Here is a 56,407-nt window from a genome sequence, read left to right on the forward strand (position 1 = left end):
GTCGGGACCGGGACGGGGCTCGCCGCGGGGACGGCCGGCAACGGTGCACCGAACCCCGCGGTCGGACGTGAGGACCACCACCCCGCGACGAGGAAGACCCCCGCGACGGCCAGGACGACCGCGACGAGCGCGGCGCCCCGGGCGAGCCGTGCGTCAGCGCGTGGCGTGCGCACGCCGCGAGACGACGGTCGCCGCACCCGCACCGACCAGCGCCAGCGCACCGGCGCCGACCACCCAGCCGGACCACCCGTTCTCGGCGAGACCACCGGAACCGGAGGGGACCCCGGACGGCGTGCCGGCCCCGCCGGTCACCTGCTGGGTCGCGAGAGCCAGGTTGGCGTCCGCGGCGGAACCCCAGGCGTAGACGATGGTCTGGGTCCCTTCGGGCAGGGTCAGGTCCGCCGGGCCGATCGCGACCTGGTCGGTTCCCGCCAGGACGACGTCCGCGCTCACCGTTCCCGCGGGCACGGTGACGCTGGCCTCGTTCGGGTTGGTGAGGCCGGTGAGCACCGGTGTCCCGCCGGCCCGGACGTCGACCGCGGGGGCCGCCGCGACGTGGCGGACGGTCAGTTCTGACTCCCCGGCCGCGAGGTCCGTGGGTGCGTTGACGAACGGCGTCAGCGCGGGAGTTCCGGCGGCGTCGAGGTGGGCGACCACGGTGACGTTCGCCCCGGCGGGGACCTGGACGCCCTTCGCCGAGATCGCGGGCTGCGTCGCGGCCGGGTCGGCGCCGGCGGGGTAGACCGCGAGGTCGTAGCTGCCGGAAGGCAACTGCTGCGGGTCGGTCAGGGTTCCGGGGGTGAAACCGGGGACGAGTTCCTTGCCGTTGGCGTACACGTCGACGGTGAGGCCGGGAACCGCGTGCAGGATCGAGACGGTCGCGGTGTCGCTCGTCGCGGCCGCCGACGCCGTGCCCGCGGTGGCCAGCGCGGCCACCGGGACGGACAGCGCGATGAGCGGGGCGGCGACGAGGGCGGCGGTGCTGCGTGCAGTGCGCATCGTTTCTCCTCCAGGAGGGCGGCGGGCCGCTCGGTGCGGCCCGTCACCCCCTCTTCCGGCCCGGGGAGGAGAACGGATGCAGTTCTCCCGAAGTTTCTCGGAGGTTCCCGGAGTTCCCCCGCTCCCGGGTCAGACCAGCGGTGCGGCGAAGTAGTACGGGCTGTTCGGCCAGGACCGGTCGGTCCCGGTCACCGTGCCGACGAACGCGTGCCGTGCGGAGGACAGGTAGGTGATCTGGTAGCGGTAGAACCCCGGTGTGCTGCCGGCGGCGCAGTCGAGGTCGGCCAGGTCGCCCGACCGGTCGCGCAGGACGTTCTCCAGGACGACGGGTGCCGAGACCGTGGCCGGCACCGGTTCCGCGACGGCGTCGACGTGGTGGCCGCTGTGGTTCCAGGGCGCGCCGTCCAGGGAGCCCGTGCGGACCCACCCGGCGTGGACCGTGGTGCCGGCGACCACGGCGCCGTCGCTGAAGCAGCCCAGCGTGAGCTCGCCCTCCATCGTGGACTCGACGTAGCTGTGGTCGCTCGAGGGACCGAGCGCGCTGGACCGAGCGCGCTGGACCGAGAGGTCGGTGCCGGAGACGACGAGGTGGCTCTCGACCTGTCCCGCCCGCAGGGCCACGTGGGCGGTCGGGTCGGGCGCTCGGTGGCGTCGGCGCCGGTCGCGGCCCCCACCGAGGCCGGGCCGGTGCCGAGGGCTCCCCGTGACGGTCGCGAGCAGCGTGGCGCGATCCGGGAGTCGCGCACCAGCGGAACCGCCCGATCGATCCGCCGGATGTTCGACGGAGGGTGACGGTTGCTCCGATCGGGTGCGGTCCGGGTGGGCCACCTAGACTCGGGGGGTCATGTCCCGGTCCTCCCAGCGGCGTTCACGTCCCGCGTCCCGCAACCCCGTCCGTTCCCGTCCCGGCTCGGCGCCGGGGGCGCTGCCCGACGACCCCCGCGCCTCGGCGCTGGCCGAGCGGCTGCGTGCGGTCTCGCTGCGCGACGAGGACCGCCTCCGTCGTCGACTCGCCGGTCTCGTCCGGCGCCCCGCGGACCTCGAGCAGGAGCTCCCGGGCCTCGAGGAGCAGACCGAGACAGCTGAACGCCGGGTGGCGGCCCGGGTGGCGAGCGTTCCCGCGCTGCACTACCCGGAGCAGCTGCCCGTCAGCCAGGAGAAGGACCGCATCGCGGACGCGCTGCGCGAGCACCAGGTCATCGTCGTGGCGGGGGAGACCGGATCGGGCAAGACGACCCAGCTGCCGAAGATCTGCCTCGAGATCGGCCGTGGTGTGCGCGGACGCATCGGGCACACCCAACCGCGACGCATCGCGGCCCGGGCCGTCGCCGAACGCGTGGCGGAGGAACTCGGCACCGAGCTGGGCGCCAGCGTGGGCTACGCCGTCCGCTTCACCGACACCGTCGGCGAGGACAGCCTCGTCAAGGTGATGACCGACGGCATCCTGCTCGCCGAGATCCAGCGCGATCCCGAACTGCTGCAGTACGACACGCTCATCATCGACGAGGCCCACGAACGCAGCCTCACCATCGACTTCCTGCTCGGCTACCTGGCCCGGCTGCTGCCGCGCCGGCCCGAGCTGAAGCTCGTCATCACCTCCGCGACCATCGACCCGGAACGGTTCTCCCAGCACTTCGGCGGCGCCCCGATCCTCGAGGTGTCCGGGCGGACCTACCCCGTCGAGGTGCGCTACCGGCCGCTGCTGGCGAGCGAACTGGCGGACGAACTCGCCGGCGGCTCGGGTGAGGACGACGAGGGGGACTCCCTCGACGAACGCGACGAGGTCGTGGGCGACGACCGCGACCAGACCGAGGGGATCCTCGACGCCGTCCGTGAACTGGCGGCCGAAGGGCCCGGTGACGTCCTCGTGTTCCTGCCCGGCGAACGGGAGATCCGCGACACCGCGGACGCCCTGTCCGACCTGGTCCAGGAACGGGAGTTCCGCGGGACCGAGATCCTGCCGCTCTTCGCCCGGCTCTCGGCCGAGGAGCAGCACCGGGTGTTCCGGCCCCACGGCAACCGCCGGATCGTGCTGGCCACCAACGTCGCCGAGACCTCGCTCACGGTCCCCGGCATCCGCTACGTGGTGGACGCCGGGACGGCGCGCATCTCCCGCTACAGCCACCGCACCAAGGTGCAGCGGTTGCCGATCGAGCGGATCTCGCAGGCCTCGGCCAACCAGCGCGCCGGCCGTTGCGGTCGTGTCGCGGACGGCATCTGCATCCGGCTCTACTCCCAGAACGACTTCGAGTCGCGTCCGGAGTTCACCGACCCCGAGATCCTGCGGACCAACCTGGCGGCCGTCATCCTGCAGATGACGTCCCTCGGTCTGGGGGACATCGGGGCGTTCCCCTTCGTCGAGCCCCCGGAACCGCGGGCCATCACCGACGGCCTCGCCCTGCTGTCCGAGCTCGGCGCGCTGGAGACCGCGCGGGCGGGTGACCGCGGGCCGCGGCTGACCCGCACGGGCCGGGACCTGGCCAAGCTGCCCATCGACCCGCGGCTGGGCCGGATGGTCCTGGAGGCCCAGCGCAACGGCTGCCTGCAGGACGTCCTCGTGGTGGTGGCGGCGCTCTCGGTGCAGGACCCGAGGGAACGCCCCCTGGAGAAGCGCGAACAGGCCGCTCAGCTGCACGCCCGGTTCCGTCACGAGCAGTCCGACTTCCTCACGTACCTGAACCTGTGGTCCTACCTGCAGCACCTGCAGCGCGACCTGTCGTCCTCGGCGTTCCGCCGCCGGGTGAAGGCCGAGATGCTGCACTTCCTGCGCATCCGGGAGTGGCAGGACACCTACTCCCAGCTGCGCCGCGTGGCGCGGGACCTGAAGTTCTCCGTCGAGACGCGGGAACCCGCGGAACTCGACGGGGATCAGCTGTTCCCCGACCCCGGCTACGACGCCGACGCGGTGCACCGCTCGCTGCTGGCCGGCTTGCTGGGCAACATCGGCTCCAAGGACGTGCGCGAGGACACCTCGAGCGCCGGCAAGGGCCGTCGCGACTCCCGGCCCGCGCGCCAGCAGGTCGAGTACAACGGTGCCCGCGGGGCGAAGTTCGCGGTCTCGCCCGGTTCCTCGCTGGGCCGGCGCAGCCCGGACTGGGTCGTCGCGGGGGAACTCGTCGAGACGTCGCGGCTCTGGGCCCGCGTCGTCGCCTCTATCGACCCGCGCTGGATCGAACCGCTGGCGGAGCACGTGGTGCGCCGCGTCTACTCCGAACCGCGGTGGTCGCGCAGCCGGGCGGCCGTCGTCGCGACCGAACGCGTCACGCTCTACGGCGTCCCCATCGTGGTGGGCCGCAAGGTCGCCTACGGCGGGATCGACGCGGAACTCTCGCGTGACCTCTTCATCCGCGCCGCCCTGGTGGAGGGCGACTTCGAGACCCGCCACGAGTTCTTCCGGCGCAACCGGGAACTGCTCGACGAGGCCGAGGAGCTGGAGCACCGCGCGCGGCGGCGCGACATCGTCGTCGACGACGATGTGCTGTTCGAGTTCTACGACGCGCGGATCCCGGCCGACGTCGTGTCCGGCCGGCACTTCGACGCGTGGTGGAAGGAGGCTCGTCGGGCGGACCCCGACCTGCTGACCTTCGACCCGGCGATGCTGGTGCGGGTGGAGGACACCGTCAGCGAGGAGCAGTTCCCGCGCGTGTGGCGCCAGGGCGACCTCGAGCTCGCCCTCGACTACGTCTTCGACCCCGGTTCGGCCGCCGACGGGTTGACCGTCGACGTCCCCGTCGAGGTCGTCAACCGCTTCGACGACCGGGACCTGCTGTGGCAGGTCCCGGGTTTCCGGCACGACCTGATCACGGCGATGATCCGGGCGCTGCCCAAGGAACTGCGCAAGAACCTCGCCCCGGCTCCCGACAAGGCGGCCCGCTTCCTGGAGAACGTCCGCCCGCACGTCGACCGGTTCTGGCCCGCCTTCGAGGCCGAGATGCCGCGGTTGGGTGACGGCACCGAGATCTACGCCGAGGACGTGGACTGGACCAAGGTGCCCGGGTACCTGCGCCCGACGTTCCGCGTGCTGGCGGGGGACGGGTCGACCATGGCGGTGGGCAAGGACTTCGCCCGCCTGCGCGCCTCGTTGGAGACCGAGGTCGTGGAGACCCTCACGGCCGCCGCGGACGACGTCCAGCGCACCGGGGCGACGTCGTGGGCGGACCTGCCCGACGAGGTCCCGCTGACCCACACCAGCGTCGTGCGCGGCAGCGACGTGACCTCGTTCCCGGCGCTCGTCGACGAGGGGGAGTCCGTCGGGCTGCGGACGTTCCCGAACTCCGTGCAGGCCGCCGTCGCCCACCGTGAGGGGGTCCTGCGGTTGCTGACGCTCGCCCTGCCCTCCCCGGTGCGCACCGTGCAGAACTCCCTCGGCAACGACGCGAAGCTCCTGCTGGCCCGCGCTCCGCACGCCGACGCGAACGCGGTCGTGGCCGACTGCGCCCAGGCCGCCGCGGCGCAGCTGCTCGACGAGGCGGACGGCGGATCGGTCCGCACCGCAGCCGGTTTCGAGGAGCTGCGGGCCCGGGTGGCGGAGCGCTTCGTGGACCTGACCGTGAGCGCCGTGGAGCGCACCCTGCGCGTCCTGCGCACCGCGGCCGCGGTGGAGAAGAACATCTCCCGCACCAGCAGCCTCGTCCTCGTGCCTTCGCTGGCCGACGTCCGGGAGCAGTTCAGCGGACTCGTCCACGCGGGTTTCGTCACCGACACGGGCGTCGACCGGTTGCCGGACCTGCTGCGCTACCTGCAGGGGATCGACCGCCGGCTGGCGACGATGCCGGAGAACCCCCAGCGCGACCGGGTGCGGATGGCGGAGTTCGCCCGGGTCCGCGAGGAGTACCTGAAGCGGGTGCGACGCGCAGGGTCCCCGGTGCCGCCGGACCTGGCGCGGATCCGCTGGACGCTGGAGGAACTGCGCCTGCAGAAGTTCGCCCCGGGTGTCCCGACGGCCCACCCGGTCAGCGACGAGCGGGTGCTGAAGGCCCTCGCCGACCTCCCCTGACCGACTTCTGGGGGACCTTCCACCCTACCCGGGCCCAGGAAGGGTGGAAAGTTCCCCAGAAGTCGGTGGGTGGGGTGGGTCAGTGGGCGGCGTAGCCACCGTCGACGAGGTGGTACGAACCGGTCACGAAGCTCGCGGCGTCGCTGGCCAGGAAGGCGGTCAGGGCCGCGACCTCCTCGGGGGTGCCGAGGCGGCCCACGGCGTGCTGGGCGGCGAGCCCCGCCTTCGCCTCGGCGGAGAGGTTCGCGTCGATCAGCGGGGTCTGGATGAACCCCGGACCGACGGCGTTGACGCGGACACCCTGCCCGGAGTACTCCAGCGCGGCGTTCTTGGTCAGACCGATGACGGCGTGCTTGGTCGTGACGTAGGCGCTGGAGCCCTGGATGCCGACGCTGCCGAGCACGGAGGCCATGGTGACGATCGAGCCACCGCCCGCGGCGAGCATGGCGGGGATCTGCGCCTTGAGGGCGTAGAACACCGCGTTGAGGTTGACGTTCACCACCCGGTGCCAGGAGTCGAGGGAGTACTCCGCGACCGGCGCGGCCTCGCCGCCGATGCCGGCGTTGTTGACGGCGACCTTCAGGGGGGCGAGTTCGACGGCGGCGGCGACCATCGCGAGGTTGGTGTCGAAGTCGGCGACGTCGCCGACGAAGGCCCGGGCGGTTCCGCCGGCCTCGGCGATCTCGGCGACGACCCCGGCGGCCGACGCCTCGACGAGGTCGGCGACGAGGACGGAGGCGCCGTTCCTCGCCAGTTCCAGCGCGACGGCGCGGCCGATGCCGGAACCCCCGCCGGTGACGATGGCGGAACGGTTGCTCAGGTCGTAGGTGGCCATGCTCGATCTCCTCAGATCATCTTGTGCGACATGTGTCGGACAACACGACGACAGTACGCCCGGCGAACGACCTGGGCGACCTCGCTCACGCGGGCGCCCGTCCGGCGTGTGACGGAGGGGAGAGGCCCGGCCACGTAGGCTGTTCTCCCGGTGCGCGTGCGCGTACGGGCGACAGCGCGGGACGGGGTGGCAGGGGTGGCGACGGCGAGCGAACAGGTCGTCAGCACGCGCGTCCTCACCGTCCCCAACGCGCTCAGCTTCCTGCGACTGCTCCTGGTCCCCGTCTTCGGTGTCCTCATCACCAACGGTCAGGACGGCTGGGCGCTGCTCGTGCTCGCGGTCAGCGGGGCCAGCGACTACCTCGACGGCAACCTGGCCCGACGCTGGAACCAGGTCACCCGCCTCGGGCAGGTCCTGGACCCCTTCGCCGACCGGCTCTACATCCTCACCACGTTGTTCGGGCTGGCCTACCGCGGCCTGATCCCCTGGTGGCTGGTCGTCGTGCTCGTCGCCCGCGACGTCACGATGATCGTGACCCTGCCGTTCCTGGCGAAGCTCGGTCACAGCGCCCTGCCCGTCCACTTCCTCGGCAAGGCCGGCACGTTCTGCCTGCTCGCCGCCTTCCCGCTCCTCCTCCTCGGTGAGGTCTCGCCGACGCTGTCGACGTACGCCGGCGCGCTCGGCTGGGCCTTCGCGTTGTGGGGCACCGGGTTGTACTGGTGGTCGGGGATCCTCTACGTCTCCCAGGTCGTCGGGTTGTGGCGCGCCGAACGCCGGTGAGTCCCCGCAGCGCCCGGCCGCAGGTGCCGCGCGACCCCGCGGCCAGCACGGCGCTGCTCACCGAGGTCATGACCCGCCCGCTGGACCCCGGCTACGCCGCGGCCGCCCGACGTCGCGCGGAGACGGGGGAGGAGCGCAGCCGCTCGGGGCGAGGCCTGACCTGGCTCGCGCTGCTGGTGATCGGCGGGCTGCTGGCCGTCGCCGGGGTGCGCGCCGCCGCGGCCGAACCCGCGGCCGACCGCGGCCGGCAGGCGCTGCTGCAGCGGATCGACGACAGCACCGGGCGTTCCGACCGGCTCACCGCGCAGGTCGCCCGCGCCCAGACCGACAACGCCGCGCTCGCGGCGCGGCTGGGCGGGGCACCCGCCGCCTCCGCCGACGCCCAGGCCGGCGGACTCGCCGTGGCCGCCGCCGCGACCGCCGTCACCGGCCCGGGGCTGCAGGTCGTGCTCGACGACGCGCGCAGCGACGACTCCGGCTCCACCACGACCTCGGGACGGGTCGTGGACCGCGACGTCCAGATCGTCGTCAACGGGTTGTGGCAGAACGGCGCCGAGGCCGTCGCGATCAACGGTCAGCGGCTGAGTTCGCTGTCCTCGATCCGCGCGGCGGGTGAGGCCGTCCTCGTCGACTACCGCCCGTTGACCCCGCCGTACACGATCTCCGCCATCGGCGACCCCACGGCCCTGCAGACCGGTCTGGCGACGTCCGTCGCGGGTCGCTACCTGCAGGTGCTGCGCGACAACTACGGCATCTCCGCCGGCGTCGACACCCGCTCCGGCGACGACCCGATGACGTTGCCCGCCGCCCCCCGCCTCGACCTGCGCCTGGCCCACCCCTCCGCCCCGTGATCCCGCCGGGAATCCCGGCGGGACCACGGACCGGGCGCGCGGCGGCTCGGGGAAGGCGGTGGGGGAGGTAGCGTTCCGCGACGTGATCGCAGCCGTCGGACTCGTCGTCGGGATCGTCGCGGGTGTGCTCCTGCACCCCGAGGTCCCGGTGTCCCTGCAGCCCTACCTGCCGATCGCCGTGGTCGCCGCGCTCGACGCGGTGTTCGGCGGTCTGCGGGCGGTGCTCGACGGGATCTTCGACGACAAGGTGTTCGTCGTCTCCTTCCTGTCCAACGCCGTCGTCGCGGCCCTCATCGTCTACCTCGGCGACCAGCTCGGCGTCGGCTCGCAGCTGTCCACGGGGGTCGTCGTCGTGCTCGGGGTGCGCATCTTCTCCAACGCCGCCGCCATCCGCCGGCACCTGCTGAACGCGTGAGCGAGCCCGCGGCCACGCGCCGCTCGCCGTGGCGACGGTTGTGGCGCGCGGGTCGGCCCCGCGCCACGCGCGCCCAGGTCCTGGCGGGGATCCTCTGCGCCGCGCTCGGTTTCGGATTCGTGGTGCAGGTGCGTCAGACGAGCACCTCGGGTCTGAGCGACCTGCGCGAGACCGACCTGGTCCGGATCCTGGACGACACCACCGAACGGGGGGACCGCCTGCAGGAGGAGCTCGACAGCCTCCAGGCGACCCGGCGTCAGCTCACCGAGGGGTCCGACTCCGCCCAGGCCGCCGCCCAGGCCGCCGAGCAGCGGGCCCAGGAGTACGGGCTGCTGGCCGGGACGCTGCCCGCGCACGGGCCCGGGATCGTCGCCACCATCACCGACCCCGACGCCGCCGTGCGCTCGACCAACCTCATCCAGTTCGTCCAGGAGCTGCGCGACGCCGGCGCCGAGGCGATCCAGATCGGCAGCACCCGCGTGGTGGCCGAGACCGCCTTCACCGACACCACCGGAGCCGTCCTGGTCGACGGGGCGACCGAGCGCGCGCCCTACGTCGTGAGCGTGATCGGTGACCCGGACACCCTCTCCACCGCCCTCGACATCCCGGGCGGGGTGCGCGAGACGCTGCGCTCCGCCGGGGCGGACCTCGAGGTCCGCAACGCCGCCGGTGCCGACGGGGTGCAGGTGGACGCCTTGCACGCCGTCTCCGCGCCTCAGTACGCTCGCCCGGCGTCACCGGAACCCTCCGCCAGCACCGGCTGAGTCCCCGTCCGGCCGTCCCCACCAGAGGAGTCAGTTCCAGCATGTCGAACGTCCCCGCCGACCTCCGCTACACCAGCGAGCACGAATGGGTGCGCGTCGAGGCGGACGGCACCGTCCGGGTCGGCATCACCGACCACGCCCAGGACGCCCTCGGGGACGTCGTGTACGTCTCGCTGCCCGCCGAGGGCGAGACCGTCGCCGCCGGTGGCGCCTGCGGTGAGGTCGAGTCGACCAAGAGCGTCAGCGAGATCACCGCGCCCGTGTCCGGCACCGTCTCGGGGCACAACCCGGGGCTGGAGACGCGTCCCGACCTGGTGAACACCGACCCCTACGGCGACGGCTGGATGTTCACCATCACGCCGAGCGACGTGGCGCAGGTCGAGGGCCTCCTCGACGCGGAGGCCTACACCGCCCACGCGGGCTGAGCGCTCCGCCACCCGTGTCGACCCGGTGACCTGACCTGCCGGGTCGGCACGGCTAGGGTGATCCTGGAAGTTCCAAGCGTGACCGCCCGCGTGCAGGGAGTTGCCTGCCCCCGGGAGTCACGTGTTCTGCCAGCGTGAGAGGTGGTGTCGATGTCTGCGTCGGGCACGTCGTCGGACGACGGGTTGGCTGCGTCGGACGACGGGTTGGCTGCGTCGTCGACCGACGGGGCGGGTGCGTCCTCGGAGGGCGGGACGACCCCTGCGGCGACCCCCCGGGGTGGCGCGGCCGAGCGACCGGTGGATTCCACCATGTCCTTCGCCGGTCTGGTCGTCCCCGAGGTCCACGAGTCCGCGGAACGCGGTCTCACCAGTGACGACCAGGAGGCCATCGACGCCCTGCCGGCCGGATCGGCGCTGCTCGTCGTGCGGCGCGGTCCCAACGCGGGGTCCCGGTTCCTCCTGGACGCCGAGCGGACCTCCGCGGGCCGCCACCAGACCAGCGACATCTTCCTGGACGACGTGACGGTCTCGCGCAAGCACGCGGAGTTCCTCCGCGCGCCCGACCCGGCGAGGGGTCCGGGGTTCCGGGTGCGTGACGTCGGCAGTCTCAACGGCACCTACGTCAACCGCGAGCGCATCGACGACGTGGTCCTGGCCGCCGGCGACGAGGTGCAGATCGGCAAGTACCGGATGGACTTCCACTCCAGCCCGCGAGGGGAGCAGTGAGCGCTGCCGGGGCGCGGTCCCTGGACCCGAGCCTGCCCAGGATGACGATCGGCGAGGTCCTCGCGATCCTGACGCCGGACTTCCCCGACGTCAGCATCTCCAAGATCCGCTTCCTCGAGGAGCAGGGCCTCGTCGAACCGGGCCGGACCCCCGCGGGGTACCGCAAGTTCTCCTCCGACGACGTCGACCGGTTGCGGTACGTGCTCTCCGCCCAGCGCGACCACTACCTGCCGCTGAAGGTCATCCGGGAGAACCTCGAGGCCATGGACCGCGGCCTCGAGCCGCCGGAACAGCCCGGGGCGGCACCGCGCGTCCCCGAGGTCGTCGCGGCGGGCAGCGTCCCGGGGGCCGACCGGTTCGACGGCCACGCCGCCAACCTCCGGCTGACCCGGCTGGAGATCCTGCGCGAGTCCGGCGTCGACGCCGAGCTCCTCGACGCGCTCGAGGGGTTCGGCGTCCTCTCGCCCGCTCCCGGGGGCCCGTGGTACGACGGTGAGGCCCTGGAGGTGCTGCGCGCCGCGGCCTCGCTGGCGGCGCACGGCATCGAGGCCCGGCACCTGCGGATGTTCCGCACCGCCGCCGACCGTGAGATCGCTCTCGCGGAACAGGTCGCCGCGCCGCTGCAGCGCCTCGGGCAGCGAGGCGGTGGGGAGTCCGTCGACCGCGCCGACCAGGTCGTGCGGGAGATCGCAGCGGCCTGCCTGCGGCTGCACACCGCGCTCGTGGCCGGCGCGCTCGGCCGCGGCGCGCGCTGAGCCGACGCCGGGGTACGGTGATCGGGTGCGCGCGCTCGATGTCATCGGCGTCAGAGTCGAGATGCCTTCCAACAACCCGATCGTGCTGCTGCGCGAACGGGACGGCGACCGGTACCTGCCCATCTGGATCGGGGCCCCCGAGGCGAGTGCCATCGCCTTCGCCCAGCAGGGTGTGGTCCCGCCCCGTCCGCTGACCCACGACCTGCTCAAGGACGTCATCGAGGCCGTCGGCCGACGTCTGGAAGAGGTCCGGATCGTGGCGGTCAAGGACAACGTCTACTTCGCGGAACTCGTCTTCGACGGTGGCCTCACGGTCAGCTCGCGGACGTCCGACGCGATCGCCCTCGCCCTGCGCGTGGGCTGCCCCATCGTGAGCGCCGACCAGGTGCTCGACTCCGGGGGCGTCCCGGTGCCGGACGAGGACGAGGACGAGGTGGAGAAGTTCCGCGAGTTCCTCGACCACATCTCGCCCGAGGACTTCGAAGCCGATTCGGGCGAGGCCTGAACCGGTTCTCCCGGGTCACGGAAAGGTCACGGTCTGCGGCGCGCCGCGCGCCTCGTTGACGCTCCGGGGGTGCTCTTCTACGGTCAGTATGCAGAACGCTTCCGGTCGGTCCTCGACGGGTGGCGATGACGAGGAGGCCGGCGTGAGCAGTGGCGATGCAGTCGCAGGGTCGTCGCGGAAGTCGACCCCGCCAGTTCGTGCGCAGGGTCTGCTGTTCGCCGAGGACCTCCCCGACCTGGACGAAGAGGTCGGCTACCGCGGTCAGACGGCCTGCAAGGCGGCCGGCATCACCTACCGCCAGCTCGACTACTGGGCCCGCACCGGCCTGGTCGAACCGGGTGTGCGCGGTGCCTCCGGCTCCGGCTCGCAGCGGCTCTACGGGTTCCGCGACATCCTGGTCCTGAAGGTCGTGAAGCGACTCCTGGACACCGGGGTCTCGCTGCACCAGATCCGCTCGGCGGTCACCCACCTGCGCGAGCGCGGTGTCGACGACCTCGCCCAGATCACCCTCATGTCCGACGGCGCCAGCGTCTACGAGTGCACCTCGGCCGATGAAGTGATAGATCTCGTCCAAGGCGGTCAAGGCGTCTTCGGCATCGCCGTGGGCCGCGTCTGGCGCGAGGTCGAGGGGGAGCTGGCCTCGCTGCCGAGCGAACGTCCCGCCGACCGCGAGCCCGGTCAGACCGCCATGGTCTTGGCCGACGAGCTGTCCAAGCGTCGCGCCGCTCGCGAAGCCGGCTAGCCCCACCCCACGCACGACGAGAAGCCGCGATCCCGCTGGATTTCCAGCGGGATCGCGGCTTCTCGTCGTGCGTGGGGTGGGGGACTAGTCGAGGAGCTCGGCGCGGGGGAGGGCCTGCAGGGCGAAGGGGTCGGTCACCCAGTCGTGGGCGTCGGGCAGCCAGTGCACCGCGGCCAGCAAAGAGTCGGCCCAGGTGCTCAGCAGCTCGTCGAGACCGACGCGCCAGGAGTGCTGGTAGCCCTCGCCGTCCTCGGCCAGCACGATCTGCTCGACGACGGAGCGGCTGGAGCCCAGGCGCACGGCGATGAGTTCCTCGTCGCGGGCGAAGAGGGGCAGCAGGGCCGGCGGGGCGGTGAGGCCGGGACCCTGGCCGCTCGCGCGACGCACCGCCTCCTCCAGGGTCAACGGGACCCAGCCACCGGGCCCCACCGTCGGAGCACTCGTGCGGAAGGTGGTGCGGACGGGATCGACACCGTCGACCGCGCGCCACCAGGCCCGGGCACCGCGGGGGATCAGCAGGCCCATCTGGCGTTCCACCGCGTCGAGGTGAGCCTCGCTGACCCCGGGGCGCAGGTGGCTGGCGATGTCCGCCCCGCAACGCGTCCACTGGGCGCGCAACCGCGTGACGATGCCGGTGATCCGGTCGGCCTCCGGGTCCGGAGCGGGCACGTGCGGCGCTGCGGTCGGAACCACCGCTCCGCGGACGGCGCGCACCACGCGGAGACGGTCGAGGGGTGTGTTGGGCGTCACGGAACCTCCTAGGGCCCGCGAAGAGCGCGGGGAAGAACGGGCGGCACCTGCGGGGACGAACCCGGGTAGACCGACTTGTTGGAACCTAGGCGTTCGTCGGCGTTCCCGCACCTCGGACGGGGCACGACCCCGTCCGGTTCCCTACGTCGTGCGGAGGATCCGGTCCAGCACCGCGTCGAACTGCTCCGCGACGGTCTTCGCCGCCTTGGCCCGCAACGAGTGCAGCGGAACCCCCGCTCCCTGCGACTGCGGCACGGCCACCCGGTCCGGCAGCGGTTCCAGCACCAGGTCGCCGAACATGGCCTGCAGTTCCTCGTAGCGGAAGCGTTGTTCCCCCGAGCGCTGGGTGTAGCGGTTGACCAGGACCCCGACGACCTCCGGGGAGCTGCGCAGGGCACGGACCTCCCGGATCGTGCGGTCGACCGCCGCCACGGAGAACCGGCTGGCGTCGGAGACCACGAGCACGGCGTCCGCCGCGCGCCACGCTGAACGCGTCAGCCCGTTGAGCGAGGGCGGGGTGTCCAGCAGGGCGAGGTCGTGGTCGTCGAGCTTGCCCAGGGCCCGGCGCAGCGACTTCAGCGTCTCCTCGTCGGCCTCGGGGGTGTCCAGACCCGCGGAGGCCGCGGAACCGGTGAGGACGTCGAGCAGTCCCGGGTGGTCGTCGACCCACCCGCTGGGCGCGACGGCGTCCTCGGCGACGCGACGTCTCGGGGTGCGCAGCACGGCGGCGACGTCGTGGTCGCGGTGGGCGCTGACGTCGAGGCCGGACGTGGCGTCCGCCTGCGGGTCGAGGTCGACGACGAGGGTGCTGGTCCCGCGGTGGAGGGCGGCCGAGGCCAGCCCGAGGACGACGGACGTCTTGCCGACCCCACCCTTGGCACTGCAGACGGCGAGGGTGATCACGGCGGTCAACCTATCTTCCCGGGATCCGGGATCCCGTCCCGTAGGATGCGGGCAGGCCGTTCAGCTCGTGTGGGAGAGACCCTGGTCGGGGAAGAGTCCGACCGCGGCGCCGAAGGGGCAACATCCCCGGAACCTCTCAGGCGGAAGGACCACGCGAGATCAGGCCGCTCTGAAGCACGTCCGCGCCTGCGCGGGTGGGTGACAGACGGGGAGGTACCTGCCCTCAGCGACCTCCGGAGCGTCCCATGACCTCGCCCACGCCCGTCCGCAGCGACCTGCCGGAGTTCTCCCCGGAGCTCGCGGCCCTGCCGTTCAGCGCCCGCCACATCGGCCCCGACGCCGCCGACGTCGCCCGGATGCTCGAGGTCGTCGGCCTCTCCTCCACGGAGGAGCTCGTCGACCGCGCCGTCCCCGCCGGCATCCGCGACGGCGTGCTCGACCTGCCCGAAGCGCTCGACGAGACCGCCGTGACCGCCGCGCTGCGCGCGCTCGCCGGACGCAACCGCGTCGTGCCGTCGATGATCGGCCTCGGCTACTTCGGCACCCGCACCCCGGCCGTCGTGCGCCGCAACGTCCTCGAGGACCCCTCCTGGTACACGGCGTACACGCCCTACCAGCCCGAGATCTCGCAGGGCCGCCTCGAGGCGCTGCTGAACTTCCAGACCGCCGTCACCGACCTCACCGCGCTCGACGTGGCCAACGCCTCCCTGCTCGACGAGGCGACCGCCGCGGCCGAGGCCATGACCCTGGCCCGCCGGACCTCCAAGGCCCCCGCCGGGGCCGTGTTCGCCGTCGACGCCGACGTGCTCCCGCAGACCCTCGCCGTGCTGCGCACCCGCGCCGTGCCGCTGGGCGTCGAGCTCGTGAGCGTCGACCTCGACGCCGCCGACCCGCTGGCCGTGGTGGGCGAGCGCGGGGTGTTCGGGGTGCTCCTGCAGTACCCGGGGACCTCCGGCCGGGTCCGCGACCTCGCCGCCGTCGTCGCCGACGCCCACGCCCGCGGCGCGATCGCGATCACCGCGGCCGACCTGCTGGCGCTGACGCTGCTCGTCGCGCCGGGGGAGTTCGGCGCCGACGTCGCCGTCGGTTCCAGCCAGCGCTTCGGCGTCCCGATGGGTGCGGGTGGCCCGCACGCCGCCTACATGGCCGTCCGCAAGGGCCTCGAACGCTCCCTCCCCGGACGCCTCGTCGGCGTCTCCGTCGACGCCGACGGCAACCGCGCGTACCGCCTCGCCCTGCAGACCCGCGAACAGCACATCCGCCGGGACAAGGCGACCTCCAACATCTGCACCGCGCAGGTCCTGCTGGCCGTCATGGCCGGCTGCTACGCCGTCTGGCACGGGCCCGACGGCCTGCGCGCCATCGCCTCCCAGGTCGCCCGCCGCGCCGCGGCGCTCGCCGACGCGCTGCGCACCGGCGGCGTCGAGGTCGTCCACGAGGCGTTCTTCGACACCGTCCTGGCCCGCGTGCCCGGCCGCGCGCAGGCCGTGGTCGCGGCCGCGCTCGAGGCGGGGGTGAACCTGCGCCTCGTCGACGCCGACCACGTCGGGCTGACCGTCGACGAGACCACCTCCGAGGCGCACGTCGCCGCGGCCCTGACCGGTTTCGGCCTGACCCCGACGGAGGCGACCGCCGACCCCGCGCTGCCGTCCGCGTTGCGCCGCGGGTCGGAGTTCCTGACGCACCCGGTCTTCAGCCGGCACCGCTCCGAGACGGCGATGCTGCGCTACCTGCGCACCCTCTCCGACGCCGACTACGCCCTCGACCGCGGGGCGATCCCGCTGGGCTCCTGCACGATGAAGCTCAACGCGACCACCGAACTCGAGCCGATCTCCTGGCCCGAGTTCGCCGACCTGCACCCCTACGCCCCGGCCGACCAGCTCGCCGGCACCGCCGAACTCGCCGCCGACCTCGAAGGCTGGCTCGCCGAGGTCACCGGCTACGACGCCGTCTCGTTGCAGCCCAACGCCGGATCCCAGGGCGAGTTCGCCGGACTCCTGGCCATCCGCGCCTACCACCTCGCCCAGGGCCACGGTGAGCGCACCATCTGCCTCATCCCCTCCTCCGCCCACGGCACCAACGCCGCCAGCGCCGTGATGGCCGGGCTGAAGGTCGTCGTCGTGCGCTGCGACGACGCGGGCAACGTCGACCTCGACGACCTGCGTACCAAGGTCGCCGAGCACGCCGACGACCTCGCCGCGCTGATGGTGACCTACCCCTCGACCCACGGCGTCTACGAGGAGTCCATCCGCGAGGTCTGCGGGCTCGTCCACGACGCCGGCGGCCAGGTCTACGTCGACGGCGCGAACCTCAACGCCCTCGTCGGCCTCGCCCGGCCCGGCAAGTTCGGGGCCGACGTCTCCCACCTGAACCTGCACAAGACGTTCTGCATCCCCCACGGTGGCGGCGGCCCCGGCGTCGGACCCGTCGCGGTCCGCTCCCACCTCGCCCCGTTCCTGCCCTCCACCGCCCCCGACGGCGACGGGGTCGGGATGGTCTCCGCCGCCCCGTACGGTTCCGCCGGGATCCTGCCCATCCCGTGGGCCTACCTGCGGCTCATGGGCCCCGACGGGCTGCGCGCCGCGACCGTCCAGGCCGTGCTCTCCGCCAACTACGTCGCCACCCGGCTGCAGGAGGCCTTCCCCGTCCTCTACCGCGGCCCCGGCGGGCTCGTCGCCCACGAGTGCATCCTCGACCTGCGCCCGATGACCAAGGCCACCGGCGTGACCGTCGACGACGTCGCCAAGCGCCTCATCGACCACGGGTTCCACGCCCCGACGATGTCGTTCCCCGTCGTCGGGACCCTCATGGTGGAACCCACCGAGAGCGAGGACCTCGCCGAACTCGACCGGTTCTGCGACGCGATGCTCGCCATCGCCGCCGAGGTCCAGGAGATCGCCGACGGGCGTTGGGCCGTCGAGGAGTCCCCGCTGCGCCACGCCCCGCACACCGCGGTGTCCCTCGTCGGGGAGTGGAACCACCCCTACTCCCGCGAGGAAGCGGTGTACCCGAACGGGATGAACCCCCGCTCGAAGTACTGGCCCCCCGTCCGCCGCATCGACGGAGCCGCCGGCGACCGGAACCTCGTCTGCTCCTGCCCGCCGCTCTCGGAGTACTGAGTTCGTTCTCAGGCCCGCGTGGTCGGGGCGGGCGTCCGGGGTGGGGTAGGCGCGCCGGATTCCAGCGCTGCGCGCTGGCTCCATCCGTTCGCGCTGGTGGGTGCACCACCTCGCGCGGGTGCACCGGCGCTCACTTCGGACATCCGGCGGACGTACCCCGCCCGGACCGCCCTCCGTGCACCACGCGCGGTGTGTCTCGAGATCGGTAGGTGACGCGGTGGGGTGGTTGCCGACGTTCCTGGTCGAGCACTCCGCGCTGGTGCCGCTCGGGGTGCTGGTCGTCGTGGTGGGGTCCGCCGCGTCGGGGTGGGTGGGCCGGAGGAGCCCACGCGTGCTGGGTTGGTTGGTCGGCCTCGCGTTGCTGGGGGTCCTGACGGTCACCCTGGCGCCGGACGACCGGGGGCGGGTGCACGGGGTCACGTGCGAGGTGGGGATCGACTTCCCGTCGTGGGGGAGCAGCGAACTGCTGGCCAACGTCGCCCTGTTCGTCCCGGTGACGGTGTTAGCGGTGGTGCGGTTCCGGCGCCCGGTCTTCGTCGGCCTCGGCGGGATCGTGCTGTCCGCGGCGATCGAGGGCACCCAGGCGCTCGCCGTCGTCCTCGGCCGCTCCTGCACCACCAGCGACTGGGCCATGAACACCGCCGGCACGGTGCTGGGCGTCGGAGTCGGAGCAGCCCTCCTCGTGCTGGACCGCACCCACGCGGGTCGTGCAGGGGCCGCGCCCAGGTGACGCTGAAGGGTCGCCAGGGGGTGCTCCCGCCGGATGTCCGAAGTGAGCGCCGATGCAGTCGCCCGACCTGGTGCACCCGCTCGCGCGAACGGAGTATCCGGCGGGAGCACCGCCTGACGACCCGGACGAGAACCTGCCCCCGGGTCCCAGCTCAGCACCACGGAGGGTTGGTAGGGTCCCCGGCGAGGGGGTGATCACGATGGAGTTCCTGGACGCGTTGCTGGACCGCAGCTGGTTGCTGTGGGTCGCAGCGGCCCTGGTCCTGGGGATCCTCGAGATCACCGCCATCGACCTGGTCTTCGCGATGCTCGCGGGCGGGGCGGTGGCGGGGGCGATCGCCGACGCGGTGGGGCTGTCGTTCGTCCCGCAGGTCCTCATCGCGGCCGTCGTGGCCGGGTTGCTGCTGGCGACCATCCGGCCCGTCCTGCTGCGCCGCCTGCGGATGCCGCCCACCGGGACGACCGGCTCGGCCGCCCTCGTCGGGCGCTCGGCGATCGTCCTCGAACCGGTCACCCTCCGCGGGGGCCTGGTGAAACTCGTCGGGGAGACGTGGTCGGCGCGGTCGACCGGTCCGACGTTCGCCGCGGGTGACGACGTCGTCGTCACCGCGATCGACGGGGCCACCGCGGTCGTGGGGCCGCTCGCACCACTCAGCACCACCGAGGAGAACTGATGGACAACGTCGTCACCCTTGTCGTGCTCGCGCTCGTCGTCGTGTTCGTGGTGACGGTGATCGCCCGCACGATCCGGATCGTCCCGCAGGCCACGGCCGTCATCGTCGAACGGCTCGGCCGGTACTCGCGGACGCTGGAGGCGGGGCTGAACATCCTGGTTCCCTTCATCGACAAGGTGCGGGCCAACGTCGACCTGCGTGAGCAGGTCGTCTCGTTCCCGCCGCAGCCGGTCATCACCTCCGACAACCTCGTCGTGAGCATCGACACCGTCATCTACTACCAGCCGACCGACCCGAAGTCCGCGACGTACGAGATCGCGAACTACATCCAGGGCATCGAGCAGCTCACCGTCACCACGCTGCGCAACGTCATCGGTTCTCTCGACCTCGAGCAGACCCTGACGAGCCGCGACCAGATCAACGGTCAGCTGCGCGGGGTCCTCGACGAGGCGACGGGTCGGTGGGGGATCCGCGTGAACCGCGTGGAGCTCAAGGCGATCGACCCGCCGGCCAGCGTGCAGGACTCGATGGAGAAGCAGATGCGCGCCGAACGGGACAAGCGCGCCGCGATCCTCACGGCCGAGGGTTTCAAGCAGTCGCAGATCCTGACGGCCGAGGGCGAGAAGCAGTCCTCGATCCTGCGGGCCGAGGGTTCCGCCCAGGCTGCGATCCTCGAGTCGCAGGGGCAGGCGAAGGCGATCACCCAGGTGTTCGACGCCATCCACCGCGGCGACCCGGATCCGAAGCTGCTGGCCTACCAGTACCTGCAGATGCTGCCGAAGATCGCCGAGGGCAGCTCGAACAAGCTGTGGATCGTGCCGAGCGAGCTGAACGATGCCCTCAAGGGTTTCGGGAACATGTTCACCGCCCACGGGGGTGACTCCTCGGGTTCCGACGGGTCCACCGGGGCCCGGGCGCCCCGCCCCGCCGCCCCGGAGCCGACGACGGGTTTCGACGAGGTCGTCCTCGAGGACCCCGCGCAGGCGTTGAAGCGGGCCCGCGAGGAGGCCGCGGGGGCGGCCCGCGACGCCGAGGGCGTCACCCGGGAGACGCACCTCCCGGGGGACTGACGGGTCCGGCCCCGCTTCGGCGTGCCGAGCGGGCGCCGCTCTCCCAGAGTGGACGCGTGGACGTCGCCGCGCAGGAACTGCCCGACCGCTCGCCGGACACCCGGCGGTGGTTGTTCGCCGACCAGCTCGGCCCGCACTTCCTCGACGCCCCGGGGCAACCGGTGCTGCTCGTCGAGTCCACCGAGGTGTTCCGGCGTGCCCGCTACCACCGGCGCAAGGCCCACCTCATCCTCTCCGCGTTGCGGCACCGCGCCGCGGAACTCGGCGACCAGGCGGTGTTCATCCGGTCGGGGACCTACCGCGACGGGCTCGCGGCGTCGGGGGAGCCGGTGAGCGTCTGCGACCCCACGTCCTACCGTTCCCGCCGCTTCGTCCGGCGGGTGCCCGACCTCGAGGTGCTCGCATCCCGGGGTTTCGTGGTCTCCGAGCGGCAGTTCGCCGGGTGGGCCGACCGGCGGGGCGGGAAGCGACTCCTCATGGAGGACTTCTACCGCGACGTCCGTCGCCAGCACGGGTTGTTGATGGACGGTGCCGAACCGGTCGGCGGTTCGTGGAACTACGACCACGACAACCGCGAGGCGCCGCCGAAGCAGGCGACGCTCGACGTCCGCGAACCCTGGTGGCCCCCGGAGGACGCGATCGACGACGAGGTGCGCGCCGACCTCGACCGGATGGTGCGCGACGAGGGCGTCGAGTTCAGCGGCAACGACGGGCCGCGCCGGTTCGCGGTGACCCGCCGGGAGGCGCTGAGCGCGCTCCGCCGGTTCCTGTCCGAGCGGTTGGAGCAGTTCGGCGTCTACGAGGACGCCATGCTCACGGCCGATCCGTGGATGGCGCACTCGATGCTCTCCGTCCCGCTGAACCTCGGCCTGCTCGACCCGGTCGAGGTGGCCCGCCGGGCGGAGGAGCACGGCCGTGAGCACCGGGTCCGGCTGGCCTCGGTCGAGGGTTTCGTGCGTCAGGTCGTGGGCTGGCGCTCCTACACCTGGCACCTGTACTGGCACCTGGGGGAGGACTACAAGGGCCGCAACGCGATGGGGGCGACGTCGCCGCTCCCGGACTGGTTCGCCGACCTCGACGCCGACGCGGTGGAGGCGAACTGCCTGCACCACGTCCTGGCCGGCGTCCGCGACGAGGGCTGGACCCACCACATCCCGCGGCTCATGGTGCTGGGCAACTGGGGTCTGCAGCGCGGCTACCGGCCGGCGGAACTCGCTGACTGGTTCTGGCGGAACTTCGTCGACGGTTACGACTGGGTCATGACGACGAACGTCGTCGGGATGTCCCAGCACGCCGACCACGGTGTCCTCGCCACCAAGCCGTACGCCTCGGGCGGCGCGTACATCGACCGGATGAGCGACTTCTGCGGTGGTTGTCGCTACGATCCCAAGGTCCGGGTGGGCGAGGACGCCTGCCCGTTCACCGCGGGGTACTGGAACTTCCTGGCCGGCCACCGGGAGGAACTGGGAGGCAACCGGCGCATGTCCCGGGCACTGGGGGGCCTGGACCGGTTGCGGGACCTCGACGGTGTGCTCCACCAGGAGGCCGAGAGAGGTAGTGGTCCACCGTGACCGACGTCCAGCGAGCGACGGAACTGCTGGGGAAGTCCTCCTACGTGCTCCTCACCACGTCCCGGCGTGACGGGCGCCTCGTGCCGACGCCGGTGTGGGCGGCGCCGTACGGCGACGGTCGCCTCGTCCTGGTCACCCAGGACACCACGGGGAAGGTCAAGCGCCTGCGCCGGGAACCTCAGGTGCTCCTCGCTCCCTGCAGCAACCGCGGGAAACCCTACGGCCGTCCGGTGCGCGGCACGGCGGACGTGCTCGGGCCGGAGGAACTGCCCGAGGTGGAGAGGGTCCTCGCGGCCAAGTACGGCCTGCAGTTCCAGCTGTTCGCCCGGGTCGAAGGGTTCGTGCAGCGCCGCGGACGCCTGCAGGGCGATCGGGTCGGGGTCGTCCTCACCGTCACCGACTGACCTTCGGCGCCGCGCTCGGTCCTTCCCCGACCACCGATCAGGCGCGGAGGTCGAGCTCGAAGCAGACGTCGTCACCGAGGAGGTGACGACGGGCGGGTGGACGCAGGCAGTCGGTGAGGGGTTCGACGTCGGGCAACGAGATCCCCCGCCGACCGCCGCGGCCGACGACGAGCGGGGCGACCGTGAGGTAGAGCCGGTCGACCAACCCGGCCGCGACCCAGTCGCTGACCGTGGCTCCGCCGCCCTCGACGAGGATCCGGCGCAACCCCCGCTCCCGCAGGGTCTTGAGGACGGTCCGGGGCGAACGGGCCTGCTCGCCGACCAGGTGGACCGTGACGGGGTCCCGCAGGACCCCGCGGTCGAGCAGGGTTCCGCGCGGGTCGAGGACGACCCGCACCGGGTTCGGCCCCTCGACGGCCCGCACGGTCAGCTGCGGGTCGTCGGTGCGGACGGTGCCGGGCCCGACGACGACGGCGTCGACCAGTGCGCGCAGCCGGTGCAGGTGCTCGCGGTCGGCCTCGCCCGTGACGAAGTGCGAGTCGCCCGAGGCCGTCGCGATGCAGCCGTCGAGGCTCTGCCCGAGCTGGGCGACGACCCCGGTGCGCCCCGCGAGCAGCAGCGGCGCGTAGCGGTCGACGAGGTCGCCGCCGGAGCGTTCCTGCAGCCCCGCCCCGACGAGGACCTGGTCGTCCTCGCGCGCCAGGCGCAGCAGGGTGTCCCAGTCGCCGAGGCGGACCGGGGCGTCGATGCTCACCGGGTCAGCTCACACCGGGGAGGCGGTGGCCCATCCGGTCGCGCTTGGTCCGCAGGTACCGGACGTTGTCGAGGGTCTGGGCGACGGGCAGGTCCCGTCGGCGCAGGACCGGCACGCCGTGGGTCTCCAGCGCCGCGACCTTCACCGGGTTGTGGGTCATCAGCTCCACGTCGCGGACGCCGAGGTCGCGCAGGACGGCGACGGCCCCGGAGTAGTCGCGGGAGTCGACGGGCAGACCGAGGTCGAGGTTGGCCTCGACCGTGTCGCGACCCTGCTCCTGCAACGCGTAGGCCGCGATCTTCTCGGCCAGCCCGATGCCGCGCCCCTCCTGACCACGCAGGTAGAGCACGACCCCGCGGCCCTCCGCGGTGACGGCCTCCAACGCGGCGTGCAGCTGCGGACCGCAGTCGCACCGCAGCGAGCCGAGCACGTCGCCCGTCAGGCACTCCGAGTGCATCCGGACGAGGACGTCGTGCCCGTCCCCGATCTCGCCCGCGACGAGCGCGAGGTGCTCGATCCCGTCGGCCTGGCGGTAGGCGACGGCCCGGAACGTGCCGAAGGTCGTGGGTAGTCGTGCTTCGGAGATCCGCGTCACCGGCAGTGCGTGGTCGTCCTCCGCCAGCAGCTCGTGGCTCGACTCCCGGGTGTACGTCACGTCCTCGTCCCTCTCCTCAGGCGACGGTGGCGACACGCACCTGGCGCTTCACCCGCGCCAGCATCCCCGTCATCCCCCGCATGCGCAGCGGACTGACGGCTCGGTCGAGCCCCAACCGGGAACACACGTCACCCGGCAGGTCGAGCACCACCGCCGCGGGCAGGCCGTCCAGACCTTCCTGCAGCACCCCCGCGAAACCGCGCGTGGTCGGCGCCTCGGGTGGCGCCGAGACGTGCAGGTGCACGGCGTCGGCGTCGTCGACCTCGACGGTGATGAAGACGGGGGACTGGCACTCGTCCACCCGCTCCATCTTCTCGAGGTGCCCCTCGAACTGCGGCGGCAGCGGCTTCAGGCCCTGGCTGAACTCGAGCAGCAGTTGCAGCCGCTCGCGATCGGGCAGCGCCTGGAAGTCCTCGACGATCTCGGCCATCGGGGCCGGCAGCCCTGCGGTCGGGTCATCGCTGAGGTCATCGCCCGACGCGTCGGTGGTCACTGGGCCGAACCCTTGTCGGACCCCTTGGCGATCGGGACGCGCACGGCGTTGCCCCACTCCGTCCAGGACCCGTCGTAGTTGCGGACCTGACCGAAACCGAGCAGCTGGGAGAGCACGAACCAGGTGTGGCTCGAGCGTTCCCCGATGCGGCAGTAGGCGATCACGTCGTCCTCGGGGGAGAGGCCCTTCTCGTCCTGGTAGATCGCGGAGAGTTCCTCCCGGGAGCGGAAGGTGCCGTCCTCGGCCGCGGCGCGGGCCCACGGGACGCTGTCGGCGCCGGGGATGTGGCCGCCGCGGACGGTGCCCTCCTCGGGGTAGTCCGGCATGTGCGTGCGTTCGCCCGTGTACTCCTGCGGGGACCGCACGTCGACCAGCTTGCCGCCGCTGCCGGTGCGGATGTGCGCGAGCACGTCCTCCTTGAAGGCGCGGATCGAGGTGTCCTCGCGTTCGACGACGGGGTAGTCCGCCGCGGGACGCGCGGGGGCCTCGGTCGTCATCTCCCGGCCCTCGGCGACCCACTTCGCGCGGCCGCCGTCGAGCAGGCGGACGTCGGGGTGGCCGAAGAGGGTGAAGACCCACAGCGCGTACGCGGCCCACCAGTTGTTCTTGTCGCCGTAGATCACGACGGTGTCCTCACGGCGGACACCCTTGGCCGACATCAGGGCGGCGAAGCCGGCGCCGTCGACGTAGTCGCGGGTCACGGAGTCGTTGAGCTCGGTGTGCCAGTCGACCTTCACCGACCCGGGCACGTGCCCGGTGTCCCAGAGCAGGACGTCCTCGTCGCTCTCGACGACGACGAGGCCCGGCTCACCGAGGTGCTGCGCCAGCCAACCCGTCGTCACGAGCTTCTCGGGGTGGGCGTAGGCGGCGAGCTTCTCGTCGGTGTCCAGGGGCAGCGTGCTCACGGTGGTTCCTCCAGCGGTCGTCGTCCTTGCAGCAACGTCCCGGCGCGGTCCGTCGTTCCCAGCCGTGGTCGTTCCCGCTGGCCGCGATCCTGCCAGACCCCACCGCCGCCCCCACCGACCGCTCACTACTGTGGAGCACTGTGACCGGCTCTCAGATGCGTCTGGACTCCCTGGCAGACCGCAACCCGCGGGTACCCCCGCAGCAGCTGGTCGCGGAGCTGGTGCCGCCGCCGCGCTTCGCCGACGTCCGCTTCGCCAGCTACGTCCCCGCCCCCGAGCACCCCAGCCAGGCCGAGGCCGTCGCCGGGATGAGCGCGTTCGGGGAGCGCGTCCTCGCGGGCGGAGCGCCGGCGAAGGGTCTGGCGGGCCTCTTCAAGCGCAAGGCCGCGCCGAGCGGTGCGCCGGGGATGTACCTCGACGGTGGCTTCGGGGTCGGCAAGACCCACCTGCTGTCCTCGCTGTACCACCAGGTCGTCACCGAGGGTGGCCGCACCGCCGCCTACGGCACCTTCGTCGAGTACACCAACCTCGTCGGTGCGCTGGGCTTCCTGCCCGCCGTCGAGGCGCTCGCGCCGAACGCCCTGGTCTGCATCGACGAGTTCGAGCTCGACGACCCGGGTGACACCGTCCTGATGTCGCGGTTGATGCGCGAACTCGTCGACCGCGGGGTGAAGCTGGCGGCGACGTCGAACACGCTGCCGGGGGCCCTGGGCGAGGGGCGCTTCGCCGCGCAGGACTTCCAGCGCGAGATCCAGGCCCTGGCCGGGCAGTTCGACGTGCAGCGCGTCGACGGCGAGGACTACCGCCACCGCGGCTTGCAGCCCGCGCCCGCGCCGCTGTCCGACGAGGACGTCGAACGCGCCGCCGCCGCCCGCCCGGGCGCGACGTTCGACGACTTCACGACCGTGCTGACCCACCTGGCCCAGGTCCACCCCAGCCGCTACGGCGCGATGGTCGGCCAGACCACGGCGGTCTGCCTCCGCGGGGTCAGCACCGTCACCGACCAGATGGTGGGTCTGCGCCTCGTCGTCCTCGCCGACCGGCTCTACGACCGGGACATCCCCGTCGTCGCGTCCGGAGTCCCCTTCGACGCCGTGTTCACCGACGAGCTGATCAACGGCGGGTACCGCAAGAAGTACCTGCGCGCGGTGTCGCGGTTGTCAGCCCTCGCGCGTGAGGGTGCGGCGCCGGCCTGAGCGGCGCCACCACACCAGCGCGACCGCCCACACGAGCAGGAACAGCCCGGCGACGGCGTACCCGACGTACTCCGTGTCGAGGTCGGAGATCCACGTCGCGGCGCCGCCGAGACCGAGTTCGTCGTGCAGGACCGACACCAGCTGGATGGTGCCTATGACCAGCGCGACGACCACCGAGACCCCCGTCACCACGCCGTTGTAGGTCAAGCGCCGCAACGGGTTCGCCAGGGCCCAGTCGTAGGCGAGGTTCATGAAGGCGCCGTCGAGGGTGTCGAACAGGCTCATGCCCGCGGCGAAGAGGACCGGGAGCACGAGGACCGCGTACCAGGGCAGGGTCACGGCCGCCGTCCCGGCGAGCACGAGGAGCGCGACCTCCGTCGCCGTGTCGAAACCCAGACCCATGAGCAACCCGGCGGGGTAGATCTGGCGGGGGGAGCGGATCCTCGCGGTGAAACCCCGCAGCAACCGGGCCACCGCACCGTCGAGGGCGAGCCGCTGGTGCAGGGCCGCGTCGTCGAGCTCCCCGCGACGGCGCATCCGGGCCGTGCGCAGGATCCCGACCAGTGCGGCGAGGTTCACCAGCCCGATGACCCAGAGGAAGATCCCCGCGGCGCTCGTGCCGAACACCCCGAGGGCGTCGTGCGCCGTGCTGCCCTCGGTGACGAGACCGGAGGCGAACCTCGCGCCCGTGGCCACGACGACGGCCATCGCGAACACGACGCTGGAGTGGCCCAGGGAGAACCAGAAACCCACCGACAGCGGACGCTGGCCGTCCCCCGTGAGCTTGCGCGTGGTTCCGTCGATGACGGCGATGTGGTCGGCGTCGAAGGCGTGCCGCACCCCGAACACGTAGGCCGTCAGCCCCAGCCCCCAGCCGAAGACCTGCTCGCCCACGGAGAACTCGTGCGGCACGACGAGGAGACCCAGGACACCCCACCCGAGCACGTGCAACCCCGCGACGACGGCCAGCAGACGCAGCAGGCATCGGGTGTCGAGGCCGCTCCAGGAGCGGCCGGCGGCGCGGGACGGCTCGGACAGGACGGACACGCTCACTCCTCGCTTGTTGCAAGTCACTGGCAACAAGCGGGGAGCCTAACGCGTCAGTCCCACTCGGTGGGCAGCGACGGGTCGCGGTGGTGGGCCATCATCCGTTCCAGCTCCCAGCGGTTGATGCGCCGCTGCGAGAGTTCCGGCAACTCGTCCAGGCCGAACCAGCCGACGTCCAGGGTCTCGAGCTCGCTCGCCGCGACGCGGTCCCCGGAGACGGTGCAGAGGAAGTACAGGTGGAAGACGCTCACCGGCATCGGTGGCTGCTTGCCGCGGGCGTCCCGTTCCCAGACGCCCACGACCTTGACCACCTCGACGGGGTAGCCCGTCTCCTCCAGCACCTCGCGGACCGCCGCCTGGGCCGGGCGGTCACCCGGGTCCGCCCAGCCCCCCGGCATCGACCAGAGCCCGTCGCTGCGCTCGCGCAGCAGCAGGAACCGGCCCTGGTCGTCGATGACCCCCGCCCGGACGTCGACCTTGGGCGTCGCGTAGCCCACGTCGGTGTCCAGGAGCGCCCGCAGGACGTCGCGGGGAGAGGTGGAGACCGCGGCCAGCAGATCCGCCGCGAGCTCGGTCAGCTCCCGGTAGCGGGCCGCGTCGTAGTCCTTGGCGGGGTCGCCGAGCGCGAAGGTCAACCCGTCCTGAGCCAGGGCCGCGATGCGGACGGCGGCCGTGCGGACCAGGTCGGCGGGTTCGCTCACCCGATCACGCTACCCGCAGCACCACCACCGACTCCGCGGACGTGCGGACGCCTTCGCCGAGCAGCTCGGCGGCCGGGCCGTCGCTGAACTGGGCGACGACCTCGAGGGGGCTGCCCTCGATCTCGACGTCGGCGCCTTCCCCGAGGGTGACGACGACCCGGTACCGGCCCCGGTGCAGGACCAGGGCGTTGCCCGCGACGTCCACCCGGACCTCGCGCAGGTCCGCGGCCGCGAAGTCCGGCACGGCGCGACGCAGTCCGGTCAGCGTCCGGTACCAGGCCAGCATCCGCGCGTGCGGCTCGGCGTCGATCTCGTCCCAGCGCAGGACCGAGGCCTCCTTGGTGGCCGGGTCCTGCGGGTCGGGGACGTCCTCGGCGTCCCAGCCGTGCTGGCCGAACTCCGAGCGGCGGCCGGTGCTGACGGCCTTGCCGAGGTCGGGGTCGGGGAAGGAGGTGAAGAACTGCCACTTGGTCGAGGCGTTCCACTCCTCACCCATGAACACCATCGGTGTGAAGGGGCCCAACAGGTACAGCGCGGCGCCGGCGGCCTGCGCGGTGGGAGAGAGCAGGTGCCCGATCCGGTCGCCGACGGCGCGGTTGCCGACCTGGTCGTGGGTCTGCAGGTACCCCAGGAACGCCGTCCCCGGGACGTTCGCGCGGTCGACCTTCTTCCCCCACTGCTCCCCGCGGAAGGTGGAGAACCGCTCGGCGTGGAAGAACGCCTCCTCGAACGTCGTCTTCACGACCTCGGCGTCGCCGAAGTCGGCGTAGTAGCCCTGACGTTCCCCGGTGAGCCAGGCGTGCAGGGCGTGGTGCACGTCGTCGTCCCACTGCGCGGTCATTCCCCGGCCACCCTGCGCCGTGGGGGAGACCATGAACGCGTCGTTGAGGTCGGACTCCGCCACCAGGGACAGCGGTCGGCCGAGCTGGCGGGCGAGTTCCGCGACCTCGTCCGACAGCTGCGCCAGGACGTGGCGGGGGGAGTCGTCGACGAGGGCGTGCACGGCGTCCAGGCGCAGGGCGTCGACGTGGAAGTCGCGGAACCAGCGCAGCGCGTTGTCGACGATCCAGCGACGGACCTCGACCGAGCCCTCGTCGTCGAGGTTCACGGCCGCGCCCCAGGGGGTGTCGTGCTTCTCGGTGAAGTAGGGGCCGAACTCCGCCAGGTAGTTCCCGCTGGGCCCGAGGTGGTTGTAGACGCAGTCGAGCGCGACGGCCAGACCCTTCGCGTGGCAGGCGTCGACGAACGCGGCGAAACCCTCCGGACCGCCGTACTCGTGCTGCACCGCGTAGGGGGCGACGCCGTCGTAACCCCAGTTCCACGGCCCGTCCCACGCCGACACCGGCAGGACCTCCACGACGTCCACGCCGAGGTCGACGAGGTGGTCCAGCTTCTGCGCCGCCGCCGCGAACGTCCCCTCGGGGGTGAAGGTCCCGATGTGCAGTTCGTAGAACACCGCCCCGTGGGCGTCCCGGCCGGCCCAGTTCTGGTCGGTCCAGGTGAAGAGCGACGGGTCCACCACGGCGCTCGCGGCGTTCACCCCGTCCGGCAGCCAGCCGCTGCGCGGGTCGGGGCGCGGGTCGCCCCCGTCGAGGGAGAACGCGTAGCGGGTGCCGTCCGCGCCCTCGGCCTCGACGCTCCACCACCCCGGACGGGGGGAGTCGCTGCGCCGCATCGGCACCCGTCCCGCGTCGAGGACGAGCTCCACCTCTTGCGCCGCCGGCGCCCACAGTTCGAACCGCATGGTGCACAGCTTGTCGGAGCCCGCGCCCCCTTGCGACTTCTGGGGGACTTTCCCTCCTTCCTCGGCCTGGGAAGGGGGGAAGTCCCCCAGAAGTTGCTAGGCGCGGACGAGCAGCGCCACCGGGAGGTCGGTGAGGACGTCCGCGATGCGGGCGGCTCCACCGGGGACCTCGGCGCCGGTGAAGACGTTGCGCCACAGGCCCTCGGGGAGGGTCAGGGTGTGCTCGCCCCAACCGCCGAGACGTTCCAGCGACACCGGCAGGCGGGTCGCCACCGCCACCACGGCCGGGTTCTCCACCGGGCCGCGGGAGAACGCGACGGCGTTGCCGTTGGTCGTGGGGACGGGGGAGTAGGCGCCCGCGAAGACCTCGGGGTGGTCCCGGCGCACCCGCAGGGTCCGCGAGACCACGAGGAGCTTCTCGTCGTCCAGGTCGGTCGGTCCCGAGCCCGCGTCCAGCGCCGTCAGGCGGCGGGCGCGGTCGGCGAAGTCGACCGGGCGGCGGTTGTCGGGGTCGACCAGGGACAGGTCGACGAGTTCGGTGCCCTGGTAGACGTCGGGGACACCCGGCATCGTCAGCTGCACGAACTTCTGCCCCAGCAGCGCGACCCGCGCCGCGGGACCCGTGAGCTCGACGAACTCGGCGACGGCGGCCAGGACCTCGGCGTCACCGAGGACCCCCGTCGCGAACCGTTCCACCGCAGCCTCGTAGGCCTCGTCCGGGGCGGTCCACGTGGTGTGGTCCTTGGCCTCGCGGGTCGCCTTCTGGAGGTAGCCGAGGAGGCGTTCCGCCGCGATCGGACCCGAGGAGCCCCAGGTGCCGACGAGCGTCTGCCAGATCAGCAGTTCCGTCCGGGCGTCCAGTTCCGCGGCCCGGTGGGTGGTGGCCAGCTCCCGCCACGAGGTGACGGCGGCCGCCCACTCGGTGGTGAACTCCGACAACGTCGACAGGCGGGCGCGGACGTCCTCGCTGCGCTTGGTGTCGTGGGTGGAGAGCGTCGTCATCGTGGCCGGCCAGTCGCGCGCCAGCGCCGAGGCGAAGGAGTGGAACTCCTCCGGCGAGGTCCCGAACCTCGTGGGTTCGCCGCCGACCTCGTTGAGCGAGCTCAGCCGGAACCACCGGTAGAACGCGGTGTCCTCGATGCCCTTGGCCATCACCGGGCCGCACGTCTGCTGGAACCGGACGATGAACTCCGCCGCGCGTGCGTCGTCGGTCGCGACCCGGCCCAGCGCCAGGTCCACGACGACCGCGAGGGTGTCGTGGCGCTCGGCGGGCAGACGGGCTCCGGCGACCTCGGCGGCGTGCTCGAGGACCTCGACGGCCACTTCCGGTGCCGCCTCGCCCGGGACCACGTAGGCGCGGTACTGCTCGATGGAGACGAGCAGCTCGAGCACGCTCTCGTGCAGCCCGCGACGGGTGTGGTCGCGCAGGTCCACGTGGTCGTGGCAGATGCCGGCGAGGAGCTCCACCAGGCGGTGGACCTCGGCGTAGAGGCCGAACTCGGCGACCTCGCGCTTCGCCTCGTCGACGATGGTGGAGAACGGCCGGTTCTCACCGGTCACCGCGGCGTACTGCGCGGACAGCGGTTCGGCCCCGGCGGAGTCCAGGAAGAGCCCACCGATGCGCTGCAACGCGTCGTAGCCGGTGGTCCCGGCGCACTCCCAGTCCTCGGGCAGGGTCTCGTCGCCCTCGAGGATCTTCTCGACGACGACCCAGGTGCTCGAGTCCCCCTCGCGGGTGACCTCGGCCAGGCGGCGCAGGTAGCCACGCGGGTCCGCGAGACCGTCCGGGTGGTCGATCCGCAACCCCTGCAGGTCGCCGGCGCGCAGCAGTTCCAGCAGCAGGGCGTGCGAGGCGTCGAAGACGGCCGGGTCCTCGACCCGGATCGCGGCGAGGGTGTCGACGTCGAAGAAGCGGCGGTAGTTGAGCTCCTCGTCGGCCACCCGCCAGTGCGCCAGCCGGTACCACTGGCGGTCCACCAGCTCGGCCAGCGGCAGGTCCTCGGTGCCGGGGCGCACCGGGAACACGTGGTCGTAGTAGCGCAGGACGAGCTCGTCGCCGGAGTCGTCCAGGGCCAGCTCGCCCGCGGCGAGGACCTGCCCGATCCGCTGACCGAGGACGGCCATGAGGATCGCCCGGTCCGGCACCGACCAGTCGACGTCGAACCAGGAGGCGAAGGGCGAGTCCGGACCCTCCTTGAGCACCGACCACAGCTGCGCGTTGTCGGAGGCGGGAGTGGGCACGGCCATGTGGTTGGGGACGACGTCGGCCACCGCGGCGAGACCGGCGGAACGCAGTGCGGCCACCAGCCGGTCGAATCCCGCCCGTCCCCCGGCCTCGGGGTTCAGGTGGGAGTGGTCGACGACGTCGTAGCCGTGCTCGGAGCCCTTCGCGGGCGCCAGCACCGGCGAGAGGTAGGCGTGCGAGACCCCGAGGGTCGCCAGGTACTCCGCCTGCGCGGCGGCGTCGTCGAAGGTGAAGGCCGGCTGCACCTGCAGCCGGTAGGTGCTCCCGGGCACCACGGTCGGACGGTAGGTCACTTCTCTCCCAGTGGTTCACGAGCGAGCACGAGCACCGAGCGGGCCGCCACCGGCAGCTTCGCGCCCGGGGAGAACGCCGATTCCTCGGTGAAGATCGAGACGATGCCGACCTGGTCGTCGGCGGTGTCGAGACGGGGGGCCCAGTCGTCGCCGTAGGCCTTCTCGGGCAGTGTGAACTCCACCGCCTCGTGCCACGGGTTCCACAGCACCAGGAACGAGTCGCCGACGATGCGCTCCCCGCGCTTGTCCGGCTCGGGGATCGCCTCTCCGTTGAGGAACACCATGACGGTGTGGTTGGACCGGTCGGCCCAGTCCGCGTCGGTCATCTCGGTGCCGTCGTTGGTGAACCACTCGATGTCGCCGACCTCGCTCTCCCCGCCGTGGGAGGCGTCGCCGGCGAAGAACCGCCGGCGCTGGAAGACGGGCTCGGTGCGGCGCAGGGAGACGATGCGCTGGGTGAAGGCGAGGAGTTCCTTCTGGGCGTCGTCGAGGTCCCAGTCGACCCAGGCGAGCTCGTTGTCCTGGCAGTAGACGTTGTTGTTGCCCCGCTGGGTGCGGCCGAGCTCGTCGCCGTGCAGGAGCATCGGCACGCCCTGGGAGAGCAGCAGCGTCGTCAGCAGGTTCCGGTGCTGGCGGGCGCGCAGGGCGATGATCTCGGGGTCCTTCGTCTCGCCCTCGACCCCGCAGTTCCAGGAGCGGTTGTGGCTCTCGCCGTCGTTGCCGCCCTCACCGTTGGCGGCGTTGTGCTTGTCGTTGTAGGACACGAGGTCCCGCATCGTGAAGCCGTCGTGGGCGGTGACGAAGTTGATGCTCGCGATGGGTTTGCGCCCGGAGTGCTCGTAGAGGTCGGAGGAACCGCTGATGCGGCTGGCGAAGTCGCCCAGCGACTCGGGCTCCCCGCGCCAGAAGTCGCGCACGGAGTCGCGGTACTTGCCGTTCCACTCCGTCCACAGCGGGGGGAAGCCGCCGACCTGGTAGCCCCCCTCGCCGATGTCCCAGGGTTCGGCGATGAGCTTGACCTGGGACACGATCGGGTCCTGCTGCACCAGGTCGAAGAAGGCGCTGAGCCGGTCGACCTCGTGGAACTGGCGGGCCAGCGTCGCGGCGAGGTCGAAGCGGAAACCGTCGACGTGCATGTCCGTCACCCAGTAGCGCAGCGAGTCCATGATGAGCTGCAGGACGTGCGGGTGGCGCATCAGCAGGCTGTTGCCGGTGCCAGTGGTGTCGAAGTAGTGCTTCTGGTCGCCGTCGACGAGGCGGTAGTAGGCCTGGTTGTCGATGCCGCGCATGCACAGCGTCGGGCCCATGTGGTTGCCCTCGGCGGTGTGGTTGTAGACCACGTCGAGGATGACCTCGATGTTCGCCTGGTGCAGCGCGAGCACCATCGACTTGAACTCCTGGACCTGCTGACCGCGCTGGCCGTTGGAGGAGTAGGCGTTGTGCGGGGCGAAGAACCCGATGGTGTTGTAGCCCCAGTAGTTCGAGAGGCCCTTGTCGACGAGGTGGGTGTCCTGCACGAACTGGTGCACCGGCATGAGCTCGACGGCCGTCACCCCGAGGGAGGTGAGGTGCTCGATGATCGCCGGGTGCGCCATCGCGGCGTAGGTGCCGCGGATGTCCTCGGGCACGTCAGGGTGCTGCATCGTCAGACCCTTGACGTGGGCCTCGTAGATCACCGACTCGTGGTACTCGTGGCCGGGGCGGTGGTCGTTGCCCCAGTCGAAGAAGGGGTTCACGACGACCGAGAGCATCGTGTGGCCGAGGCTGTCCTCGACGTTCACCTCGTCCGGGCGGTCGAAGTAGTAGGAGAACAGCGACTCGTCGCCGTCCACCTGACCCTCGATGGCCTTCGCGTAGGGGTCGAGCAGCAGCTTCTCCGGCTGGCAGCGCGATCCGCTCTCGGGGTGGAACGGGCCGTGGACGCGGAAGCCGTAGCGCTGACCGGGCATCACCGAGGGCAGGTACGCGTGCCAGACGAACCCGTCGACCTCGGGCACGTCGAACCGCTGCTCGGTGCCGTCGTCGGCGATGAGGCACAGCTCGACCCGTTCGGCCACCTCCGAGAAGAGGGCGAAGTTCGTCCCGGCGCCGTCGTACGTGGCGCCGAGGGGATAGGGCCGTCCGGGCCAGATCTGCATCGCGGGGTTCCCTCCGGAAGGGATTCGAAGTGGGCGTGACCGGCCCATCATGGCGGGTGGGGGACCGTGCCACCTCCCGGGGCGCCTCCCGCGGCCGGGCTCCGGGCCCGGTTACGGTGTCCGGACGCCTGCGGACCCGCCGTGTCCGGCGAGCGAGGCGGACCACCGTCTGGACCACCTGCGGGACCCCGAGGAGACGATGCACCAGCAGCCTGTCCTGACCCTGTCGTGGCCGGGGAGGGCGTGGCGCGACGCCCGGGCCCTGGCCACCGCGACCGTCGGGGCCTGCATGCGCTTCCGGGTCACCGGTCTGGCGGCGGAGGGCGGGTTCTTCGCCCTGCTCTCGTTGCCGCCGCTGGTCTTCGGGATCGTCGCCAGCCTGGGCTACCTCGGGCGCTGGCTGGGAGCCGACGACGTCGCCGCCGTGCGCGAGCAGCTCGCCCGGATCACCGAGGCCGTCTTCACGTCCCAGGCCATCGCCGACGTGATCCTGCCGACCTTCGACTCCGTCACCACGCAGGGCCGGGCCGACCTCACGGTGCTCGCGTTCCTGGTCAGCGTGTGGTCGGGCTCGCGCGCCCTCAACGTCTACGTCGACACCATCGCGATCATGTACGGGCTCGGGGGGCACCGCGGCATCGTCCAGACCCGGATCCTGTCGCTGTCCACCTACCTGGTGGCGCTGCTCGTGGGGGTCGTCGTCGTGCCGCTGGTGCTCGTGGGCCCGCGCCTGCTGCAGGACTGGCTGCCCGCGAACGTGCGGGTGCTGTCGCACCTCTACTGGCCGGTCGTCCTGGTGCTCTCGGTCTTCTGCCTCACGACGCTCTACCACCTCTCGACGCCCGTGCGGTCGCGCTGGTCGCGCGACCTGCCCGGGGCGCTGCTGGCGCTGCTGGGGTGGTTCCTCGTCTCGTGGGTGCTGCGCCGCTCGCTGGCGCTCTCGATCGCCGGCCCCTCGACGTCGATCTACGGGCCGCTCGCGGCGCCCATCGTGGTGCTGATCTGGTTCTACTTCCTGGCCATCTCGGTGCTCATCGGCGCGGCCCTGAACTCGGCCGTGGACCGGGTGTGGCCGGACCCGACGAAGACCGCGGCCCGCGAGGCCGCCCGGCGCCAGGCGGCCGAGCGGCGTCGCTGGGTCCCCTGACCCCCCGCAGGGATCAGCGCGTGACCCGCACCCGGGCGTAGCGGTAGCCGACCATGCGCTGGAAGTGGCGCAGGCCGTTGGACAGCTGCGGGGGCGGGGTCGAGTCCACGAGGTGGCGCACCCCGCGCTCGGCCAGGGCCGCGACCAGGGCCGGCATCAGCAGGTAGCGGGCGTCGCTGTGGGCGGGGGAGGCGCCCAGGGTGCGGAAGTAGCGCAACAGGGCCCACTCGCCGTCGACCGGGGTCACCGACAGCATGATCGCCTCACCGTCGGCGTCGGTCGCCACCAGCCAGAGGTCGTGCAGCAGCAGGTCGGAGTTGTCGGGGGTGTCCACCCGGTACTGGGTGTCGGCGTGCGCCTGCTCGGCCGCGTTGGCGCGCTCCAGCAGGGCCGCGCGCTCCGCCGGGTCCTCGACGAAGCGGAACGCGACGCCCTTCTTCTGCGCCGCCCGCACCTTGCGGCGCAGCGTCTGGCGGGCCGCACCCAGCACGTAGTCACCACCGTCGGCGGGCACGTCGAGGAGGGCGACCCCGGTCGAGGCGACCGTCAGCCCACCGAGGTGGCGGGCCAGCAGCGTGGAGCGGAGGATCTCGCCGGCCGGTCCGTCCCCCAGCGCCGCGGGGGCGACGGGCAGGCGCAGGACGGCCCCGACGGCGCCGAGGGTGGCCGAGGGGTGGTGCAGGGCGTAGCGGAGCGCGTGCCGGCCGCCCTCGGTGGCGCCGCTCTCGCGGTCGTCGACGTAGGCGGTGAGGAACGCGGCGAGGGAGGCCTCGGTGGTGCGTTCGCGCAGTTCGCGGGGAACCTCGGTGCGGACCTTGCGGCCCGCCTCGAGCGCCCTGGCGGCGGCGCCGGCGAGACGGGCTCGCAGCGCGGTGGGGGTGTCGGGGGCGGTGCGCGTCGTTGCGCTGGTGGAGAGGAAACGGACCAGGTCGAGCGCGCGCACGGTGAGGAGCTCCTAGGGCTTCGAGGGATGCGGTGGTTTCGATGGGTCGGTCGGGCGGGACGTGCGGTGGGTCAGGTGGTGCTGCCGAGGGACGGACCCTGGTGCGTCCTCAGCAACGTGTCCCCGGTGGCGACGGGCAGCGGCGCGAACGCGGGCAGCGGTGCCCCGCTGATCCGGGACAGCAGCGCGAGGTGCTCGCGGGCGAGGCGACGCGGTTCGAACCGCCGGGCGAAGGCCGGTCCGGCCGCGGCGGCGTGCCGCAACCGCCGTTGGTCGCCCAGGTGAGCGGCGATGGCCTCGGTGAGGGCCTCGACGGACTCCGGCGCGACGAGGTCCCCGTAGCGACCGTCGTCCAGCAGCAGCCGCGAGCCCTCGCAGCAGTCGGTGGCGACGACGGGGACGGCCAGGGCCAGCGACTCCAGCAGCGTCAGCGGCATCGCCTCCGTGCGGGAGGAGGAGACGAACAGGTCGGCCTGGGCCAGCAGGGCCGCCGGGTTCTCCACGAACCCGGGCAGGCTGACGTGGTCCGCGCCCAGTTCGGCGGCGAGCTGCTCGAGCGCGGCCCGGTCGGGGCCCTCGCCGGCGATCACGAGGTCGTGGTCGAACCCGCGGTCGCGGACGCCGACCGAGGCGCGCAGCAGCAGGTCGAAGCCCTTGTGCGAGGTGAGCCGGCCGATCGCCAGCAGGCGCGGCCGCCGGGGCACCGGGTCGGGGGCGGCACGGTCGGTCACGGCCCGTTCCTGCACCTCGTCCACGTCGACGCCGTTCACGACGACGTGCACGCGCTCGGCGGGGAGGCCGTTGGCCAGCAGACCCGGGACCAGGCCGGGGGAGACGGCGATCACCGCGTCCGCGTGGCGGTGCACCCACCGCGTGGCGGCCGCCAACTTGGCGGGGACCCAGGCGGCGATCGCCTGGTCGAGGTCGCCCTGGGCCAGGACCACGAAGGGCCTGCCGAGGGTGCGGGCGACCAGGGACGCCGCGAGCAGACCGTGGCCGATCTCCGAGCCGGAGACCACGACGTCGTAGCCGCGGGCGGTGCGCAGCAGAGCGAGGAGCCCGGTGGGCAGCCGGCGCGCGGCCGGGAGGGCGTGGTGGGCGCCGTAGCGCAGCGCGACGCCGTCGGTGGGGAGCGCCACGGCCTCCTCGCCGTCGACCTCCTCCAGGGCGAAGACGCCCGTCCGGACCCCGTCGGCGCTGAAGCGGGCCGCCAGGGCGTTGACGACGCGGAGGCCGCCGTTCTCCCGGAGGTGGCCCTGGACGAACAGCACGCGCAGCGCCGGGCGGCCGGGGTGTGCGGAGGACATGGTCGTCACCGTACGTACTCCGCGGCTGCGTGACAGGCGTGTTACGAATTCGTTAACCCGTTGGCAGGCAAGGCGTTGGTCCGCGTGGGTGAACTTTCGTGACTCTCCGCGGTGTCGCCGCCGAGGCCGGGTACCGGAACCCGGGAGACGTCGCGTGGGCGGCCCGCAACGACGAAGAGAGCCGGGTCCGTTTCCGGACCCGACCCTCTTCACGTGCTGGTGGGCGATACTGGGATCGAACCAGTGACCTCTTCCGTGTCAGGGAAGCGCGCTACCGCTGCGCCAATCGCCCTCGGTACCCACGGTCGGGAGCTACCCGACTGCGAGTGGAGGTGGAGACGGGATTCGAACCCGTGTGGACGGCTTTGCAGGCCGCTGCCTAACCTCTCGGCCACTCCACCGTAGAGGCTCACGGCCCCGTTGTGCCGACTTCCGAGCGGACGACGAGACTCGAACTCGCGACCCTCACCTTGGCAAGGTGATGCGCTACCAACTGCGCTACGTCCGCATGCCCTGGTTTCCCTGCCGTTCCCGGCCGGTTCCCCGTGGCGTTGAAAACATTAGCCGACGTCGGCCACAAGGCCAAATCCCCTCCCGGCTCACACGGCCGCAGGGAACGGAAGAGCTGCGACACGGGAGAACCCGCCGCGGCGACAGTGCCGGGGCGGGTCCGCTCGCGTTCGTGCGTCGTCTGCCGGTGCGTCAGGACACCAGGCGAGCGATGAGCTCGTCCAGGTCCAGGTGGCGGGTCTCGCGGCCCGGGGGGACGAGGGCGTCGGCACGGCGCAGGAAGCGCCGGACGTCGGCCTCGTCGGCTTCGAGTTCCGCGTTGCCGTCCGGGGACGACAGGCGGAGCAGGACCCGGGGGCGGCCGTCGAGGGTGTCGGAACAGGGCCGCACCTGCACGTCGCCGGTGCCGGCGGGTGCGGTCAGTCCTTCCCTCAACAGGTCCCGTGCGAAGACCCACTCCACGTCCGTGTCGCCACCGCGGAAGACCGCGTGGATGGCGTACGGGTCGTCAGCTCCGTAGTGGAGGCTGGCGGGGACGGGGAGTCCCGGACCACTGGTGGTCCGGAGTCGCAGCGACACGTCGACGTCGACCTCGGTCTTGCGGTGCGGCAATGCAGGCACGTCGACCTCCGTGTGTGCTCATGGCCGCTGACGGGCTCCAGCGACCGTGTCCATGAGTTTCCCACCAACTGCGCGCTTGAAACACCCGAACGACGCAAGTGGGACGCCGGCGTGTCGCCGGAGGTTCCCCCGCCGTTCGGCCACGGCGGGATCGCGGGCCCACGAGGGGGTGTCTCCGCAGGTCAACGGCCGTCCGGTGGGCCGCTGTGACGGTTCTCACCCCGGGTCGACGCGAAACCTCCACCTCCGGCGGGAGCGTCGCGACCCGTCCGTGCGTTGGAGGAGTCGACAGGTCGTGGACGGAGGGTGAGCGGTGCGGACGGTGCACGAACACGGACGTGGGGACCAGGACGGCGCGGTGGACGAGCGAGTGGGCGGGCAGCTGGACGGGCAGGTGGAGCACCGGGCGCGCGCCGAGGGGGCGTCGCTGCCGTCGCCGCCGACCGCGCCGCACCCGGTGGTGACCGGGGTGGACGCCCCGGTCAGTGCCCACCAGCACCGGGTGCGGCGGACCCGGGCCGCCCTGCACGCCCAGCGCGAGCGGATCCGCGCCGACACCCGCAAGAACCGGGTCTACCGCGCCGTCGTCGGGGCCGTCGGCGCGTTCGTCGTCCTGCTCGGCCTCGTGCTGGTGCCGCTGCCCGGCCCCGGCTGGCTCGTGGTGTTCCTCGGGCTCGCCGTCCTCGGCACGGAGTTCTCCTCCGCCCAACGGCTCAAGCACTTCGGGGAACGTCAGGTCCACCGCTGGGCCCGGTGGCTCGCGCGCCGCTCCCTGGCGACCCGCGCGGCGCTGGGGACGGGAACCGCCGCCGTCGTCGCGACCCTGCTCTGGGGCTACCTCGCCTGGCAGGGGCTGCCGGCGTGGACGCCCGAGGTCGTCACCGCCCAGCTGCAGTGGGTCCCCGGCCTCTGACCGCGGCGGTCGAGAGCACGGCCCGAGTCACGGTATGGTTCTCGGGCCGGACGCGCTCAGCGCGACGTTCGGGCGATTAGCTCAGTGGTAGAGCACTTCGTTCACACCGAAGGGGTCACTGGTTCGAACCCAGTATCGCCCACCCAGCATCATCAGGACATGACCCTCGTCGGTGTCCTGCGCGAGATCCACCTCTTCCCGGTGAAGTCCGTCCCGGGGCTCTCCCTCACCATGGCCGAACTCGGCTCCGACGGTCTCCTGGGTGACCGCGGCCACGCGGTCGTCGACGAGGCGGGCCACGTCCTCGCCGCCAAGCGGCACCCCGCACTGCGCGAGCTAGCCCTCGCCGGGGACCCCCTCGACCCCCACCTGCGCACCCCCGACGGGACGGCGCTCGCGGACTTCCTGGCCGTGCCCGGGGCACGGCTCGCGCCCGTCGACGGCGGAGCGCGGCAGGTGGCTCCCGTGCACCTCGTCAGCCTCGGCCAGCGACGGGAGCCGGACGCCGGGGACTCCTCGCGGGCCAACCTCGTCGTGGAGTTCGGCGCCGACGAACCCCCGGCCGCGGACCTGCAGGGGTGGACCTGCTCGATCGGCGCGGCGGTGCTGCGGCTGGGGGGAGCGCCCCGGCACTGCGCGGGGCTGTTCGCGCAGGTCGCGACGGGCGGGGTGCTGCGGGTGGGGGACGAGGTCCGCGTGCACCCCCCTGGGTAGAGTCGAGCGGTCCGTCCCAGCACCAGCAGCCCAGACCAGCGGAGGCCCCACGTGTCGGCCCAGTTCAGCATCACCCGATCCGGGGAGACCCAGCAGGTGGCCGCCGGCACCACGGCAGGGGAGCTGTTCGCCGACGACCGCGCCGTCGTCGTCGCGAAGGTCAACGGCGAACTGCGCGACCTCTCCCACGTCCTCGCCGAGGGGGACGACGTCGAGGGCGTCCTCATCTCCTCCGACGAGGGCCTCGCCGTGCTGCGCCACTCCACCGCGCACGTCATGGCCCAGGCCGTGCAGCAGCACTTCCCCGAGGCCAAGCTGGGCATCGGCCCCCCGATCCGCGACGGCTTCTACTTCGACTTCGACGTCGAGCGCCCCTTCACCCCCGAGGACCTCAAGGTCATCGAGAAGACGATGCAGCGCATCGTCAAGGAGGGGCAGCGCTTCGCCCGTCGCGACGTCTCCGACGACGAGGCCCGCGCCGAGATGGCCGACGAGCCGTACAAGCTGGAGCTCATCGGCCTCAAGAGCACCGCCCCCGGTGGTGTCGCGGACGCGGCCGAGGGCGCCTCGGCCGAGGTCGGCGAGGGCGGGCTGACCATCTACGACAACCTCAAGCGCGACGACTCCGTGGCCTTCAAGGACCTCTGCCGCGGCCCGCACCTGCCGACCACCCGGCTGGTCGGCATCGGGTTCAGCCTGACCCGCTCGGCCGCGGCCTACTGGCGCGGCAGCGAGAAGAACCCGCAGCTGCAGCGCATCTACGGCACCGCGTGGCCGTCCAAGGACGAGCTCAAGGCCTACCAGGAACGCGTCGCGGAGGCCGAACGTCGCGACCACCGTCGCCTCGGGGCGGAACTGGACCTGTTCTCCTTCCCCGACGAGATCGGGTCCGGCCTGGTCGTCTTCCACCCCAAGGGTGGGGTGATCAAGCGGGAGATGGAGGACTACGTCCGCCGCCGCCACATCGAGGAGGGGTTCTCCTACGTCGGGACCCCGCACATCTCCAAGGGCGGTCTGTTCGAGACCTCCGGGCACCTGCCGTACTACGAGGACACGATGTTCCCCGGCATGGAGCTGGAGAACTCGAAGTACTACCTCAAGGCCATGAACTGCCCCATGCACAACCTGATCTTCCGTTCGCGCGGTCGGTCCTACCGGGAACTGCCGCTGCGGTTCTTCGAGTTCGGGTCCGTCTACCGCTACGAGAAGAGCGGCGTCGTGCACGGCCTCACCCGCGTCCGCGGGCTGACCCAGGACGACTCGCACTCCTACGTCACCCAGGACCAGGCACCGGGGGAGATCAAGCACCTCCTCGACTTCGTCCTCGGCCTCCTCAAGGACTTCGGCCTCGACGACTACTACCTCGAACTCTCCACCCGCGGGGACTCGGCGAAGTTCATCGGCTCCGACGAGGAGTGGGAGAAGGCCACCGCGGTCCTCGAGACCGCGGCGAAGGAGACCGGGCTGGAACTCGTCGCCGACCCCGGCGGGGCCGCGTTCTACGGGCCGAAGATCTCCGTGCAGGCCAAGGACGCCATCGGCCGCACCTGGCAGATGTCGACCATCCAGTACGACTTCAACCAGCCCGCCCGCTTCGAGCTGGAGTACACCGCCGCCGACGGCACCAAGCAGCAGCCGGTGATGATCCACTCGGCCAAGTTCGGTTCGCTGGAACGGTTCTTCGGTGTCCTCGTCGAGCACTACGCCGGGGCGTTCCCCCCGTGGCTGGCCCCCGTGCAGGTCGTGGGGATCCCGGTCGCCGACGCGCACGTCCCGCACCTGCAGGAGGTCGCGCAGAAGCTGCGCGCCGTCGGGATCCGGGTCGAGGTGGACGACGCCGACGACCGGATGCCGAAGAAGATCCGCACCTGGACCAAGCAGAAGATCCCGTTCCTGCTCATCGCCGGGGCCGAGGACGTCGAGAACGGTGCGGTGTCCTTCCGCTTCCGCGACGGCAGCCAGGAGAACGGCGTGCCCGTCGACGACGCGGTCGCGCGGATCGCCGCCGCCGTGCGTGACCGGGTGCAGGTCTGACGTGAGCGGTGACCCGATCGGCGACCCGATCGGCGACAAGGCGGTGGGGGTCGAGCCGGCCGAACGGTTCGCGGGGGAACCCGACGGGTTCGCCCGGTTGTGGACCCCCCACCGCCTCGCCTACATCCAGGGCGAGAAGAAACCGGCCGACGGGGAACCGGGCAGCTGCCCGTTCTGCCGGGCGCCCGGCCTCGCCGACGACGAGGGGCTCGTCGTGCACCGCGGCGAGCACGTCTTCGCCGTGCTCAACCTGTTCCCGTACAACCCCGGGCACCTCATGGTGTGCCCCTACCGGCATGTGTCGGCCTACGTCGACCTCCACGCCGACGAGCTGGCCGAGTTCACCGCCTTCACCCGGGCGGCGATCCACACGCTGACCGCCGCCTCGAACCCGTCGGGTTTCAACGTCGGGATGAACCAGGGCGCGGTCGCCGGGGCCGGGATCGCCGCCCACCTGCACCAGCACGTCGTCCCGCGCTGGGAGGGCGACGCGAACTTCCTGCCCGTCGTCGGGCGGACCAAGGCGATGCCGGAACTGCTTGAGGACACCCGGTCGCGCCTCGTGCAGGCCTGGACCCGCGGGTGAAGCCGGTCCTGGTCTTCGACGGGGACTGCGGGATCTGCACCCGCCTCGCCGGGTTCGTCCCGGCGTTGCGGGCCGACGTGGACGTCGCGGCCTGGCAGACCCTCGACCTCTCCTCCCTCGGGTTGACCCCGGAGGCCTGCGACCGGGCGTTGCAGTTCGTCGACGCGCAACGGCGGATCTCCTCGGCCCAGGACGCGGTGGCGGTGCTGTTGCGGCACGGCGCCTTCCCGCTGCCGGTGGCCGGTCGCCTGCTGCAGCTCCCGGGGCTGAACGTCCTGGCCGGGTTCGGCTACCGCTGGGTCGCCCGGAACCGTCAGCGCCTGCCCGGCGGGACCCCCGCCTGCGCCCTGCCCGCCCAGCGCTGACGCAGACCCCGCACCGACAACCGTTCCAACGGCACGAACGCCAGCAGGCAGACCACCGTGGGCAGGAAGTGGATGCCGAGGGTCAGGTAGGTGCCCAGGTGGAAGAACCCCCAGAACAGGATGGCCGCGGCGAGCGCGCGGCCCCGCAGCCACAGCATCACCGGGGAGCAGAACTCCGCGACGATGACGATCCACTGGATCCCGACGACGAAGAACGGGATCCGCTGCAACGCGTCGGTGAGCCCGTTGCCCCGGCGTGAGAACGCCCACGTCGTCACCGCCCCGTTCGCCCAGTCCCAGCCCCCGAAACGCACCTTGGCCAGCGAGGCGAGGAAGTACGTGCAGACCGTCGCGACCTGGATGCAGCGCACCGCCCAGCCGGCGGACTCGCTCGGCCCGCCGCGGGCACCCGCACGACCCACGGTCGGCAGGACCAGCAACGCCACCAGCAGGGCCACGTGGTCGTGGTCGATCTTGGAGTAGCTGAAGCCGTTGCCCAGCCAGTACAGGTACGCGATGGCGCAGACCGCCCCGGCCACCCGGGGCAGACGTCCGCTCGCCGCCACCAGCGCGGTGACGGTCAGCACCCACAGGTCGAGGTGGGTGACCACGTGCGTCGGCGCCGGCACGTGCAGCGCACGGAAGAGCAGGATCGGGCGGTACAGCTGCGCCGGCACGTCCCCGTGCGACAACGGCCACGTCGTGATCCGCCACGCGTCCCAGACGACGAAGGCGTACAGCAGGACCCGGAGAGCAGCGATCCGCCGCAACGGGACCGCGGGGAACCACCACGTGCGCCACGCGCTCACGAGCAGCACCCCAGCGGGTGCTGCGGATCGGGGACGTCCCAGGTGGAGAGGACCTCGGTGCTCTTCCCCACCACCGTCCCGTCGTGCAGCGCGCTGACGTCCTGGACCAGGATCACCTCCGCGTAGCGCGGCGCGCCGGGGTGGCGCGTGGCGTAGGCCGCCGCGATCGCCTCCAGCAACGACGGGTCGTCGACGAAGCGGCGCAACTGACCCTCGACCTCCGCCCGGCGCAGCCCGACTCCCCCGGGGGAGAGCGGCACGTCGACCTCGGCGCCGTCCACGGTCACGGCCTCCACCCGCGTCGAACGGATCTCGCCGTTCAGGTCCACCCCGAAGGCGTACTGCGACATCGGGGCGAACGGCCAGCGGTCGTCGTCGAAGCGGAGGGTGCCCAGGACCAGCGCGACCAGGAACGTCAGGGCGAGAGCGGTGCGCCACCACCGGGCGGGACGGGACAGGTGGTGCACGACCCGAACCCTAGTGATCGCGCCACCCGGCGCGGGCGACCGGAGCGTGGGCGCGCCGACGCTACCCTGGAGCCCCCCGACCCCGACGGACGACGAGACGATGCTCAACAGGTACGCGCGTGCGGTGGTCACGAAGGTCTTCACCCCGTTGGCGCGGCTGCTGCTGCGGCTGGGGGTGACCCCGGACATGGTGACGGTCTTCGGCACGGTCTGCACCGTGCTCAGCGCCCTCGTCCTCTACCCCACGGGGCACCTGTTCTGGGCCTCGCTGGCCGTGACGGTCTTCGTCCTCTTCGACACCATCGACGGGATCATGGCCCGCATCCTCGGCCGGTCCGGCAAGTGGGGCGCCTACCTCGACTCCAGCCTCGACCGCTTCGCCGACAGCGCCGTCTTCGGTGGGCTGGTCATCTGGTTCGCCCGCGGCGGGAACGACGAGCTCACCGCCGGGCTCGCCCTGGCCTGCCTCGTGTTCGGCAGCATCGTGTCCTACGTGAAGGCCCGCGCCGAGGGCCTCGGCTACACGGCCAACGTCGGCATCGCCGAACGCGGCGAACGTCTCGTCGCCGTCCTCGTCGGCGCCGGGTTCGTCGGCCTCGGTGTCCCGCTGCCCTTCCTGCAGGTCGTCCTCGGTCTGCTCGCCCTCGCCAGCGTCGTCACCGTCGTGCAGCGCATGTCGACGGTCCGCCGGCAGGCGCTGGCCGACCACCCCGCATGACCCCCCGCACCTCCCTGCGCCGCACCCGCGACCGGTTCGTGACCACGGCCTTCCGGCTCGGCTGGCGCCTGGCCCGCAGCGTCCCCGAACCCCTCGCCGTCGCCGCCTGCACCCGGGTCGCCGACCGCGTCACCGCCCGCGGTGGGAAGGGCGTGGAGCAGTTGCGTCGCAACCTCTCCCGGGCCCGGCCCGAGGCGACGCCGGCCGAGCTCGACGCCCTCGTCCGCGACGGTCTCCGCAGCTACACCCGCTACTGGCTCGACGCGTTCGCGCTGCCCGGGTGGAGTCGGGAGCGCATCGTCGACACCGTCCGGATGGACGGCGGGGAAGCGCTCCGGGCCGAACTCGCCGCCGGTCGTGGAGCCGTCGCCTTCCTCGGTCACCTCGGCAACTGGGACCACGGCGCCGCGTGGTCGGCCCACGACCTGCACCACGTCGTCACCGTCGCCGAACGGTTGCGGCCCGAGGAGGTCTACGAGGAGTTCCTCGCCTTCCGCCGCGGCCTCGGGATGGAGGTCCTGCCGCTGGGGGACCCGGCGACGTTCCCGACCCTCGTGCGCCGGCTGCGGGCCGGCGCCCTCGTCCCGCTGCTCGCCGACCGCGACCTGTCCGCCACCGGCGTCGAGGTCGACTTCCTCGGCGACCACGTCCGGATGGCCCCGGGACCCGCGGCGCTCGCCGTCCTCACCGGTGCCGGGCTGTTCCCGATGACCCTGCACCACGAGGTCGGAGCGCAGGGCAGGGTGCTGGTGGTCGTGACCCACCCGCGGGTGGAGGTCCCGCCGCGCCGGACGGGGGAGTCCGTCCGGGGCCACCGCGACCGGGCCATCGCCGCGATGACCCAGGCCTGCGCCGACGTGCTCGCCGCGGCCGTGCGGGCCCACCCCGACGAGTGGCACGTGCTGCAACCGGTGTTCCCCGCCGACCTGCGGAGCGGGTGAGCGGTGCGGATCGGGATCGTCTGCCCCTACTCCTTCGACGTGCCCGGTGGGGTGCAGTTCCACGTCCGGGACCTCGCCGAGCACCTCATCGGCCTCGGCCACCACGTCCGCGTGCTGGCCCCCGCCGACGACGAGTCGACCCTGCCGAGCTTCGCCGACCCGGGTGGCAACGTCGTCGCCGTGCCCTACAACGGCTCCGTCGCGCGGCTCTCCTTCGGGCCGGTGACCGCGGCCAAGGTGCGGCGCTGGATCGCCGAGGGGGAGTTCGACGTCCTGCACGTGCACGAACCACTCTCGCCGAGCACCTCGCTGCTCGCCCTGTGGGCGGCGAGCGGACCGCTGGTCGCCACGTTCCACACCGCGAACCTGCGCTCGCGGGCGATGCAGGCCGCGTTCCCGCTGCTGCGGCCCAGCCTGGAGAAGATCTCGGCCCGCATCGCGGTCAGCGAGGACGCCCGGCGGACCGTCGTCGAGCACGTGGGCGGTGACGCCGTCGTCATCCCCAACGGGGTCTTCACCGACGTCTTCGCCCGCGCCGAGAGGCGTCCGGAGTGGACCGGGACCCCCGGTGCTCCCGTGATCGCCTTCGTCGGCCGGCTCGACGAACCGCGCAAGGGGTTGCCGCTGCTGTGCCGGATCGTGCCGCTGGTGCGGGCGGTCGTGCCCGGGGCGCGCTTCCTCGTCGCCGGACGCGGTGACGTCGAGGCCGCCCGGGCGCTGCTGGACGACCCGTCCTCGGTGGAGTTCCTCGGCGCGGTGGACGACCCGGCGAAGGAGTCGCTGCTGGCCAGCGCCGACGTCTACCTCGCGCCGCACACCGGTGGGGAGAGCTTCGGCATCGTCCTGGTCGAGGCGATGGCGGCGGGGGCTCCCGTCGTCGCGGCCGACCTCGGTGCGTTCCGGCGGGTGCTGGGCGACGGGGAGTTCGGGCGGGTCTTCACCCTCGGCGACGCGGCCTCGGCGGCGGAGGCGGTCCTCGACCTGCTGGCCCACCCCGCGCAGCGCCTCGCCCTCGGGGCCGCCGGTCAGCGCGCCGCCGCGCGCTACGACTGGTCCGTCGTCGCCGCCCAGGTGCTCACCGTCTACGAGACGGTGGTCGCGTGACCCCGGTGGTCTCGACGCTGGTCGTCCTGCTGCTGCTGACCGCGCTCGCCTGGTACCTCTCGGCCACGGCGCAGCGCGTCGACCGGCTGCACCGTCGGGTCGAGACCAGCCGCGCCGCCCTGGACGCCGAACTCACCCGGCGCGCCTCGGCCGCCCTGGAGTACGCCACCTCCGGTGAGCTGGACCCCGCCTCGTCGCTGGTGCTGGCCGACGCCGCGACCGCGAGCCTGGACGCCCCCCGCACCCCGGCGGCGCTGCGCGACGCCAGCGACGCCGACGACGCCCACCGCTGGCGGGTCGAGAGCGACCTGACCCGGGCGATGGAGGTCGCCCTCCCCGACCAGGACGGTCCCGGTCTCGCCCGGGTCGCCGACGCGGAGCACCGGGTGGAACTGGCCCGGCGCTTCCACAACGACGCCGTCGTCCAGACCCGGCGGCTGCGGGCCAAGCGGGTCGTGCGCTGGGCCCGGCTGGCGGGGTACGCGCGGCTGCCCGAGACGGCGGACTTCCTCGACGGTTCCGACTCGTAGGATGACGAGCGCCTGAACTCTCTCCTTCTGAATCGCGAGGCGACGACCGTGAGCACCGACAGCACCGAGCAGACGAGCGCACCGGCGGTCGGCACCAGCCGCGTCAAGCGCGGCATGGCCGAGATGCTCAAGGGTGGCGTGATCATGGACGTCGTCACCGCCGACCAGGCCCGGATCGCGGCCGACGCCGGGGCGGTGGCCGTGATGGCCCTCGAGCGCGTTCCCGCCGACATCCGCGCCCAGGGCGGCGTCTCGCGGATGTCCGACCCCGACATGATCGACTCGATCATCGCCGCGGTCTCCATCCCGGTCATGGCCAAGGCCCGCATCGGCCACTTCGTCGAGGCCCGGGTGCTGCAGTCCCTGGGGGTGGACTACATCGACGAGTCCGAGGTCCTCACCCCCGCCGACTACACCCACCACATCGACAAGCACTCCTTCACCGTCCCCTTCGTCTGCGGGGCGACGAACCTCGGCGAGGCGCTGCGCCGCATCACCGAGGGCGCGGCGATGATCCGCTCCAAGGGCGAAGCCGGCACCGGTGACGTCTCCAACGCGGTCATGCACATGCGCACCATCCGCGCCGAGCTCAACCGCCTCCGCTCGATGGAGGAGGACGAGCTGTACGTCGCCGCCAAGGAGATGTCCGCGCCGTTCGACCTCGTCCGCGAGGTCGCCGAGAAGGGCAAGCTGCCCACCGTCCTCTTCACCGCGGGCGGCATCGCCACCCCGGCCGACGCGGCGATGATGATGCAGATGGGGGCCGACGGCGTCTTCGTCGGCTCCGGGATCTTCAAGTCCGGCAACCCCGCCCAGCGCGCGGAGGCCATCGTCAAGGCCACCACCTTCCACGACGACCCCGACGTCATCGCGAAGGTCTCCCGCGGTCTGGGCGAGGCGATGGTCGGGCTCAACGTCGAAGAGATCCCCGAGCCGCACCGGCTGGCCCAGCGCGGCTGGTGACCCGCCCCGCGTGAGCACCGACCCCCTCGGCCCGGAGTGGGCCCACGGTCCCGACGGGCTCCGCACCCGCAGCGCGTCCCGCGTCGTCGTCCTGGACGACGCGGGTCGCGTGCTGATGCTGCGCGGGTGCGACCCGGCGACCCCGGGCAGCGACTGGTGGTTCACCGTCGGCGGCGGCCGGGCGCCCGGGGAGGACGCCTGCGTCGCGGCGTGCCGGGAGCTGCGCGAGGAGACGGGGCTCGACGTCGATCCCGCCGAGCTCGTCGGGCCGGTGTGGGTGCGCAGCGCGGAGTTCCCCTTCCTCGGCTCCCGGTGCCGGCAGGCGGAGGAGTTCTTCGTCCTGCGCGTGGGGGAGGGTTTCACCCTCGACGCCGCCGGCTGGACGGACCTGGAACGGGAGTCGGTCAGCGAGTGGCGCTGGTGGGCACCGGCGGACCTGGCCGCCGCGGGGACGACGTACTACCCGGGCGACCTCGTGCGTCTCGTCGGGGAACTCCCGGTGACCTGGACGGGCGACCCGCTGCCCATCGTCTGAGGTCAGCGCTCCCGCACGTCGGCGAAGACGTCACCGAGCGGCCGTCGCCCCGGGGCGGCACCCCGCTGGACGAACCACTCCCGCCCGGCGAGGACCCGGAAGACGGGATGCGGCAGCAGCAGGAGGAGGCCGAGCCCCCGCACGCCGCGCGCTCCACCCGTCTCGGACTGGCTGGCGTGCGCGGCGAGGGCCGCGCGCTTCGCCCCCGCGTGCGCGCGCACGTCGACGCGGTGGGTGATGTCGGCGCGCGCGGTGAAGGCCCCGCGGACCCGCTCCGCCGTGACGTCGCCGACGACCCCCGGCAGCAGGGACACCACGCGCATCGCCCGGTGCAGCAGCGTCCGGTCCACGGTCGCCTCCAGGACCACCGGGGTACCCGCGAGCTCGGCGGCGAGCGCCCCGACGCGGTGGACCTGCACGTGGTCGGGGTGGCCGTAGCCGCCCCGGGCGTCGTAGCTGGTGAGGACGTCCGCCCCCTCCTCGCGCAGGACCTGCGCCACCTCGGCGGCGACGACCTCGGCGGGCAGGTCGCTGAAGACCGGCTCCCCGTCGCCCGCCGCCGCCGTCAGGTAGCCGCTGTCCCGGTGCCCGAGCCGCACGACGCGGGCCACCCCGAGCGCCCGGGCCGAGCGGTGCAGCTCCTCGACCCGGCGGGCGGCCAGGGCTGCGGTGGGACCGTCGGCGAGACCCGCCGCCCCGTCGGTGGCCACGACGAGCACCACCCGGTGGCCCTCCGCCGCGGCGCGCGCCAACGTCCCGCCGGTCAGCAGCGCCTCGTCGTCGGGGTGGGCGTGCAACGACACGAGCACGTGGGTGTCGTGCTCGCGGGTCTGCGGGTCGTGGCTCACCGATCCACCCTGGCACGGGCCGGGGACCGCCCGGGGCGCTCGCGCACGCGTCGCGGCGAAGATCATCCCGGGGGTGGACACCACCTCGCCGTAGGGGGTGCGAGCGGCACCCCGGTAGGACCGCGAGGGGGCACCGGGGACCGATGACGGCCCTTGGTCACCTCTGCCACCGTGGGGACCCGGTGCGAACGAGGAGGACCAGTGGTGGTGGTGGTGGAGCGACCGGACGTGGTGCCGGGGCGCCCCCGGCGCTCGGGGACGCGGGTCGCGGCGGGGCTGGTGACCACCGCGGCGGCCGTGGTGGCCGTGGCGGTGCTGCCCCGTCTCGTCGGGGCCAGCTGGCACGAGGTCGCCGCCGCGGTCGCCGGGGTCGGTGCGGGGCAGGTCGCGGTCCTGGTCGTGGTGTGGGCCGCCGGCCTGCTGGTGTGCGCAGGGGTCCTGACGGCGTCGCTGGCCGGGTTGTCCCGACGCCGCGCCGTCCTGCTCAACCTCTCCGGCAGCGCCGTGGCGAGCGCGCTGCCCTTCGGCGGTGCCGTCGGCGTCTGGCTCAACTCCCTGATGCTGCGCCGCTGGCGCTTCTCCGGCCGCGACGTCGCCTCCTTCACGATCACCAGCAACGGGGTCGACCTGGTGGGGAAGTTCGCGGTGGCCCTGCCGGCGCTCGCGATCGCCCTGGCCACCGGGGGGATGCCCCGGCTGCCGCACGCCCAGGGGTGGTCGATCGCGCTGGGGTCCAGCGTGCTCGCGGGGGCGCTCGTCGTGGTCGCGGCGGGTACGAGCCGCGGTCTGCGGACCCTCGCGGGGGCGCTCGCCGGCGCGGACCGGCTGCTCGCGCGGTCGCCTCGTCGCGCCTCGGCCCCGCGCGTCGCGGCGGAGTGGTTCCTCGGCCTGGACGAGGTCCGGACCACCGTGCTCGCGCGGGTGCGCGCCGAGTGGTCCCGGTTGACCTTCGGGGTGCTGGGCTACGTCGCCCTGCAGGGACTGCTCTTCGTGCTCTGCCTGCGGGCGGCCGGTGTGCACTCCGCGGCGACCGTGGTCCTCGCGGCGTTCGCCCTGGACCGGGTGGCGAGCAGCGTTCCCCTCACCCCGTCGGGGACGGGGATGGCGGAGGCCGCGGCCTGCGCCGTGCTCATCGGGGCCGGGGCTCCCGCCGTGCCCGTCCTGACCGGTGTGCTGCTGTACCGGTTCCTGATCGTGGTGCTCGAGGTGCCCGTGGGGGGGATCGCCCTGGGCGGGTGGCTGCTGGCGCACCGCGGTGACCGCAGCGGTGACGGGAGGGGGCTTCGATGAGCGTCCTCACGCTGCCGCCCGCGCTCGTCCGCGCGGCCCGGACCCTGACCTCGCGCGTCCTGCTCGTGGCCGACAGCTACCTGCCCCGCCTCGGGGGGATCGAGCTGCACGTGCGCGACCTCGCGACCCGGCTGTCCGAGCAGGGGCACGCGGTGACGGTCGTGACGGCCACGGGCGCGTTGCCGGACGAGGTCCCCGGGGGGCCGTTCCGGGTGATCCGGCTGCAGCCGGCCGGCGCGCTGGGGGTCGTCGACCCGGTGCTCTGGAGCGGCGCCGGTCGCGCCGAGCTGCACGAGCTGGTGGCGGCGGCCGACGTCGTGCACGCCCATTCCTCGGTCGTCTCCCCGTTGAGCTGGGCCGCGCTGCGCGCCGCGCACCGGCTCGGGGTCCCGGCGGTCGTCACCGTGCACTCGATGCTCCCGCGCGGCAGTGCCGTCCCGCTCGCGCTGGCCCTCTCGTCGCGGCGGGCGGGGTCGCTGCGCTGGACCGCGGTCAGCGAGGCCGTCGCCGCACCGCTGCGCCGGGCCACCGGGGCGCCGGTGGCCCTGCTGCCCAACGGCATCGACCCGGCCCCCTGGCGCGGCCTCCCGCGGTCGTCGGGGTCGGGGCCGTTCACGGTGGTGACGGCCGGGCGCTTCGCCGCCCGCAAGCGGGTCCTGCCGCTGCTGGGGGCGCTGCGCGACCTGCGCGCGTCGCTGCCCCGCGACCTCCCGCTGCAGGCGGTCCTCGTCGGGGACGGACCGCAGCACCGCGCGGCCCGGGCCTTCGTGCAGCGCCACGACATGGGCGACTGGGTGTCGCTGCCGGGGCGCCGGACGCGTCCCGAGCTGGCTGAGCTGTTCGCCACCGCCGACGTCTACGTCGCCCCCGCGGTGTGGGAGTCCTTCGGCCTGGCCGCGCTGGAGGCGCGGTGCGCCGGGCTGGCCGTCGCGGGGATGGTGGGCAGCGGGCTCAGCGAGTTCGTCACCGACGGGGTGGAGGGCGCGCTGGCCCGCGACGACCGGCACCTGGCCGAGGTCCTGGCCGGCTGGGCGCTGGAGCGCGGACGGGTGGACGCGATCCGCCGGCACAACGCCACGACCGATCCGCGGGTGACGTGGGCGCGGGTCCTGCCCGCCACCCTGGCCGCGTACGAGGCGGCCGGGGCGCGGCCTAGTCTTCGCGCGTGAGCGTTGGAGGAACCGGATCGGGAGGGCCTGACGTCGTCATCGGCGTCCTCGCCCTGCAGGGCGACGTCGGGGAACACGTCCGCGCGCTGGGCGCCGGGGGAGCGCGGGTCGTCACCGTCCGCCGCCTCGCCGAGCTGGAGAGCGTCGACGGGCTGGTCCTGCCCGGGGGCGAGTCGACGACGATCGACCGGTTGCTGCGGGTCTTCGAGCTCCGCGACGCCCTGCGGGCCCGGATCGCCGACGGGTTGCCGGTCTACGGCTCGTGCGCGGGGATGATCCTGCTGGCCGACCGGATCCTGGACGGGGGGAAGGGTCAGGAGACCCTCGGCGGGATCGACATCACCGTGCGGCGCAACGCCTTCGGACGCCAGGTCGACTCCTGGGAGGAACTCCTCCCGCTCGAGGAGGTCACCCGCGGCGGACCGGCGGTCGAGGGGATCTTCATCCGGGCGCCGTGGGTCGAGGAAGCCGGTCCGGAGGTCAGCGTGCTCGCCCGACTGAGCGCGGGGCCCGCCGCGGGTAGGATCGTCGCCGTGCGACAGGGTCGTCTGCTCGCCACGTCGTTCCACCCGGAGATCACCGGGGACGACCGGGTGCACCGCTACTTCGTGGAGATGGTCCGCGACAGCGTGGCGGCGACGACGGCCTGAGCGCACACACGTTTTTCGAGCAGGTAGAGCAACGGCGGAGGGAAGCAGATGTCCGGCCACTCCAAGTGGGCGACGACCAAGCACAAGAAGGCCGTCGTCGACGCCAAGCGCGCCAAGAGCTTCGCCCGACTGATCAAGAACATCGAGGTCGCGGCGCGCACGGGCGGCGGCGACGTCTCGGGCAACCCGACGCTCTTCGACGCGATCCAGAAGGCGAAGAAGACCTCCGTGCCCGCCGACAACATCGACCGCGCCGTCAAGCGCGGCTCCGGTGCCGAGGCCGGCGGCGCGGACTGGCAGACGATCATGTACGAGGGCTACGGCCCCAGCGGCGTCGCGCTCCTCATCGAGTGCCTCACCGACAACAAGAACCGCGCGGCCATGGAGGTCCGCACGGCGATGACCCGCAACGGCGGCTCGCTCGCCGACCCGGGGTCGGTGGCGTACATGTTCACCCGCAAGGGTGTCGTCGTCATCGGCAAGGAGGGCACCGATCTCACCGAGGACGGCGTCCTCGAGGCCGTGCTCGAGGCCGGGGCCGAGGAGGTCACCGACCAGGGCGACACCTTCGAGGTCGTCAGCGAGGCGACCGACCTGGGCGCCGTGCGCGACGCGCTGAAGGCCGCGGGGATCGAGTACGACTCCGCCGACGCCAGCTTCGTGCCCAGCGTCGAGGTGCCGCTGGACGCCGAGGGCGCGACGAAGGTCTTCCGCCTCATCGACGTGCTCGACGACTGCGACGACGTGCAGAACGTCTACGCGAACTACGACGTGTCCGACGACGTGATGGCGGCCCTCGAGGACGCCTGACCCACCGCCTCGACGCGCGCGCTCCCGAGCGCGGCACCCGGCCCCCACGACCGCTCCGTGCGATCGTGGGGGCCGTGCGCGTTCTAGCGGTCGACCCCGGACTGACCCGCTGCGGCGTCGGGGTGATCGACGCGGTCCGCGCCGGACGTCGCGCCGAGCTCGTCGGCGTCGGCGTCATCCGGACCCCCGCCACCGACCCCGTGGCCTCCCGCCTGCTCGCGATCAGCGAGGGCCTCGACGAGTGGCTCGACACCCACCGCCCCGACGTCGTCGCCGTCGAACGCGTCTTCGCCCAGGCCAACGTCCGCTCCGTCATGGGGACCGCGCAGGCCGCCGGCCTGGTCCTCGTCGCCGCCGCCCGCCGGGGACTGCCCGTGGCCATGCACACGCCGAGCGAGGTGAAGGCCGCGGTGACCGGGTCGGGGCGGGCCGAGAAGGAGCAGGTGACCGTCATGGTCACCCGCATCCTCGGTCTCGACGCCCCGCCCCGGCCCGCGGACGCCGCCGACGCCCTCGCGCTGGCGTTGTGCCACCTCTGGCGCGGCGGGGCGACCTCCCGGCTGGAGGCCGCCGCGCACACCGCCCTCGTCACGGGCCGGCGCAACGCCTACGCGGAGGCGGAGGCTCAGGCGCGCTCGGCCGCGAGCCGACCGCGCAGGAAGGCCGTCGTGCGCTCCCAGGCCAGCTCGGCCGACTCGGGCCGGTAGCTCGGGCGTTCGTCGTTGTAGAACGCGTGCGGGGCCGGGTAGACCTCCATCGTCACCTCGACCCCCGCCTGCTCGCGGATGCGGGCCTCGGTGGCGCGCACACCCTCCAGCGGGACGGAGGTGTCCTCGGCGCCGTAGTGGCCCAGCACCGGCGCTCGCAGGCCGGAGTAGTCGGTGTCCGGGCCGGGGAGCCCGTACCAGGGCACCGCCGCGCCGATCCGGTCGCCCTGCTGCGCGGCCAGGGTCAGCACGAAGCCCCCGCCCATGCAGAAGCCGACGACCCCGGCGCGCTCCGAGGTGGTCCCGGGCAGGTCGAGCAGGTACGTGACGGCCCCGGCGAGGTCGCGGGCCGCGTCCTCGGCGGGCAGGTCCGTGAGCAGCTGCGCCGCCTCGGCGGAGTCGTGGGTCGTGCGCCCGCCGTAGAGGTCCGGGGCCAGAGCCACGAAGCCCTCCCGGGCGAGGCGGTCGACGATGCCGGCGATGTGGTCGGTGAGGCCCCACCACTCCTGGACGACGATGACGCCCGGGCCGCTGCCGGACTCGGGGACGCGGAGGTAGCCGTGGGCGTGGCCGGACTCGGTGGCGCTGTCGAAGGTGACGTTCTGGCGGGGGTTCGCGGTCTTCTCGTGGGTCACGGCAGCACTCTGCCCCCAGGGCCCGCGCGGCGCGCCTGAGGGGTCGTGTCGGAGGAGCCGTCTAGCCTCTCGTACAAGTGTTCGTCGGGTGTCTCGGAGGTCGTGCTGGTGATCGCGTCGGTGCGTGGGCAGGTGCTCGCGGTGCGGCTGGACTCCGCGGTCGTGGAGGTGGGCGGCGTGGGGATGTTCGTCCTGGCCGCGCCCGCCACGCTGGCCGGTCTGCGCGTGGGCCAGGAGGCGTTGCTGCACACCACGTTGGTGGTGCGAGAGGACTCCCTGACGCTGTTCGGCTTCGCCGACGCCGACGAGAAGGAGGTCTTCGAGGTCGTGCAGACCGCCTCCGGGGTCGGGCCGAAGATGGCGCTGGCCATGTTGGCGGTGCACCGCCCCGACGGGATCCGCGCGGCCGTCGCGTCCGAGGACCACGCGGCCCTCGTCCGGGTGCCGGGCATCGGCAAGAAGACCGCCCAGCGCATCTGCCTGGAACTGGGGGACCGCCTCGGGCCGCCCTCGGGGTCGATCGCGCCGGCGGCCTCGCCCTCGGGCGGGGACGCGCGCAAGGACCGGGTGGTCGAGGCCCTGGTCGGGCTGGGTTACCCGCTCAAGCAGGCCGGTGACGTCGTGGAGGTCGTGCTCGACGACGACCTCGACGTGCCCGGCGTCCTGCGGGCGGCGCTGCGCCACCTGTCGGGTCGCTGATGGAGGACCGGCTGGTGACGACGGGGGCCGACGATCGTGAGCGCGCGGCCGAGTCCGCGCTGCGCCCCCACGGCCTCGACGAGTTCGTCGGGCAGAAGGTCGTGCGGGAGCAGCTCGCGCTCGTCCTCGACGCCGCCAAGGCGCGCGGGATGCCGAGCGACCACGTCCTCTTCTCGGGTCCGCCCGGGCTGGGCAAGACGACGCTGGC

The 56,407-nt window shown here is 72.8% G+C and carries 57 protein-coding genes, 4 tRNA genes, 1 pseudogene and 1 riboswitch (2 of these 63 only partly in view); of the genes and pseudogenes, 37 read left to right on the top strand and 25 right to left on the bottom strand.

All coding sequences use genetic code 11. The features are described from left to right. From ACFQ46_RS00290 to ACFQ46_RS00300, 3 genes are all read right to left on the bottom strand, one after another. Nucleotides 1-173, bottom strand: partial view of a class F sortase gene (locus ACFQ46_RS00290; protein ID WP_380256072.1) — the start only. Its footprint begins 514 nt before the window's first position; 173 of the gene's 687 nt are visible here — the first part of the coding sequence; it begins with the start codon at nt 171-173; the stop codon falls past the left edge of the window. Then, nucleotides 154-999: a DUF4397 domain-containing protein gene (locus tag ACFQ46_RS00295; RefSeq protein WP_380256074.1), complete on the bottom strand. Its 846-nt coding sequence runs from the start codon at nt 997-999 to the stop codon at nt 154-156. Before ACFQ46_RS00295 ends, ACFQ46_RS00290 begins: the two co-directional genes overlap by 20 nt. Nucleotides 1,000-1,128: 129 nt before the next feature. Beyond that, nucleotides 1,129-1,620 carry a hypothetical protein gene (locus ACFQ46_RS00300; protein ID WP_380256076.1) on the bottom strand — a complete coding sequence of 164 codons (492 nt, stop codon included), beginning with the start codon at nt 1,618-1,620 and terminating at the stop codon, nt 1,129-1,131. 223 nt (nt 1,621-1,843) lie between these two features. On the opposite strand from ACFQ46_RS00300, the gene hrpA reads away from it, so the two are divergent. Further along, nucleotides 1,844-5,995, top strand: coding sequence for an ATP-dependent RNA helicase HrpA (hrpA, locus tag ACFQ46_RS00305; RefSeq protein ID WP_380256078.1), 4,152 nt, complete (start codon nt 1,844-1,846; stop codon nt 5,993-5,995). A gap of 79 nt (nt 5,996-6,074) precedes the next feature. Here the strand turns inward: hrpA and ACFQ46_RS00310 are convergent, their stop codons facing one another. After that, nucleotides 6,075-6,830: an SDR family NAD(P)-dependent oxidoreductase gene (locus ACFQ46_RS00310; RefSeq protein ID WP_380256080.1), complete on the bottom strand. Its 756-nt coding sequence runs from the start codon at nt 6,828-6,830 to the stop codon at nt 6,075-6,077. Nucleotides 6,831-7,025: 195 nt separating this feature from the next. On the opposite strand from ACFQ46_RS00310, the gene ACFQ46_RS00315 reads away from it, so the two are divergent. From ACFQ46_RS00315 to ACFQ46_RS00355, 9 genes are all read left to right on the top strand, one after another. Continuing rightward, nucleotides 7,026-7,610, top strand: coding sequence for a CDP-alcohol phosphatidyltransferase family protein (locus ACFQ46_RS00315; RefSeq protein ID WP_380256082.1), 585 nt, complete (start codon nt 7,026-7,028; stop codon nt 7,608-7,610). Further along, nucleotides 7,607-8,461, top strand: coding sequence for a DUF881 domain-containing protein (locus tag ACFQ46_RS00320; RefSeq protein WP_380256084.1), 855 nt, complete (start codon nt 7,607-7,609; stop codon nt 8,459-8,461). Before ACFQ46_RS00315 ends, ACFQ46_RS00320 begins: the two co-directional genes overlap by 4 nt. Nucleotides 8,462-8,543: 82 nt before the next feature. Beyond that, nucleotides 8,544-8,876: a small basic family protein gene (locus tag ACFQ46_RS00325; protein ID WP_380256086.1), complete on the top strand. Its 333-nt coding sequence runs from the start codon at nt 8,544-8,546 to the stop codon at nt 8,874-8,876. Further along, on the top strand, nt 8,873-9,640 hold the full coding sequence (locus ACFQ46_RS00330; RefSeq protein ID WP_380256088.1) for a DUF881 domain-containing protein: 768 nt from the start codon (nt 8,873-8,875) through the stop codon (nt 9,638-9,640). Before ACFQ46_RS00325 ends, ACFQ46_RS00330 begins: the two co-directional genes overlap by 4 nt. Before the next feature lie 41 nt (nt 9,641-9,681). Then, entirely contained in the window at nt 9,682-10,065 is a 384-nt protein-coding gene (gcvH, locus tag ACFQ46_RS00335; RefSeq protein WP_328295814.1) for a glycine cleavage system protein GcvH, read from the top strand. Nucleotides 10,066-10,215: 150 nt separating this feature from the next. Then, the gene (locus ACFQ46_RS00340) at nt 10,216-10,791 is read left to right on the top strand and encodes an FHA domain-containing protein (protein WP_380256090.1); all 576 of its coding nucleotides are present in this window, start codon (nt 10,216-10,218) and stop codon (nt 10,789-10,791) included. 41 nt (nt 10,792-10,832) lie between these two features. Continuing rightward, nucleotides 10,833-11,546 (top strand): MerR family transcriptional regulator, encoded by a 714-nt coding sequence (locus tag ACFQ46_RS00345; RefSeq protein ID WP_380256092.1) that lies wholly within the window; start codon nt 10,833-10,835, stop codon nt 11,544-11,546. A gap of 25 nt (nt 11,547-11,571) precedes the next feature. After that, entirely contained in the window at nt 11,572-12,051 is a 480-nt protein-coding gene (locus ACFQ46_RS00350) for a bifunctional nuclease family protein (RefSeq protein WP_380156816.1), read from the top strand. A gap of 142 nt (nt 12,052-12,193) precedes the next feature. Continuing rightward, nucleotides 12,194-12,793 carry a MerR family transcriptional regulator gene (locus ACFQ46_RS00355; RefSeq protein WP_380256094.1) on the top strand — a complete coding sequence of 200 codons (600 nt, stop codon included), beginning with the start codon at nt 12,194-12,196 and terminating at the stop codon, nt 12,791-12,793. 84 nt (nt 12,794-12,877) lie between these two features. Here ACFQ46_RS00355 and ACFQ46_RS00360 read toward each other — a convergent pair whose 3' ends face one another. Then, nucleotides 12,878-13,543, bottom strand: coding sequence for a hypothetical protein (locus ACFQ46_RS00360; RefSeq protein WP_380256096.1), 666 nt, complete (start codon nt 13,541-13,543; stop codon nt 12,878-12,880). Nucleotides 13,544-13,684: 141 nt separating this feature from the next. Next, the gene (locus tag ACFQ46_RS00365) at nt 13,685-14,446 is read right to left on the bottom strand and encodes a ParA family protein (protein ID WP_380256097.1); all 762 of its coding nucleotides are present in this window, start codon (nt 14,444-14,446) and stop codon (nt 13,685-13,687) included. A gap of 60 nt (nt 14,447-14,506) precedes the next feature. Then, nucleotides 14,507-14,608: riboswitch (glycine riboswitch) on the top strand. A gap of 83 nt (nt 14,609-14,691) precedes the next feature. Here ACFQ46_RS00365 and gcvP point away from each other — a divergent pair. The 6 genes from gcvP to ACFQ46_RS00395 all read left to right on the top strand — a co-directional run bounded on the left by gcvP (nt 14,692) and on the right by ACFQ46_RS00395 (nt 22,013). Next, on the top strand, nt 14,692-17,565 hold the full coding sequence (gene gcvP, locus ACFQ46_RS00370; protein WP_380256099.1) for an aminomethyl-transferring glycine dehydrogenase: 2,874 nt from the start codon (nt 14,692-14,694) through the stop codon (nt 17,563-17,565). A 226-nt stretch (nt 17,566-17,791) separates the two neighbouring features. After that, the gene (locus ACFQ46_RS00375; protein WP_380256101.1) at nt 17,792-18,295 is read left to right on the top strand and encodes a VanZ family protein; all 504 of its coding nucleotides are present in this window, start codon (nt 17,792-17,794) and stop codon (nt 18,293-18,295) included. Nucleotides 18,296-18,494: 199 nt separating this feature from the next. Further along, entirely contained in the window at nt 18,495-18,968 is a 474-nt protein-coding gene (locus ACFQ46_RS00380) for an NfeD family protein (protein WP_328296292.1), read from the top strand. Further along, nucleotides 18,968-20,038, top strand: a complete 1,071-nt coding sequence (locus tag ACFQ46_RS00385) for an SPFH domain-containing protein (protein WP_380256104.1) — start codon at nt 18,968-18,970, stop codon at nt 20,036-20,038. Before ACFQ46_RS00380 ends, ACFQ46_RS00385 begins: the two co-directional genes overlap by 1 nt. Before the next feature lie 56 nt (nt 20,039-20,094). Then, complete coding sequence (locus tag ACFQ46_RS00390; RefSeq protein WP_380256106.1) at nt 20,095-21,609, top strand: cryptochrome/photolyase family protein; 1,515 nt, start codon at nt 20,095-20,097, stop codon at nt 21,607-21,609. Next, on the top strand, nt 21,606-22,013 hold the full coding sequence (locus ACFQ46_RS00395) for a PPOX class F420-dependent oxidoreductase (protein WP_380256108.1): 408 nt from the start codon (nt 21,606-21,608) through the stop codon (nt 22,011-22,013). The genes ACFQ46_RS00390 and ACFQ46_RS00395 overlap by 4 nt, the downstream gene beginning before the upstream one ends. A 37-nt stretch (nt 22,014-22,050) precedes the next feature. On the opposite strand, the gene ACFQ46_RS00400 is transcribed toward ACFQ46_RS00395, so the two are convergent. The 4 genes and pseudogenes from ACFQ46_RS00400 to ACFQ46_RS00415 all read right to left on the bottom strand — a co-directional run bounded on the left by ACFQ46_RS00400 (nt 22,051) and on the right by ACFQ46_RS00415 (nt 24,820). Further along, nucleotides 22,051-22,767 carry a RibD family protein gene (locus tag ACFQ46_RS00400; RefSeq protein ID WP_380256110.1) on the bottom strand — a complete coding sequence of 239 codons (717 nt, stop codon included), beginning with the start codon at nt 22,765-22,767 and terminating at the stop codon, nt 22,051-22,053. Between the two features lie 4 nt (nt 22,768-22,771). Then, nucleotides 22,772-23,362 (bottom strand): annotated as a pseudogene (gene ribA / locus ACFQ46_RS00405) (GTP cyclohydrolase II); the annotation flags it as partial. 76 nt (nt 23,363-23,438) lie between these two features. After that, a complete protein-coding gene (locus ACFQ46_RS00410; RefSeq protein ID WP_380162107.1) occupies nt 23,439-23,852 on the bottom strand; it encodes a SufE family protein in 414 nt (137 codons plus the stop codon). A 59-nt stretch (nt 23,853-23,911) separates the two neighbouring features. Then, a complete protein-coding gene (locus ACFQ46_RS00415; protein WP_380256112.1) occupies nt 23,912-24,820 on the bottom strand; it encodes a sulfurtransferase in 909 nt (302 codons plus the stop codon). 155 nt (nt 24,821-24,975) lie between these two features. On the opposite strand from ACFQ46_RS00415, the gene zapE reads away from it, so the two are divergent. Continuing rightward, entirely contained in the window at nt 24,976-26,016 is a 1,041-nt protein-coding gene (gene zapE, locus ACFQ46_RS00420; protein ID WP_380256780.1) for a cell division protein ZapE, read from the top strand. Here zapE and ACFQ46_RS00425 read toward each other — a convergent pair. The 5 genes from ACFQ46_RS00425 to glgX form a co-directional block, all read right to left on the bottom strand. Next, complete coding sequence (locus tag ACFQ46_RS00425; protein WP_380256114.1) at nt 25,981-27,063, bottom strand: HoxN/HupN/NixA family nickel/cobalt transporter; 1,083 nt, start codon at nt 27,061-27,063, stop codon at nt 25,981-25,983. The two genes, zapE and ACFQ46_RS00425, sit on opposite strands and share 36 nt — an antisense overlap. Nucleotides 27,064-27,116: 53 nt before the next feature. Beyond that, nucleotides 27,117-27,764: an NUDIX hydrolase N-terminal domain-containing protein gene (locus ACFQ46_RS00430; RefSeq protein ID WP_380256116.1), complete on the bottom strand. Its 648-nt coding sequence runs from the start codon at nt 27,762-27,764 to the stop codon at nt 27,117-27,119. Nucleotides 27,765-27,768: 4 nt separating this feature from the next. Continuing rightward, nucleotides 27,769-29,508: a malto-oligosyltrehalose trehalohydrolase gene (gene treZ / locus ACFQ46_RS00435; RefSeq protein ID WP_380256118.1), complete on the bottom strand. Its 1,740-nt coding sequence runs from the start codon at nt 29,506-29,508 to the stop codon at nt 27,769-27,771. Between the two features lie 96 nt (nt 29,509-29,604). Beyond that, nucleotides 29,605-32,028 carry a malto-oligosyltrehalose synthase gene (gene treY / locus ACFQ46_RS00440; RefSeq protein WP_380256120.1) on the bottom strand — a complete coding sequence of 808 codons (2,424 nt, stop codon included), beginning with the start codon at nt 32,026-32,028 and terminating at the stop codon, nt 29,605-29,607. 14 nt (nt 32,029-32,042) lie between these two features. Continuing rightward, complete coding sequence (gene glgX, locus ACFQ46_RS00445; protein ID WP_380256122.1) at nt 32,043-34,184, bottom strand: glycogen debranching protein GlgX; 2,142 nt, start codon at nt 34,182-34,184, stop codon at nt 32,043-32,045. A gap of 199 nt (nt 34,185-34,383) precedes the next feature. On the opposite strand from glgX, the gene ACFQ46_RS00450 reads away from it, so the two are divergent. Next, nucleotides 34,384-35,331 carry a YihY/virulence factor BrkB family protein gene (locus ACFQ46_RS00450; RefSeq protein WP_380256124.1) on the top strand — a complete coding sequence of 316 codons (948 nt, stop codon included), beginning with the start codon at nt 34,384-34,386 and terminating at the stop codon, nt 35,329-35,331. A gap of 13 nt (nt 35,332-35,344) precedes the next feature. Here the strand turns inward: ACFQ46_RS00450 and ACFQ46_RS00455 are convergent, their stop codons facing one another. The 6 genes from ACFQ46_RS00455 to ACFQ46_RS00480 form a co-directional block, all read right to left on the bottom strand. Next, entirely contained in the window at nt 35,345-36,274 is a 930-nt protein-coding gene (locus tag ACFQ46_RS00455; RefSeq protein ID WP_380256126.1) for a hypothetical protein, read from the bottom strand. A 71-nt stretch (nt 36,275-36,345) separates the two neighbouring features. Continuing rightward, complete coding sequence (locus ACFQ46_RS00460) at nt 36,346-37,581, bottom strand: glycosyltransferase (protein ID WP_380256128.1); 1,236 nt, start codon at nt 37,579-37,581, stop codon at nt 36,346-36,348. A gap of 217 nt (nt 37,582-37,798) precedes the next feature. Next, nucleotides 37,799-37,873 (bottom strand) — tRNA-Val (locus ACFQ46_RS00465). Between the two features lie 35 nt (nt 37,874-37,908). Beyond that, nucleotides 37,909-37,982, bottom strand: a tRNA-Cys gene (locus ACFQ46_RS00470). A gap of 34 nt (nt 37,983-38,016) precedes the next feature. Then, nucleotides 38,017-38,089 (bottom strand) — tRNA-Gly (locus ACFQ46_RS00475). A 194-nt stretch (nt 38,090-38,283) separates the two neighbouring features. Next, nucleotides 38,284-38,712 (bottom strand): SsgA family sporulation/cell division regulator, encoded by a 429-nt coding sequence (locus ACFQ46_RS00480; protein ID WP_328295838.1) that lies wholly within the window; start codon nt 38,710-38,712, stop codon nt 38,284-38,286. Nucleotides 38,713-39,070: 358 nt separating this feature from the next. Here ACFQ46_RS00480 and ACFQ46_RS00485 point away from each other — a divergent pair, with 358 nt between their 5' ends. The 6 genes from ACFQ46_RS00485 to ACFQ46_RS00510 all read left to right on the top strand — a co-directional run bounded on the left by ACFQ46_RS00485 (nt 39,071) and on the right by ACFQ46_RS00510 (nt 43,324). Then, the gene (locus tag ACFQ46_RS00485; protein WP_380256130.1) at nt 39,071-39,625 is read left to right on the top strand and encodes a TIGR02611 family protein; all 555 of its coding nucleotides are present in this window, start codon (nt 39,071-39,073) and stop codon (nt 39,623-39,625) included. Nucleotides 39,626-39,695: 70 nt separating this feature from the next. Continuing rightward, nucleotides 39,696-39,767 (top strand) — tRNA-Val (locus ACFQ46_RS00490). A 17-nt stretch (nt 39,768-39,784) separates the two neighbouring features. Continuing rightward, the gene (locus ACFQ46_RS00495) at nt 39,785-40,339 is read left to right on the top strand and encodes an MOSC N-terminal beta barrel domain-containing protein (RefSeq protein WP_380256132.1); all 555 of its coding nucleotides are present in this window, start codon (nt 39,785-39,787) and stop codon (nt 40,337-40,339) included. A gap of 51 nt (nt 40,340-40,390) precedes the next feature. Next, nucleotides 40,391-42,373: a threonine--tRNA ligase gene (gene thrS / locus ACFQ46_RS00500; protein ID WP_380256134.1), complete on the top strand. Its 1,983-nt coding sequence runs from the start codon at nt 40,391-40,393 to the stop codon at nt 42,371-42,373. A 1-nt stretch (nt 42,374) separates the two neighbouring features. Beyond that, nucleotides 42,375-42,959 (top strand): HIT family protein, encoded by a 585-nt coding sequence (locus tag ACFQ46_RS00505; RefSeq protein WP_380256136.1) that lies wholly within the window; start codon nt 42,375-42,377, stop codon nt 42,957-42,959. After that, a complete protein-coding gene (locus tag ACFQ46_RS00510; RefSeq protein ID WP_380256139.1) occupies nt 42,956-43,324 on the top strand; it encodes a thiol-disulfide oxidoreductase DCC family protein in 369 nt (122 codons plus the stop codon). Before ACFQ46_RS00505 ends, ACFQ46_RS00510 begins: the two co-directional genes overlap by 4 nt. On the opposite strand, the gene ACFQ46_RS00515 is transcribed toward ACFQ46_RS00510, so the two are convergent. Then, entirely contained in the window at nt 43,273-44,133 is an 861-nt protein-coding gene (locus ACFQ46_RS00515; RefSeq protein WP_380256141.1) for a hypothetical protein, read from the bottom strand. The genes ACFQ46_RS00510 and ACFQ46_RS00515 overlap by 52 nt on opposite strands. Next, a complete protein-coding gene (locus ACFQ46_RS00520) occupies nt 44,130-44,600 on the bottom strand; it encodes a hypothetical protein (protein WP_380256143.1) in 471 nt (156 codons plus the stop codon). Before ACFQ46_RS00520 ends, ACFQ46_RS00515 begins: the two co-directional genes overlap by 4 nt. A 100-nt stretch (nt 44,601-44,700) precedes the next feature. On the opposite strand from ACFQ46_RS00520, the gene pgsA reads away from it, so the two are divergent. Genes pgsA through ACFQ46_RS00550 form a run of 6 tightly spaced genes read left to right on the top strand, consistent with a single transcriptional unit; the run spans nt 44,701 to nt 49,391 of the window. Then, a complete protein-coding gene (gene pgsA / locus ACFQ46_RS00525; RefSeq protein ID WP_380256145.1) occupies nt 44,701-45,318 on the top strand; it encodes a phosphatidylinositol phosphate synthase in 618 nt (205 codons plus the stop codon). Further along, entirely contained in the window at nt 45,315-46,259 is a 945-nt protein-coding gene (locus ACFQ46_RS00530) for a phosphatidylinositol mannoside acyltransferase (RefSeq protein ID WP_380256147.1), read from the top strand. The genes pgsA and ACFQ46_RS00530 overlap by 4 nt, the downstream gene beginning before the upstream one ends. A gap of 3 nt (nt 46,260-46,262) precedes the next feature. Then, on the top strand, nt 46,263-47,363 hold the full coding sequence (locus ACFQ46_RS00535; RefSeq protein WP_380256149.1) for a glycosyltransferase family 4 protein: 1,101 nt from the start codon (nt 46,263-46,265) through the stop codon (nt 47,361-47,363). Beyond that, entirely contained in the window at nt 47,360-47,893 is a 534-nt protein-coding gene (locus ACFQ46_RS00540; protein WP_380256151.1) for a hypothetical protein, read from the top strand. Before ACFQ46_RS00535 ends, ACFQ46_RS00540 begins: the two co-directional genes overlap by 4 nt. A gap of 48 nt (nt 47,894-47,941) precedes the next feature. Next, complete coding sequence (gene pdxS, locus ACFQ46_RS00545; RefSeq protein WP_380156771.1) at nt 47,942-48,856, top strand: pyridoxal 5'-phosphate synthase lyase subunit PdxS; 915 nt, start codon at nt 47,942-47,944, stop codon at nt 48,854-48,856. 10 nt (nt 48,857-48,866) lie between these two features. Beyond that, nucleotides 48,867-49,391: an NUDIX hydrolase gene (locus tag ACFQ46_RS00550; protein WP_380256153.1), complete on the top strand. Its 525-nt coding sequence runs from the start codon at nt 48,867-48,869 to the stop codon at nt 49,389-49,391. Between the two features lie 2 nt (nt 49,392-49,393). Here ACFQ46_RS00550 and ACFQ46_RS00555 read toward each other — a convergent pair whose 3' ends face one another. Next, on the bottom strand, nt 49,394-50,239 hold the full coding sequence (locus ACFQ46_RS00555; protein ID WP_380256155.1) for a PIG-L deacetylase family protein: 846 nt from the start codon (nt 50,237-50,239) through the stop codon (nt 49,394-49,396). A gap of 213 nt (nt 50,240-50,452) precedes the next feature. Here ACFQ46_RS00555 and ACFQ46_RS00560 point away from each other — a divergent pair, with 213 nt between their 5' ends. The 5 genes from ACFQ46_RS00560 (at nt 50,453) to ruvC (ending at nt 54,865) form a co-directional block, all read left to right on the top strand. Beyond that, entirely contained in the window at nt 50,453-51,529 is a 1,077-nt protein-coding gene (locus ACFQ46_RS00560; RefSeq protein ID WP_380256157.1) for a lysylphosphatidylglycerol synthase domain-containing protein, read from the top strand. After that, nucleotides 51,526-52,698, top strand: coding sequence for a glycosyltransferase family 4 protein (locus tag ACFQ46_RS00565; RefSeq protein WP_380256159.1), 1,173 nt, complete (start codon nt 51,526-51,528; stop codon nt 52,696-52,698). Before ACFQ46_RS00560 ends, ACFQ46_RS00565 begins: the two co-directional genes overlap by 4 nt. Further along, on the top strand, nt 52,695-53,348 hold the full coding sequence (gene pdxT, locus ACFQ46_RS00570) for a pyridoxal 5'-phosphate synthase glutaminase subunit PdxT (protein ID WP_380256161.1): 654 nt from the start codon (nt 52,695-52,697) through the stop codon (nt 53,346-53,348). Before ACFQ46_RS00565 ends, pdxT begins: the two co-directional genes overlap by 4 nt. Before the next feature lie 48 nt (nt 53,349-53,396). Further along, nucleotides 53,397-54,158 (top strand): YebC/PmpR family DNA-binding transcriptional regulator, encoded by a 762-nt coding sequence (locus ACFQ46_RS00575; RefSeq protein ID WP_380256163.1) that lies wholly within the window; start codon nt 53,397-53,399, stop codon nt 54,156-54,158. A 74-nt stretch (nt 54,159-54,232) separates the two neighbouring features. Continuing rightward, complete coding sequence (gene ruvC / locus ACFQ46_RS00580; RefSeq protein ID WP_380256165.1) at nt 54,233-54,865, top strand: crossover junction endodeoxyribonuclease RuvC; 633 nt, start codon at nt 54,233-54,235, stop codon at nt 54,863-54,865. On the opposite strand, the gene ACFQ46_RS00585 is transcribed toward ruvC, so the two are convergent. Beyond that, nucleotides 54,784-55,500, bottom strand: coding sequence for a dienelactone hydrolase family protein (locus tag ACFQ46_RS00585; protein ID WP_380256167.1), 717 nt, complete (start codon nt 55,498-55,500; stop codon nt 54,784-54,786). The two genes, ruvC and ACFQ46_RS00585, sit on opposite strands and share 82 nt — an antisense overlap. A 108-nt stretch (nt 55,501-55,608) precedes the next feature. Here ACFQ46_RS00585 and ruvA point away from each other — a divergent pair, with 108 nt between their 5' ends. Continuing rightward, the gene (gene ruvA, locus ACFQ46_RS00590) at nt 55,609-56,199 is read left to right on the top strand and encodes a Holliday junction branch migration protein RuvA (protein ID WP_328295856.1); all 591 of its coding nucleotides are present in this window, start codon (nt 55,609-55,611) and stop codon (nt 56,197-56,199) included. After that, a protein-coding gene (gene ruvB / locus ACFQ46_RS00595) for a Holliday junction branch migration DNA helicase RuvB (protein WP_380256170.1) crosses the window boundary here: on the top strand, nt 56,199-56,407 show its beginning. The gene runs 862 nt beyond the window's last position; the window shows 209 of its 1,071 coding nt (coding positions 1-209); it begins with the start codon at nt 56,199-56,201; its stop codon lies off the right edge, out of view. Before ruvA ends, ruvB begins: the two co-directional genes overlap by 1 nt.

This window comes from Kineococcus sp. GCM10028916 (genome assembly GCF_042674865.1).
Taxonomy (GTDB): Bacteria; Actinomycetota; Actinomycetes; order Actinomycetales; family Kineococcaceae; genus Kineococcus.

Bases quoted from the DNA above. Each gene is read 5' to 3' on its own strand.
- ACFQ46_RS00295 (WP_380256074.1), bottom strand. From the start codon at position 999: ATGCGCACTGCACGCAGCACCGCCGCCCTCGTCGCCGCCCCGCTCATC.
- hrpA (WP_380256078.1), top strand. From the start codon at position 1,844: ATGTCCCGGTCCTCCCAGCGGCGTTCACGTCCCGCGTCCCGCAACCCC.
- ACFQ46_RS00310 (WP_380256080.1), bottom strand. From the start codon at position 6,830: ATGGCCACCTACGACCTGAGCAACCGTTCCGCCATCGTCACCGGCGGG.
- gcvH (WP_328295814.1), top strand. From the start codon at position 9,682: ATGTCGAACGTCCCCGCCGACCTCCGCTACACCAGCGAGCACGAATGG.
- ACFQ46_RS00340 (WP_380256090.1), top strand. From the start codon at position 10,216: ATGTCTGCGTCGGGCACGTCGTCGGACGACGGGTTGGCTGCGTCGGAC.
- ACFQ46_RS00345 (WP_380256092.1), top strand. From the start codon at position 10,833: ATGACGATCGGCGAGGTCCTCGCGATCCTGACGCCGGACTTCCCCGAC.
- gcvP (WP_380256099.1), top strand. From the start codon at position 14,692: ATGACCTCGCCCACGCCCGTCCGCAGCGACCTGCCGGAGTTCTCCCCG.
- ACFQ46_RS00380 (WP_328296292.1), top strand. From the start codon at position 18,495: ATGGAGTTCCTGGACGCGTTGCTGGACCGCAGCTGGTTGCTGTGGGTC.
- ACFQ46_RS00385 (WP_380256104.1), top strand. From the start codon at position 18,968: ATGGACAACGTCGTCACCCTTGTCGTGCTCGCGCTCGTCGTCGTGTTC.
- ACFQ46_RS00410 (WP_380162107.1), bottom strand. From the start codon at position 23,852: ATGGCCGAGATCGTCGAGGACTTCCAGGCGCTGCCCGATCGCGAGCGG.
- zapE (WP_380256780.1), top strand. From the start codon at position 24,976: ATGCGTCTGGACTCCCTGGCAGACCGCAACCCGCGGGTACCCCCGCAG.
- treZ (WP_380256118.1), bottom strand. From the start codon at position 29,508: ATGCGGTTCGAACTGTGGGCGCCGGCGGCGCAAGAGGTGGAGCTCGTC.
- glgX (WP_380256122.1), bottom strand. From the start codon at position 34,184: ATGCAGATCTGGCCCGGACGGCCCTATCCCCTCGGCGCCACGTACGAC.
- ACFQ46_RS00450 (WP_380256124.1), top strand. From the start codon at position 34,384: ATGCACCAGCAGCCTGTCCTGACCCTGTCGTGGCCGGGGAGGGCGTGG.
- ACFQ46_RS00460 (WP_380256128.1), bottom strand. From the start codon at position 37,581: ATGTCCTCCGCACACCCCGGCCGCCCGGCGCTGCGCGTGCTGTTCGTC.
- ACFQ46_RS00495 (WP_380256132.1), top strand. From the start codon at position 39,785: ATGACCCTCGTCGGTGTCCTGCGCGAGATCCACCTCTTCCCGGTGAAG.
- pgsA (WP_380256145.1), top strand. From the start codon at position 44,701: ATGCTCAACAGGTACGCGCGTGCGGTGGTCACGAAGGTCTTCACCCCG.
- ACFQ46_RS00530 (WP_380256147.1), top strand. From the start codon at position 45,315: ATGACCCCCCGCACCTCCCTGCGCCGCACCCGCGACCGGTTCGTGACC.
- ACFQ46_RS00565 (WP_380256159.1), top strand. From the start codon at position 51,526: ATGAGCGTCCTCACGCTGCCGCCCGCGCTCGTCCGCGCGGCCCGGACC.
- ACFQ46_RS00575 (WP_380256163.1), top strand. From the start codon at position 53,397: ATGTCCGGCCACTCCAAGTGGGCGACGACCAAGCACAAGAAGGCCGTC.